Annotated in this window: 46 protein-coding genes and 1 pseudogene (1 of these 47 running past the window's edge); 18 read left to right on the top strand and 29 right to left on the bottom strand. The window is 60.3% G+C overall.

Annotation, left to right across the window (positions count from 1 at the left end; all coding sequences use genetic code 11):
* The 7 genes from CAF63_RS25730 to CAF63_RS25700 all read left to right on the top strand — a co-directional run.
* Positions 1-582: the 3' portion of an N-acetyltransferase gene (locus CAF63_RS25730; protein ID WP_007951503.1), read on the top strand. It extends 69 nt beyond the left edge of the window; the window shows 582 of its 651 coding nt (coding positions 70-651); its start codon lies off the left edge, out of view; the stop codon is at positions 580-582.
* Positions 583-648: 66 nt separating this feature from the next.
* Positions 649-2,376 (top strand): autotransporter assembly complex family protein, encoded by a 1,728-nt coding sequence (locus tag CAF63_RS25725; RefSeq protein WP_085690034.1) that lies wholly within the window; start codon positions 649-651, stop codon positions 2,374-2,376.
* On the top strand, positions 2,373-6,047 hold the full coding sequence (locus CAF63_RS25720; RefSeq protein WP_085690032.1) for a translocation/assembly module TamB domain-containing protein: 3,675 nt from the start codon (positions 2,373-2,375) through the stop codon (positions 6,045-6,047). The genes CAF63_RS25725 and CAF63_RS25720 overlap by 4 nt, the downstream gene beginning before the upstream one ends.
* A gap of 244 nt (positions 6,048-6,291) precedes the next feature.
* On the top strand, positions 6,292-6,774 hold the full coding sequence (locus tag CAF63_RS25715) for a MarR family winged helix-turn-helix transcriptional regulator (RefSeq protein WP_011334990.1): 483 nt from the start codon (positions 6,292-6,294) through the stop codon (positions 6,772-6,774).
* Positions 6,764-8,233, top strand: a complete 1,470-nt coding sequence (locus CAF63_RS25710; protein ID WP_085690030.1) for an efflux transporter outer membrane subunit — start codon at positions 6,764-6,766, stop codon at positions 8,231-8,233. Before CAF63_RS25715 ends, CAF63_RS25710 begins: the two co-directional genes overlap by 11 nt.
* 15 nt (positions 8,234-8,248) lie before the next feature.
* Positions 8,249-9,451, top strand: a complete 1,203-nt coding sequence (locus CAF63_RS25705) for an efflux RND transporter periplasmic adaptor subunit (RefSeq protein ID WP_085690028.1) — start codon at positions 8,249-8,251, stop codon at positions 9,449-9,451.
* A gap of 155 nt (positions 9,452-9,606) precedes the next feature.
* Positions 9,607-11,136, top strand: a complete 1,530-nt coding sequence (locus CAF63_RS25700) for a DHA2 family efflux MFS transporter permease subunit (RefSeq protein ID WP_085690026.1) — start codon at positions 9,607-9,609, stop codon at positions 11,134-11,136.
* 125 nt (positions 11,137-11,261) lie between these two features.
* On the opposite strand, the gene lpxH is transcribed toward CAF63_RS25700, so the two are convergent.
* Positions 11,262-12,017 (bottom strand): UDP-2,3-diacylglucosamine diphosphatase, encoded by a 756-nt coding sequence (gene lpxH / locus CAF63_RS25695; RefSeq protein WP_085690024.1) that lies wholly within the window; start codon positions 12,015-12,017, stop codon positions 11,262-11,264.
* Positions 12,014-12,520 (bottom strand): peptidylprolyl isomerase, encoded by a 507-nt coding sequence (locus CAF63_RS25690; protein WP_085690022.1) that lies wholly within the window; start codon positions 12,518-12,520, stop codon positions 12,014-12,016. Before CAF63_RS25690 ends, lpxH begins: the two co-directional genes overlap by 4 nt.
* A gap of 269 nt (positions 12,521-12,789) precedes the next feature.
* Between CAF63_RS25690 and CAF63_RS25685 the strand changes: the two genes are divergently transcribed.
* Both CAF63_RS25685 and cysS read left to right on the top strand, forming a co-directional pair.
* Positions 12,790-14,490, top strand: coding sequence for a glutamine--tRNA ligase/YqeY domain fusion protein (locus CAF63_RS25685; RefSeq protein ID WP_085690020.1), 1,701 nt, complete (start codon positions 12,790-12,792; stop codon positions 14,488-14,490).
* 20 nt (positions 14,491-14,510) lie between these two features.
* Positions 14,511-15,893 (top strand): cysteine--tRNA ligase, encoded by a 1,383-nt coding sequence (cysS, locus tag CAF63_RS25680; RefSeq protein ID WP_085690018.1) that lies wholly within the window; start codon positions 14,511-14,513, stop codon positions 15,891-15,893.
* A gap of 123 nt (positions 15,894-16,016) precedes the next feature.
* Here the strand turns inward: cysS and CAF63_RS25675 are convergent, their stop codons facing one another.
* On the bottom strand, positions 16,017-17,882 hold the full coding sequence (locus CAF63_RS25675; RefSeq protein ID WP_085690016.1) for a sigma-54-dependent Fis family transcriptional regulator: 1,866 nt from the start codon (positions 17,880-17,882) through the stop codon (positions 16,017-16,019).
* Positions 17,883-18,245: 363 nt separating this feature from the next.
* Here CAF63_RS25675 and CAF63_RS25670 point away from each other — a divergent pair, with 363 nt between their 5' ends.
* From CAF63_RS25670 to CAF63_RS25645, 6 genes are read left to right on the top strand one after another with little or no spacing between them, the layout of a single operon-like run.
* Positions 18,246-19,340, top strand: coding sequence for an ABC transporter ATP-binding protein (locus CAF63_RS25670; RefSeq protein WP_085690014.1), 1,095 nt, complete (start codon positions 18,246-18,248; stop codon positions 19,338-19,340).
* Positions 19,340-20,452, top strand: a complete 1,113-nt coding sequence (locus CAF63_RS25665) for an ABC transporter ATP-binding protein (protein ID WP_007951488.1) — start codon at positions 19,340-19,342, stop codon at positions 20,450-20,452. The genes CAF63_RS25670 and CAF63_RS25665 overlap by 1 nt, the downstream gene beginning before the upstream one ends.
* The gene (locus CAF63_RS25660) at positions 20,449-21,315 is read left to right on the top strand and encodes a carbohydrate ABC transporter permease (protein ID WP_007951487.1); all 867 of its coding nucleotides are present in this window, start codon (positions 20,449-20,451) and stop codon (positions 21,313-21,315) included. The genes CAF63_RS25665 and CAF63_RS25660 overlap by 4 nt, the downstream gene beginning before the upstream one ends.
* Positions 21,316-21,324: 9 nt before the next feature.
* Positions 21,325-22,125, top strand: a complete 801-nt coding sequence (locus CAF63_RS25655; RefSeq protein WP_007951486.1) for a carbohydrate ABC transporter permease — start codon at positions 21,325-21,327, stop codon at positions 22,123-22,125.
* A gap of 10 nt (positions 22,126-22,135) precedes the next feature.
* Positions 22,136-22,408: a DUF2160 domain-containing protein gene (locus CAF63_RS25650; RefSeq protein WP_039767461.1), complete on the top strand. Its 273-nt coding sequence runs from the start codon at positions 22,136-22,138 to the stop codon at positions 22,406-22,408.
* 47 nt (positions 22,409-22,455) lie between these two features.
* On the top strand, positions 22,456-24,198 hold the full coding sequence (locus tag CAF63_RS25645) for an ABC transporter substrate-binding protein (protein WP_007951484.1): 1,743 nt from the start codon (positions 22,456-22,458) through the stop codon (positions 24,196-24,198).
* Positions 24,199-24,241: 43 nt separating this feature from the next.
* On the opposite strand, the gene CAF63_RS25640 is transcribed toward CAF63_RS25645, so the two are convergent.
* From CAF63_RS25640 to CAF63_RS25520, 25 genes and pseudogenes are all read right to left on the bottom strand, one after another.
* Positions 24,242-25,120: an alpha/beta fold hydrolase gene (locus CAF63_RS25640; RefSeq protein ID WP_085690012.1), complete on the bottom strand. Its 879-nt coding sequence runs from the start codon at positions 25,118-25,120 to the stop codon at positions 24,242-24,244.
* Between the two features lie 451 nt (positions 25,121-25,571).
* A pseudogene (locus CAF63_RS25635) lies at positions 25,572-25,841 on the bottom strand (ATP-binding protein); the annotation flags it as partial.
* A gap of 182 nt (positions 25,842-26,023) precedes the next feature.
* Complete coding sequence (locus CAF63_RS25630) at positions 26,024-26,209, bottom strand: hypothetical protein (RefSeq protein ID WP_085690010.1); 186 nt, start codon at positions 26,207-26,209, stop codon at positions 26,024-26,026.
* A 194-nt stretch (positions 26,210-26,403) separates the two neighbouring features.
* Positions 26,404-27,867, bottom strand: a complete 1,464-nt coding sequence (gene nuoN / locus CAF63_RS25625; RefSeq protein ID WP_011334964.1) for an NADH-quinone oxidoreductase subunit NuoN — start codon at positions 27,865-27,867, stop codon at positions 26,404-26,406.
* A 7-nt stretch (positions 27,868-27,874) separates the two neighbouring features.
* Positions 27,875-29,407, bottom strand: a complete 1,533-nt coding sequence (gene nuoM / locus CAF63_RS25620) for an NADH-quinone oxidoreductase subunit M (RefSeq protein ID WP_085690008.1) — start codon at positions 29,405-29,407, stop codon at positions 27,875-27,877.
* 39 nt (positions 29,408-29,446) lie between these two features.
* A complete protein-coding gene (gene nuoL / locus CAF63_RS25615) occupies positions 29,447-31,300 on the bottom strand; it encodes an NADH-quinone oxidoreductase subunit L (protein WP_085690006.1) in 1,854 nt (617 codons plus the stop codon).
* On the bottom strand, positions 31,297-31,605 hold the full coding sequence (gene nuoK, locus CAF63_RS25610) for an NADH-quinone oxidoreductase subunit NuoK (RefSeq protein WP_003180046.1): 309 nt from the start codon (positions 31,603-31,605) through the stop codon (positions 31,297-31,299). Before nuoK ends, nuoL begins: the two co-directional genes overlap by 4 nt.
* A 3-nt stretch (positions 31,606-31,608) precedes the next feature.
* Positions 31,609-32,109 carry an NADH-quinone oxidoreductase subunit J gene (nuoJ, locus tag CAF63_RS25605; RefSeq protein WP_085690004.1) on the bottom strand — a complete coding sequence of 167 codons (501 nt, stop codon included), beginning with the start codon at positions 32,107-32,109 and terminating at the stop codon, positions 31,609-31,611.
* A 9-nt stretch (positions 32,110-32,118) separates the two neighbouring features.
* On the bottom strand, positions 32,119-32,667 hold the full coding sequence (gene nuoI / locus CAF63_RS25600) for an NADH-quinone oxidoreductase subunit NuoI (protein WP_085690002.1): 549 nt from the start codon (positions 32,665-32,667) through the stop codon (positions 32,119-32,121).
* A gap of 11 nt (positions 32,668-32,678) precedes the next feature.
* A complete protein-coding gene (gene nuoH / locus CAF63_RS25595; RefSeq protein WP_007951460.1) occupies positions 32,679-33,686 on the bottom strand; it encodes an NADH-quinone oxidoreductase subunit NuoH in 1,008 nt (335 codons plus the stop codon).
* Complete coding sequence (gene nuoG / locus CAF63_RS25590; protein ID WP_085690000.1) at positions 33,683-36,397, bottom strand: NADH-quinone oxidoreductase subunit NuoG; 2,715 nt, start codon at positions 36,395-36,397, stop codon at positions 33,683-33,685. Before nuoG ends, nuoH begins: the two co-directional genes overlap by 4 nt.
* A gap of 135 nt (positions 36,398-36,532) precedes the next feature.
* Positions 36,533-37,888 (bottom strand): NADH-quinone oxidoreductase subunit NuoF, encoded by a 1,356-nt coding sequence (gene nuoF / locus CAF63_RS25585; RefSeq protein ID WP_064597744.1) that lies wholly within the window; start codon positions 37,886-37,888, stop codon positions 36,533-36,535.
* A complete protein-coding gene (gene nuoE / locus CAF63_RS25580) occupies positions 37,885-38,382 on the bottom strand; it encodes an NADH-quinone oxidoreductase subunit NuoE (protein ID WP_003223804.1) in 498 nt (165 codons plus the stop codon). Before nuoE ends, nuoF begins: the two co-directional genes overlap by 4 nt.
* Positions 38,383-38,384: 2 nt before the next feature.
* Positions 38,385-40,169, bottom strand: coding sequence for an NADH-quinone oxidoreductase subunit C/D (gene nuoC, locus CAF63_RS25575; protein WP_085689998.1), 1,785 nt, complete (start codon positions 40,167-40,169; stop codon positions 38,385-38,387).
* A 69-nt stretch (positions 40,170-40,238) separates the two neighbouring features.
* Complete coding sequence (locus CAF63_RS25570) at positions 40,239-40,913, bottom strand: NADH-quinone oxidoreductase subunit B family protein (protein WP_007951456.1); 675 nt, start codon at positions 40,911-40,913, stop codon at positions 40,239-40,241.
* Positions 40,914-40,923: 10 nt separating this feature from the next.
* Positions 40,924-41,337 (bottom strand): NADH-quinone oxidoreductase subunit A, encoded by a 414-nt coding sequence (locus CAF63_RS25565; RefSeq protein ID WP_003223812.1) that lies wholly within the window; start codon positions 41,335-41,337, stop codon positions 40,924-40,926.
* 545 nt (positions 41,338-41,882) lie between these two features.
* The gene (gene aceA / locus CAF63_RS25560; RefSeq protein WP_039767419.1) at positions 41,883-43,208 is read right to left on the bottom strand and encodes an isocitrate lyase; all 1,326 of its coding nucleotides are present in this window, start codon (positions 43,206-43,208) and stop codon (positions 41,883-41,885) included.
* A 476-nt stretch (positions 43,209-43,684) separates the two neighbouring features.
* Positions 43,685-44,437, bottom strand: coding sequence for a secretin N-terminal domain-containing protein (locus CAF63_RS25555; RefSeq protein ID WP_085689996.1), 753 nt, complete (start codon positions 44,435-44,437; stop codon positions 43,685-43,687).
* A gap of 243 nt (positions 44,438-44,680) precedes the next feature.
* The gene (locus CAF63_RS25550; protein ID WP_007951452.1) at positions 44,681-45,106 is read right to left on the bottom strand and encodes a GNAT family N-acetyltransferase; all 426 of its coding nucleotides are present in this window, start codon (positions 45,104-45,106) and stop codon (positions 44,681-44,683) included.
* Entirely contained in the window at positions 45,099-46,274 is a 1,176-nt protein-coding gene (locus CAF63_RS25545; RefSeq protein WP_007951451.1) for a cupin domain-containing protein, read from the bottom strand. Before CAF63_RS25545 ends, CAF63_RS25550 begins: the two co-directional genes overlap by 8 nt.
* A gap of 86 nt (positions 46,275-46,360) precedes the next feature.
* A complete protein-coding gene (purB, locus tag CAF63_RS25540) occupies positions 46,361-47,731 on the bottom strand; it encodes an adenylosuccinate lyase (protein ID WP_085689994.1) in 1,371 nt (456 codons plus the stop codon).
* A 127-nt stretch (positions 47,732-47,858) separates the two neighbouring features.
* Positions 47,859-48,482: a high frequency lysogenization protein HflD gene (gene hflD, locus CAF63_RS25535; RefSeq protein ID WP_039767411.1), complete on the bottom strand. Its 624-nt coding sequence runs from the start codon at positions 48,480-48,482 to the stop codon at positions 47,859-47,861.
* Entirely contained in the window at positions 48,479-49,603 is a 1,125-nt protein-coding gene (mnmA, locus tag CAF63_RS25530) for a tRNA 2-thiouridine(34) synthase MnmA (RefSeq protein WP_074688946.1), read from the bottom strand. Before mnmA ends, hflD begins: the two co-directional genes overlap by 4 nt.
* 59 nt (positions 49,604-49,662) lie before the next feature.
* Positions 49,663-50,109 carry an NUDIX hydrolase gene (locus tag CAF63_RS25525; RefSeq protein WP_085689992.1) on the bottom strand — a complete coding sequence of 149 codons (447 nt, stop codon included), beginning with the start codon at positions 50,107-50,109 and terminating at the stop codon, positions 49,663-49,665.
* Between the two features lie 204 nt (positions 50,110-50,313).
* Positions 50,314-52,539, bottom strand: coding sequence for an NADP-dependent isocitrate dehydrogenase (locus CAF63_RS25520; RefSeq protein ID WP_085689990.1), 2,226 nt, complete (start codon positions 52,537-52,539; stop codon positions 50,314-50,316).
* Positions 52,540-53,020: 481 nt separating this feature from the next.
* Here CAF63_RS25520 and icd point away from each other — a divergent pair, with 481 nt between their 5' ends.
* The gene (gene icd, locus CAF63_RS25510) at positions 53,021-54,277 is read left to right on the top strand and encodes an NADP-dependent isocitrate dehydrogenase (protein WP_085689987.1); all 1,257 of its coding nucleotides are present in this window, start codon (positions 53,021-53,023) and stop codon (positions 54,275-54,277) included.
* 77 nt (positions 54,278-54,354) lie between these two features.
* Here icd and CAF63_RS25505 read toward each other — a convergent pair whose 3' ends face one another.
* Positions 54,355-54,636, bottom strand: a complete 282-nt coding sequence (locus CAF63_RS25505) for a cold shock domain-containing protein (protein WP_085689985.1) — start codon at positions 54,634-54,636, stop codon at positions 54,355-54,357.
* A 224-nt stretch (positions 54,637-54,860) separates the two neighbouring features.
* Between CAF63_RS25505 and clpS the strand changes: the two genes are divergently transcribed.
* Positions 54,861-55,244: an ATP-dependent Clp protease adapter ClpS gene (gene clpS, locus CAF63_RS25500; RefSeq protein WP_085689983.1), complete on the top strand. Its 384-nt coding sequence runs from the start codon at positions 54,861-54,863 to the stop codon at positions 55,242-55,244.
* A 30-nt stretch (positions 55,245-55,274) separates the two neighbouring features.
* Entirely contained in the window at positions 55,275-57,545 is a 2,271-nt protein-coding gene (gene clpA, locus CAF63_RS25495; RefSeq protein WP_007951436.1) for an ATP-dependent Clp protease ATP-binding subunit ClpA, read from the top strand.
* Positions 57,546-57,671: the final 126 nt, after the last annotated feature.

Here is a 57,671-nt window from a genome sequence, read left to right as displayed (position 1 = left end):
TCCCTTCTTTATCAGGCCTATCGTCACGAGCCGACGTTCGCTTACCTGTTCGAAGCCGAGCGCCCGGGTTACGAGCAGCGGGTGCGCGCGACGGTGCGGGAACTGGTTAAACAGCATTTCCTGCAGGATCTGCCGGCCATCGGCCTATTGGTCAACGACCGCTTGATCGGCATCGCCCTGATCGCGCCGCCGCAACGGCGTCTGGGTGTTACCGAGAGTTGGGCCTGGCGTCTGCGCATGGTGCTGAGCACCGGTTTTCGCTGCACCCGCCGTTATCTGGAATACCACGCTGCCGTTGAAGCCTGCGTACCGACCGACTCGGTGCACATGCTGCCGCTGCTCGGTGTGCATCCGCAATTTCAGGGCAAACACTTCGGCGAACAGCTGCTGCAAGCGGTGCACAACTGGTGCGCGGTGGACGAGAGCTCCCAAGGCGTGATCCTCGACACCGGCAACCCGCGTTATCTGGAGTTCTACAAGCGTCAGGGCTACGAGGAAATCGGCGAAGTCGCTGTCGGCCCGGTGCGCGAGCACGTGTTTTTCCACGCCAACCCGCAGGTGTTACAAACAGCAACGGGATGACCATCGAACTTTTTGGGAAATTTCCTGTTCTATCACGCTCCCAAGCCCGTGATAGCATCCGCGCCTATGAAGTTTCCAGGAAGATTTACCAGTGGCGTGCTCATGCTGTTAACCAGCTGCGCGGCGCTGGCGCAAAGTGAATTGGATGTGCGGATCAAACCGTCCAACGATGAACTGAAAGCCAATATAGAAGGCTATATCGGCAGCCTCGGCGATCGTGACGAAGAAGCCTTGCAACGCTTCAGTCGCGGCGCCGAAGAACAGGCGCGCAAGGCCGCCCAGGCTTTGGGTTATTACCAGCCGCAGATCGAAAGTGACGTCAAGGGCGGCGAAAAACCGCGTCTGGTGCTGAACATCGATCCCGGCGAGCCTATCCGTCTGCGCAACGTGACCGTGCGCATCGACGGCCCGGCGGCCTCCCTCAAATCCTTTCGAGTCCCCAAGAGTGACGTGCTCAAGCCCGGCGCGGTGCTCAACCATGGGCGTTACGAAGACGCCAAGCGCCTGATTCAGAACCAGGCGTCGCGCTATGGCTTCTTCAGCGGCCGTTTCACCAGTCAGAAATTGATGGTCGATCCCCGCGCGGGAGTCGCCGACGTCGAATTGATCTACGAAAGCGGCCCGCGTTATGCGCTGGGCAAAGTCAGTTTTGAAGGCGACACACCGTTCGACGAAGACCTGCTGCAACGCATGGTGCCGTTCAAGGCCGGCGATCCGTATGACTCCGAGCTGATCGCCGAACTCAACCGCGACCTGCAATCGAGCGGCTATTTCGAAGGCGTGCGGGTCGACGCCGCGCCGACCGCCGCAAAAAACGACGTGATCCCGGTGGACGTCAAACTCGACACCCGCAAGCCGCGCACCATGGGCCTGGGTCTCGGTTATTCCACCGACGTCGGCCCGCGAATCAAGGCCAACTGGACCCGTCACTGGGTCAACCCGCAGGGCGACAGTTATGGCTGGGAGGCCGAACTGTCGGCGCCACGGCAGAACGTCGGTCTGTTCTATGACATTCCGCTGGATCCGCCGCTGACCGACAAACTACGCTGGGCCGGCGGTTATCAATATGAGGACATCGACGGTTCCGACACCTTGAGCAAGCTGCTGACCTTCGGCCCGGAATGGCACAGCAAACTGCCGAGCGGCTGGCAGCGGGTGATCTCGCTGAAATGGCAGCGCGAGGAATACCAGCTCGGCGACGACTCCGGTCTGAGCACCTTGCTGATGCCCGGCGTCAGCTATTCCTACCTCAAGAGCGACAACCGCATCGACCCGCACAATGGCTATCGCCTGACCTTCGAGAGCAAAGTGGCGAAAGAAGGCCTCGGCTCGGACAACAACCTGGTTTACGGCACGGCGCTGGTCAAAGGCCTGACCACCGTGTTCGACAAGCACCGTCTGCTCGGTCGGGTGCAGGTCGGTGGTAGCGCCACCAACGGCTACAAATCGGTGCCGCCGTCGCTGCGCTTCTTCGCTGGCGGCGATCAGAGCGTGCGCGGTTACGACTATCAGAGCCTGTCCCCGGAGAACTCCGAGGGCGACCGCATCGGCGGGCGCTACATGGTGGCCGGCAGCGTCGAGTACCAATATTCGATTGCCGAGAAGTGGCGCGTGGCGACCTTCGTCGATCAGGGCAACTCCTTCAACAAACTCGAACTGCCAAACCTCAAGACCGGGGTCGGTATCGGTGTGCGCTGGGTCTCGCCGGTGGGGCCGATCCGCCTCGACCTGGCCCACGCGCTGGACGACGATGGCGGCATCCGGCTGCACTTTTCCATGGGGCCTGAGCTGTGAAGCGTGGTTTGAAAATATCGGCGCTGGCGCTGTTGTCGCTGGTGCTGCTGATTGTATTGAGCATCACCGCTGTGCTCGGAACGCAGGCCGGCAGCCGTTGGGTGCTGGGGTTGGTGCCGGGCCTGAGCGTCGACAATTTCCAGGGTCGTCTCGGCGGGCAGTGGAGCGCCGATCACCTGTTGTGGCAGCAGGACAGCAGCCGCGTAGAGCTGACCAAGCCGATCTTCGAATGGTCGCCGCTGTGCCTGACGCGAATGACCCTGTGCATCGAACAGCTCAAGGCCGATACCGTCAGCCTGCGATTCCCGCCGAGCGAAGAAGTCACCGAAAGCGGCCCGATCAAACTTCCTGATCTGCAATTGCCCGTGGCCATCGAGCTGGGCGACGTGCAGGTTGGCAGCCTGCTGTTCAACGGCAGTGAAGAACTGAAAGGCCTGCAACTGGCGGCGCACTGGACCGCCAAAGGCATGCAGATCGACAGCGTGAAACTGCAACGCGACGAGTTGAGCCTGAATCTGTCCGGCCTGCTACAACCGACCGGCAACTGGCCGCTGAACATCACCGGTGATCTGACCTTGCCGTCGCCGGCGCCCGAACCGTGGACGCTGGCGCTGAAAATCGACGGCGACCTGCTGAAAACCCTCAACTTGCACGCCGACAGCCATGGCTACCTCGACGGCCGGTTGAGCGGTGAACTGCAACCGCTGGTGGAAAATCTGCCGGCCAAGGTGCGGATCACCTCGGAGGCGTTCAAGCCGAGCGCCGACCTGCCGGACACCCTGCAATTCAATCAACTGGTATTGACCGGCGAAGGCGACCTGAAAAACGGTTACCAACTCCTCGGCAATGCGACGCTGCCTGCCGAGAAAGGTCCGGTGGCGTTGCTGCTCAAAGGCAAGGTCGACGCCAACGGCGCGCAGATCGCCGGCCTCGATCTGACAGCCAACGACAAGCAAAGCCTCAAGCTGACCGGCAATGTCGACTGGAGCAAAGGCCTCAGTGCACAGGCCAACATCAACTGGCTGGATTTTCCGTGGCATCGGCTGTATCCGGAAATCGACGAGCCGCAGGTCACGTTGCGTACCTTCACGGGCGAAGTCTCCTACACCGACGGTCAATACATTGGTAACTTTGCCGCCGCTGCAGATGGGCCGGCGGGGGCGTTCACCCTGAGCAGTCCGTTCAGCGGCAATCTCAAGCAGATCTTTCTGCCACAAGTGAAACTCGAAGCCGGGCAAGGCAAGGCCGAAGGCCATGTGAACGTGCAGTTCGCCGATGGCATTGCCTGGGACACCGCGCTGGAATTGTCGGCGCTCAACCCGGCGTACTGGGTTGCGGAGTTGCCGGGCACCCTGGCCGGCCCGTTGAAAAGCAAAGGCGAAATGAAGAACGAGCGCCTGAGCCTGAATGCCGACCTCGATCTGAAAGGCAAACTGCGCGGGCAACCGGCGATCCTGCAAGCCAAGGCCGACGGCGCTGGCGAGCAGTGGAATCTGAATGCCCTGCAAATCCGCCTCGGCGACAACAGCATCAACGGCAAGGGCAGCCTGCAACAGAAGCTCACCGGGCAAATCGACATCAAACTGGCACGTCTGGCCCAGCTCTGGCCGCAACTGCGCGGGCAGATCAACGGTCGGGTCGATGTCGCCGGTACGCTCAAGGCGCCGCAGGGCAAGCTCGGGCTGCAAGGTTCGCAACTGGCGTTCCAGGACAACCGCCTGCAAAGCCTCAACCTCGACGCCACCCTCGACAGCACGCAACGGGCGAAAATCGACCTCAAGGGCAGCGGGATTCAGGCCGGCGACACGTCGCTGGGCACCCTGACCGCCAGCGCTCAGGGCGATATCAAAAACCAGAAACTCAACCTCGACCTGCTCGGGCCTAAGCTGAAACTGGCGCTGGGCCTGGACGGCAACCTGGACAAAGGCAACTGGCGCGGGCGTCTGGCCAGTGGCGACATTCAGGCCGGCGGCCAGGACTGGAAGTTGCAAAACCCGGCGAAACTCGAGCGTCTGGCCGATGGCAAAATCAACTTCGGCGCCCATTGCTGGATGTCCGGCAATGCCAGCCTGTGTGGCGAAGACCAGCGCCTGATGCCGGAGCCGAAGCTGCGTTATCACCTCAAGCAATTCCCGATCGAAAGCCTGGCGCAGTGGTTGCCGAAAGATTTCGCCTGGCAGGGCAAGCTCAACGCCGACCTGCAACTGGACCTGCCGGCCAGCGGCCCGAACGGCGTGGTCAGCATCGACGCCAGCGGCGGCACCTTGCGCATGAAGGAAAAGGATCAGTGGGTCGACTTCCCGTACCAGACCCTCAAGCTCACCAGTAAACTCACGCCGAAACGCATCGACACCGACCTCAACTTCGTCGGTGGCAAGCTCGGTGAATTGATGGTGCAGGCGCAGCTCAACCCGCTGCCGAAGAACAAGCCACTCAGCGGTACATTCCGCCTCAGCGGACTGGATCTGTCGGTGGCGCGGCCGTTTGTGCCGATGGTCGAAAAACTCACCGGGCGCTTGAATGGCAGCGGCACGATTTCCGGCGGGCTGCTCGCGCCGCTGGTCAACGGCACCGTGCAACTCAGCGACGGCGAAGTGTCCGGGCCGGAGTTGCCGATCGAGCTGCAAGCGTTGCAACTGCAGGCGGTGATCGCCGGTGAGGCCGTGCAACTGAACGGCGGCTGGAAAAGTGGCAAGAGCGGGCAGGGCAGCCTGAACGGCAACATCGCCTGGGGCCAGGCGCTGGTGGTAGATCTGGCGCTCAAGGGCACGCAATTGCCGGTGACGGTCGAGCCCTACGCCAAGCTTGAAGTGGCGCCGGACCTGAAAATTTCCATGGCCGGCGATGAACTGGCGATTGCCGGCAAGGTGCTGGTACCGAAAGGCGAAATCACCGTGCGCGAGCTGCCGCCATCGACGGTGAAAGTCTCCGATGACACGATCATCGTCGGTGCGCAGACCGAAGAGGGCAAACCGCCGCTGGCGATGAAAATGGACATCGACGTGGTGGTCGGCCAGGACAAATTGAGCTTCGCCGGTTTCGGCCTGACCGCCAACCTGCAAGGCCAGGTGCACATTGGTGACAACATGGACACCCGTGGCGAGCTGTGGCTCAACGACGGGCGCTACCGCGCCTATGGTCAGCGCCTGACGGTGCGTCGCGCGCGTCTGCTGTTTGCCGGGCCGATCGATCAGCCGTATCTGGACATCGAAGCGATCCGCCAGACCGATGACGTGATCGCCGGTATCCGCCTGAGCGGCAGCGCCGAGCAGCCGACCACGCAGATTTTCTCGGAACCGGCCATGAGCCAGGAGCAGGCGCTGTCCTATCTGGTGCTGGGGCGTCCGCTGAGCACTACCGGCGAAGACAACAACATGCTCGCGCAGGCGGCGCTCGGTCTGGGTCTGATGGGCAGTTCCGGGGTCACCAGCAGTCTGGCCAGTGACCTGGGCATTCAGGACTTCCAGCTCGACACCCAGGGCAGTGGCAACACCACCAGCGTGGTGGCCAGTGGCAACATCTCCGAAAAGCTCAGTCTGCGTTACGGCGTCGGCGTGTTCGAACCGGCTAACACCATCGCCTTGCGCTACAAGCTGAGCAAAAAGGTCTACCTCGAAGCCGCCAGCGGCGTGGCCAGTTCGCTGGACATCTTCTACAAGCGGGATTTCTAGCCCGCGTTCCCTCCGAAACCGAGTCGCTCCTATCGCGAGCAAGCTCGCTCCCACACGGGATTTGTGAACGCCACAAAAACTGTGTGGGAGCGAGCTTGCTCGCGATGGCGGCCGCCTGCGTACATAAAAACCAGTCCATTGGTCAACTAATTACAAAGCAACCTAACTATTACGTTGACATTCGCTGCCTAGGCAGTAACATCTCGACATACATTCACTGCCTAGGCAGTTATTAGGTGCGTACATGAAGCATTTCACCCCGGATGAATTCCAGCATTGCCATCTCGGCCTGTTGCTCGGCCGTGCCGCTTTACTCAAGGACAAGATCATCGACACCCACATGGAACCCCACGGCATCACCGCCGCGCAGTTCAAGGTGTTGATCATCATGGCCCAGTTCGGCGTCGACACCCCGGCCGAGCTGTGCCGGCACCTGTCGCTGGACAGCGGTTCGATGACCCGCATGCTCGATCGTCTGGAGCAGAAAGGTTTCCTTGTTCGCCAACGCAGCGAAGGCGATCGCCGTCAGGTGCAACTCAAACTCACCGAGCAGGGCCAGCAACTGGCCGATCGCCTGCCGCACATCGGCGCCGATGCCATGAATGAACTGGCCGGCGCCGTGACCCCGGACGAGTTGAAAACCCTGGAATACATCCTCAAGAAAATTTTGCTGGCAGCCGGTGACCCGATCACCATCCAGCGGTTAGGTGAACACAATGAGCGGTAAAACCTTGCGCAGCAGCCTGACACTGGTGCTGTCGGCGATGATCCTCGCCGGTTGCGCCAACTACAGTGGCCTCGATACCCAGGGCGCCAGCCTCGATGCGAAAACCCTCAAGACCGGGCAATCGCTCAACGGCGTGACTCTGTCCCAGGCCGCGTGGCCGAAGAGCGACTGGTGGACCAGCCTCGGCGATCCGCAGCTCGACGGCCTGATCCGCGAAGCCCTGAAAGACAGCCCGGACATGCAGATCGCCGACGCGCGCGCCCATCAGGCCAGCGCCGCCGCGTATGCCGCCGATGCCGAGCGCTATCCGACCCTCGACGCCAGCGCCGGTATCAGCCGTTCGCGTCTGGCCAAGGATCAGGACCCGCGAGGGCAGGGCGACGCCTACGCCACCGTGCGCAACATCAGCGCCGGCTTCAATTACAACTTCGACCTGTGGGGCGGTCAGCGTGATGCCTGGGAAGCCGCACTCGGTCAGGCCCGCGCCGCCGAAGTCGACCGTCAGGCCGCGCAACTGACCCTGGCTGCCGACGTGGCCCGGGCCTACAGCGATCTGGGTCAGGCGCATATCGTTTATGACCTGGCCAACGAAGACCTCAAGCGCACTCAGCAGATGCTCGACCTGAGCCAACGTCGTTTGAGCTCCGGGATCGACAGCCAGTACCAGTTCCAGCAGACCCAAAGTCTGGAAGCCAGCTCCGAAGCCAGCCTGATCGACGCTGAAAAGCGCCTGAACAGCGCGAAAATCGCCCTGGCCGTGTTGCTCGGCAAAGGCCCGGATCGCGGCAACGAAATCGCCCGGCCGAAAGTCCTGCAAGCCAGCGCCGTCGCGCTGCCATCGGTGCTGCCGGCCGAACTGCTGGGCCGTCGCCCGGATCTGGTTGCCGCGCGCTGGCGTGTCGAGGCGGCGAGCAAGGACATCGACTCAGCCAAGACCCGCTTCTATCCCAACTTGAACCTGTCGGCTTCCGCGGGTGCCGAATCCTTGTTGGGGGACGCGATGTTCGGTTCCGCCAGTCGCTTCTTCAACATTGCCCCGACGATTTCGGTGCCGATCTTCGATGGCGGACGCTTGCGCGCCAACCTCGATGCCCGCGACGCCGATTACGACCTCGCCGTGGCGCAATACAACAAAAGCCTGGTGAAAGCCCTGGGCGATGTCAGCGACACGATCAACCAGTTGCGTGACATCGGCCGGCAGATCGGCGCCCAGCAGCATGCGACCGAGATTGCCCAGGACTCTTACAACACCGTCGTCCAGCGTTACGGTTCCGGCATCGGCAACTACCTGGACGTGCTCAGCATCGAGCAGCAATTGCTGCAGGCCCAGCGTCAGCTGGCCAACCTGAATGCCGAGCAGATCGACCTGTCGATTCAACTGATGCAAGCGCTGGGCGGCGGCTTCCAGGGTGAAACCCTGACCGCAGCCAACGCCACCCCAGCCACGCCGCACAACTAATTCAAGGTATTTGTCATGGCCACTGCCGAAAACACACAAGCTCAAGACAACGCCCAGGACTCTGGCAACCCGCGCAAACGCAAGGTGATGCTGCTGGTACTGGCCGTTGTGGTTGCCCTCGCCGGTGCCGGTGTCTGGGCGTATCACGAATTCATCGGGCGCTGGAGCGAAAGCACCGACGACGCCTACGTCAACGGCAACGTGGTGGAAATCACCCCGTTGGTGACCGGCACCGTGGTCAGCATCGGCGCCGACGACGGTGACTTGGTTCATGAAGGCCAGGTGCTGATCAACTTCGACCCGAACGACGCCGAAGTCGGCCTGCAAAGCGCTCAGGCGAAACTGGCCCGCACCGTGCGTCAGGTGCGCGGTCTGTACAGCAACGTCGATGGCATGAAAGCCCAGGTCAATGCGCAACAGGCCGAAGTGCAGAAAGCCCAGGACAACTTCAACCGGCGGAAAAACCTCGCGGCCGGCGGGGCGATTTCCCAGGAAGAACTGTCCCACGCCCGCGATGACCTGACCTCGGCGCAGAACGCCCTGGCTAACGCCAAACAGCAACTGAAAACCACCAGCGCGCTGGTCGATGACACCGTGGTTTCGTCGCACCCGGACGTGATGGCGGCGGCGGCAGAGTTGCGTCAGGCCTACCTGAACAACGCCCGCAGCACGCTGATCGCCCCCGTCACCGGTTACGTCGCCAAGCGCACCGTGCAACTCGGCCAGCGCGTGCAGCCGGGCACCGCGCTGATGGCGGTGATTCCGCTGGATCAACTGTGGATCGACGCCAACTTCAAGGAAACCCAGCTGCGTGACATGCGCATCGGCCAACCGGTGGAGATCGAGTCGGACATCTACGGCAGCGACGTGAAGTTCAGCGGCACCATCGACAGCCTCGGCGCGGGCACCGGCAGCGCGTTCGCCCTGTTGCCGGCGCAGAACGCTACCGGTAACTGGATCAAGATCGTGCAACGTGTGCCGGTACGGATTCACGTCAACGCCGAAGAGTTGGCCAAGCACCCGCTGCGCGTCGGTCTGTCGACCAATGTCGAGGTCAACCTGCACGACCAGAGCGGCCCGGTACTGGCCCAGCAGCCGCCGCAAAAGGCCTCGTTCAGCACCAACGTCTACGACCGCCAACTGGCCGAAGCCGACGCGATGATCACCCAGTTGATTCACGACAACAGCGCGGCGGTCAGCAAGACCGCGCAACGCTAATTCCTTCCCCCTGTGGGAGCGAGCTTGCTCGCGAAAGCGGTGTGTCATTCAGCATTAATTTATCGGACAGACCGCCATCGCGAGCAAGCTCGCTCCCACAAAGGTTACTGCGTCTGTAACAAGCGCGGCACCCGCCGAGTTCCAAAGGATTCGCGATGAGCAATAACGCCTCTTTCACGCCGCCCAGCCTGTTGCTCAGCACCATCGGCCTGTCGCTGGCGACCTTCATGCAGGTGCTCGACACCACCATCGCCAACGTGGCGCTGCCGACCATTTCCGGCAACCTCGGCGTGAGTTCGGAGCAGGGCACCTGGGTCATCACCTCGTTCGCCGTGAGCAACGCCATTGCGCTGCCGCTCACCGGTTGGCTGAGCCGTCGCTTCGGCGAGGTGAAGCTGTTTCTGTGGGCGACCATCCTGTTTGTGCTGGCTTCGTTCCTCTGCGGTATTTCCACCTCGATGCCGGAACTGATCGGCTTCCGCGTGCTGCAGGGCCTGGTGGCCGGGCCGTTGTACCCGATGACCCAGACGCTGTTGATTGCGGTGTATCCGCCGGCGAGGCGGGGCATGGCCCTGGCGTTGCTGGCGATGGTCACGGTGGTGGCGCCGATTGCCGGGCCGATCCTCGGCGGCTGGATCACCGACAGTTACAGCTGGCCGTGGATTTTCTTCATCAACGTGCCGATCGGGATCTTCGCGGTGATGGTGGTGCGCCAGCAACTGGCCAAACGTCCGGTGGTCACCAGTCATCAGCCGATGGATTACGTCGGGCTGATCACGCTGATCATCGGCGTGGGCGCCTTGCAGGTGATCCTCGACAAGGGCAATGACCTGGACTGGTTCGAATCGAACTTCATCATCATTGGCGCGGCGATTTCGGTGATCGCGCTGGCGGTGTTCGTGATCTGGGAAATGACCGACCAGCATCCGGTGGTCAACCTGCGGCTGTTCGCCTATCGCAACTTCCGCATCGGCACGCTGGTGCTGGTGTTGGGTTACGCCGGGTTCTTCGGCATCAACCTGATCCTGCCGCAGTGGTTGCAGACCCAGATGGGCTACACCGCGACCTGGGCCGGACTGGCGGTGGCGCCGATCGGCATTCTGCCGGTGCTGCTGTCACCGTTTGTCGGCAAGTACGCGCACAAGTTCGACCTGCGCCTGCTGGCCGGTCTGGCGTTCCTGGCGATCGGCCTGAGCTGCTTCATGCGCGCCGAGTTCACCAACGAGGTGGACTTCCAGCACATTGCCCTGGTGCAGCTGTTCATGGGGATTGGCGTGGCGCTGTTCTTCATGCCGACGCTGAGCATTCTGATGTCGGACTTGCCGCCGAGCCAGATTGCCGATGGCGCTGGTCTGGCGACGTTCCTGCGGACATTGGGCGGTAGCTTTGCGGCGTCGTTGACGACGTGGATCTGGATTCGCCGGGCGGATCAGCACCATGCCTATATGAGCGAGAGCATCAGCACTTATGAGCCGGCGACCCGTGAGGCGTTGAATCAATTGGGCGGGGCGAGCAATCCGGCGTATGCGCAACTGGATCATGTGCTGACCAGTCAGGCGTACATGCTTTCGACCGTGGATTACTTCACGCTTCTGGGATGGGGGTTCATGGGGTTGATTCTGATTGTGTGGCTGGCCAAGCCGCCGTTTGCTGCGAAGGCAGGCCCTGCGGCCAGCGGTCACTGAGTCCGGGGTCGCGCAAGATCGTTCCCACGCTCTGCGTGGGAATGCCTCAATGGACGCTCCGCGTCCGCTTCGGCATGGGACGCGGAGCGTCCCGGGCTGCATTCCCACGCAGAGCGTGGGAACGATCAGACGGTGGCGGTGGCGGGCAGTGAGGGCGGCGGCGCGAAGTCGAACGGCGCCAATGCAAACCCGTTCTCATCCACCTGCAACGCCCAGCCCTGACGATCCCAATCCCCCAGCACAATCCGCTTCGCTGCCTGATCGCCGATCTGCAACTTGTGGATCGCCGGGCGATGGGTGTGCCCGTGAACCAGGGTTTTTACCCCGTATTCCTGCATGATCCGCGGAATTTCCTCCGGCGTGACATCGACGATGTCATTGGCCTTCATCCGCGTCTGCGCCCGGCTTTCGCTTCGCAACTTGCGCGCCAGTTTGTGGCGGGTGCGCAAGGGCAGGTTGCGCAGGATGAACAGGCTGAGCGGGTTGCGCAGGTAACGGCGCAGCTTCATATAGGCTTCGTCGCGGGTGCACAGGCTGTCGCCGTGCATCAGCAACACCGGCTCGCCGTAAAACTGCACGACACTCGGGTCCTTCAACAGCGTGCAGCCGGCCTGTTTGCAGAAGGCTTTGCCGAGCATGAAGTCGCGATTGCCGTGCATCAGAAAAATGGCCGTGCCACTGTCGCTGAGTTCGCGCAGGGCCTGGCAGATGGAACGCTGGAAAGGGGTCATGGCGTCGTCGCCAATCCACGCCTCGAAAAAGTCGCCCAGAATGTACAACGCACTCGCCGAGCGGGCGCGTCCGGCGAGCAAATCCAGAAACGCCCGGGTAATGTCCGGGCGCTCCTCTTCCAGATGCAAGTCTGAAATCAGCAATATCACGCTTCGATGATCTCGGCTTTCTCGATGATCACGTCGTCTGCTGGTACGTCCTGGTGGCCTGCCTTGGACGTGGTGGAAACGCCTTCGATCTTGTCGACAACGTCGGTGCCCGCAACCACTTTACCGAACACGGCATAACCCCAGCCCTGAGCGGTCTTGGCAGTGTGGTTCAGGAAGCTGTTGTCGGAGGCGTTGATGAAGAACTGCGCCGAAGCCGAATGCGGGTCCATGGTACGGGCCATGGCGATGGTGTACTTGTCGTTCTTCAGACCGTTGTCGGCTTCGTTCTGGATGCTCGGGCTCTTGTCTTTCTTTTCTTTCATGCCTGGCTCGAAACCGCCGCCCTGGATCATGAAGCCTTTGATGACGCGGTGGAACACGACGTTCTCGTAGTGACCCTTTTTAACGTATTCGATGAAGTTGGCGGTGGTGACCGGCGCCTTTTCAGCGTCCAGTTGCAGGACGATGTCACCGAAGTTGGTGGTCAATTTAACTTGAGTCATGATCGTTACTCTTTATAAGTTGAAGCGCGTTTTATAAGGAATTCGTGGGTATTGGGACATTTGGGCCCCGTACCGGTTCAGCCCGTGAGGGCCAAGGTGCGCAGTTTAGCGTGACAGGCGCGAATTTCGAGGCTGTTTTTCAAAACCCGGCGATTAAATGCATTCCTTTTAAGCCCCGCTCTGTCAGGGGCTTGACAGCATCGGCTATGATAGCGGCTTTGTTTTGTCAGGCCCGTGTTCCGGCCGCGCACTGTACGTTCAAGGATCCTATGAGCAAGCCCACTGTCGACCCTACCTCGAATTCCAAGACCGGCCCTGTCACGCCGGTCAATTTCCTGCGCCCGATCATCCAGGCGGACCTGGACTCGGGTAAGCACACGCAGATCGTCACCCGTTTCCCGCCTGAGCCCAACGGCTACCTGCACATCGGTCACGCCAAGTCGATCTGCGTGAACTTCGGCCTGGCCCAGGAGTTCGGCGGCGTTACTCATCTGCGTTTCGACGACACCAACCCGGCCAAGGAAGACCAGGAATACATCGACGCGATCGAAAGCGACGTCAAATGGCTGGGCTTCGAATGGTCCGGCGAAGTGCGCTACGCCTCGCAATACTTCGACCAATTGCACGACTGGGCGGTAGAGCTGATCAAGGCCGGCAAGGCCTACGTCGACGACCTGACCCCTGAGCAAGCCAAGGAATACCGCGGCAGTCTGACCGAGCCGGGCAAGAACAGCCCGTTCCGCGACCGTTCGGTGGAAGAGAACCTGGACTGGTTCGCCCGCATGCGCGCAGGCGAGTTCCCGGACGGTGCCCGCGTACTGCGTGCCAAGATCGACATGGCCTCGCCGAACATGAACCTGCGCGACCCGATCATGTACCGCATCCGCCACGCCCATCACCATCAGACCGGTGACAAGTGGTGCATCTACCCGAACTACGACTTCACCCACGGTCAGTCGGACGCCATCGAAGGCATCACTCACTCGATCTGCACCCTGGAGTTCGAAAGCCATCGTCCGCTGTACGAGTGGTTCCTCGACGCACTGCCAGTGCCGGCGCGTCCGCGTCAGTACGAATTCAGCCGTCTGAACCTCAACTACACCATCACCAGCAAGCGCAAGCTCAAGCAACTGGTTGACGAGAAACACGTCAACGGCTGGGACGATCCGCGCATGTCGACGCTGTCGGGCTTCCGCCGTCGTGGCTACACCCCGGCGTCGATCCGCAACTTCTGCGAGATGATCGGCACCAACCGTTCCGACGGCGTGGTCGACTTCGGCATGCTCGAGTTCAGCATCCGTCAGGATCTGGACGCCAACGCCCCGCGCGCCATGTGCGTGCTGCGTCCGTTGAGAGTCGTGATCACCAACTACCCGGAAGACCAGGTCGAGAACCTCGAACTGCCGCGTCATCCGCAGAAAGAAGAACTCGGCGTGCGCCAGCTGCCGTTCGCCCGTGAAATCTACATCGACCGCGATGACTTCATGGAAGAGCCGCCAAAAGGCTACAAGCGCCTGGAGCCGAACGGCGAAGTACGTCTGCGCGGCAGCTACGTGATCCGTGCCGACGAAGCGATCAAGGACGCCGACGGCAACATCGTCGAGCTGCGTTGCTCGTACGATCCGGACACCCTGGGCAAGAACCCTGAAGGCCGCAAGGTCAAGGGCGTGATTCACTGGGTGCCGGCCGCTGCCAGCATCGAGTGCGAAGTGCGTCTGTACGATCGCCTGTTCCGTTCTCCGAACCCGGAGAAGGCCGAGGACAGCGCGAGTTTCCTGGACAACATCAACCCTGACTCACTGCAAGTGCTGACCGGTTGTCGTGCTGAACCCTCGCTGGGCAATGCACAGCCGGAAGACCGTTTCCAGTTCGAGCGCGAAGGCTACTTCGTCGCGGATATCAAGGACTCGAAACCAGGTCAGCCGGTATTCAATCGTACCGTGACCCTGCGCGATTCGTGGGGCCAGTGATCAAGTCTTAAGGAAACACCGTGCTTACGATCTACAACACGCTCACCAAGAGCAAAGAAGTCTTCAAGCCGCTGGATGGCAACAAGGTGCGCATGTACGTCTGCGGGATGACCGTGTACGACTACTGCCACCTGGGCCACGGCCGCAGCATGGTCGCGTTCGACCTGGTGACCCGCTGGTTGCGGTTCAGCGGTTATGACCTGACCTACGTGCGCAACATCACCGACATCGACGACAAGATCATCAACCGGGCCAACGAGAACGGCGAGTCGTTCGAAGCGTTGACCGAACGCATGATCGCGGCGATGCACGAAGACGAAGCGCGCCTGAACATCAAGAAGCCGGACATGGAGCCGCGCGCCACGGATCACATCCCTGGCATGCACGCGATGATCCAGACCCTGATCGACAAGGGTTACGCCTACGCCCCGGGCAATGGCGACGTGTACTACCGCGTCGGCAAGTTCATGGGCTACGGCAAGCTGTCGCGCAAGAAGATCGAAGACCTGCGCATCGGTGCGCGGATCGAGGTCGACGAAGCCAAGGAAGATCCGCTGGACTTCGTGCTGTGGAAAGGCGTCAAGCCGGGTGAGCCGAGCTGGGAATCGCCGTGGGGCGCCGGGCGTCCGGGCTGGCACATCGAGTGCTCGGTGATGTCCACCTGCTGCCTCGGTGAGACCTTCGACATTCATGGCGGCGGCAGCGACCTCGAGTTCCCGCACCACGAAAACGAAATCGCCCAGAGCGAAGCGGCCACCGGCAAGACCTACGCCAACGCGTGGATGCATTGCGGCATGATCCGTATCAATGGCGAGAAGATGTCCAAGTCCTTGAACAACTTCTTCACCATTCGCGACGTGCTCGACAAGTACCACCCGGAAGTCGTGCGTTACCTGCTGGTGTCGAGCCACTACCGCAGCGCGATCAACTACTCGGAAGACAACCTCAAGGACGCCAAGGGCGCACTGGAGCGTTTCTACCACGCGTTGAAAGGCCTGCCCAACGTGGCGCCGGCTGGCGGCGAAGCGTTCGTCGAGCGTTTCACCACGGTGATGAACGACGACTTCGGCACGCCGGAAGCCTGCGCGGTGCTGTTCGAGATGGTGCGTGAGATCAACCGCCTGCGCGAGAGCGATCTCGATGCAGCCGCCGGTCTGGCGGCGCGCCTGAAAGAACTGGCCAGCGTGCTGGGTGTGTTGCAGCTCGAAGCCGATGACTTCCTGCAGGCCGGCGCCGAAGGGCGTGTCGATGCAGCCGAAGTCGAGGCGCTGATCGCTGCGCGTCTGGCGGCACGTGCCGGCAAGGACTGGGCCGAATCCGACCGCATCCGCGACCAGCTCACCGCCATGGGCGTGGTGCTGGAAGACGGCAAGGGCGGCACGACCTGGCGTCTGGCTGACTGATTGCTGCACCTGTTACAAACAAAACCCGCCTTGTGCGGGTTTTTGTTTTTCTGACCGATTGATCGTTCGACGACTCGACATGATCGTTCCCACGCAGAGCGTGGGAATGATCACGTGGGGTGCTCAGTTCTCAAGTTGCCGCAATCGCTTGTAGAGGGTATTGCGGCTCACCCCCAACCTTCGCGCCAGATGGGAAATATTGCCCCCGGCCAGCTGCAACTCCCGGTTCAACGCCTCGGCATCGTTCAGATCGATGCCCAACGGCTCGGCCACCTCTACTGGCTCCATCTCCAGATCGACAAAAAAGTCGTCCGGCAAATGCTCGGGTCGAATCGGTTGTTCCTCGGCCATCGCCAGTGCCACCTGCATCACACTGCTGACCTGACGCAGATTGCCCGGCCACGGGTGCCGTTCAAACAGTTCCAGCACCTCGCGACTCAATCCCGCCCACTGCGACGGCTCGCGATGTTGTTCCCACAACCGTTTGAACAGCGCCTGCTTGTCGCTGCGCTCGCGTAGCGGTGGCAATTCCAGGGTCAAACCGCCGATGCGGTAGTACAGATCTTCGCGAAAGCGCCCCAGTTGCACCTGTTCCCTGAGCGAGCGGTTGGTGGCTGAGATGATCCGCAGATCCACCGGAAACAGCTCGCTGCTGCCCACCGGTTGCACGCAGCGCTCCTGCAACACCCGCAACAGGCGGGCCTGGGTCGGCAGTGGCATGTCGCCGATTTCATCGAGGAACAGCGTGCCTTTGTCGGCCTTGCGGATCAGGCCGATGCTGCCTTTCTGGTTGGCGCCGGTGAATGCGCCTTTCTCGTAGCCGAACAGCTCCGACTCCACCAGTTCGGCGGGGATCGCCGCGCAGTTGACGGCGATGAACGCCTGTTTGCTGCGGGAGCTGGCCTGGTGCAGGGCCTTGACGAAGACTTCCTTGCCGACCCCGGTTTCCCCGTGAATCAGCAGCGGAATGTCCTTTTCCAGCAGCCGCTCGGCCTGGCGCACGGCTTTTTCCACGCGGCTGTCGCCGAAGTGCAGCGTGCTCAGGCTGATGGCCGTCGGTACGGCAATTTTCGGTTCGGCTGTTCTGGCTTCAGCGGTTCTTGTTTCAGTGAAGACGCGCGCCTGAATCGGCGCCTGTTTAGGCCGTTTCAACAAACACTGGAAACGATTGCGCCCGGAAGTCTGCAAGGCGAACGGCAATCCGTCCGGCTGATTGATCAACTCCAGCAACGACACCTTGAACAGGCTTTCAACACTGACCCGCGACAACCGCACACCCAACAGATTGTCGGCCCGGCGGTTGGCCGACAGCACCTGACCGCTCTCATCAAAGATCAGCAGCCCGGCCCATTGGCTGTCGAGGTTGTTCAACCCGGTGTTGAAGGTCAGTTGAAAGTGCTGGCCGTGGAACAGGTTGAGGATCAGTCGGTTTTCCACGGTCTGGCTCATCATCTTGACCATGCCGAGGGTGTGCGACGGCGGCAGATAACTGTCGCTGGACACATCGAGCACGGCGATGACCTTGCGCTCGGCATCGAAAATCGGCGCGGCGGAACCGGTCATGAAACGGTTGGCCTTGAGAAAGTGTTCATCGTGTTCGATGTGCACCGCCTGCTCGCAGGCCAGCGCCGTGCCGATGGCGTTGGTGCCGCTGGCGCGTTCGATCCAACTGGCGCCGGCCTGAAAACCGCGCGCCAGGTTCGGCTCGATGAAGCGCTGTGTACCCCAGGAAGTCAGCACCTGGCCCTGATTGTCGGCCAGCATGATCAGGCAGTTGGAGTTGCTCAGGATGTTCTCGTAATACGGCAGCACTTCCTGGTGAGTGGTCTGCACCAGCGAATGATGACGGTCGAGCAACTGCGCGATGCCGGCGGCGGGCAACTGATCGAAAGCCGGGGCGCTTTGATGATTGAGACCGAAGGCGCGGCAACGGGACCAGGAGTCCTGGACGATCGCATCGTGGGAAAGCGGCGGGGCAGGTGCGGCCATGGCAGTCAGCCTCTGAATACAGCATTTTTATTATTGTTATTGAGATCTCTGTGGGAGCGAGCTTGCTCGCGATAGCGATGTGTCAGTTACATCAACGGTGAATGACATACCGCCATCGCGAGCAAGCTCGCTCTCACAGGATCCGTGCCAAAAAGCATCCATAGAGTGTTGTTCACGATTGTTCATTGTCAATCGCCCGACTGTTCAATTGTTCATTCGTAACTGTTCATTTGTGTTCAGCTACGAACCACGGTTTGCGTGGCTTGCAGCGAATTCGACGGTAAATCAAAGGCTTGCCGTTTCTGGCACGAATGTCGCTCTACAGGACAGGTCGCTTGACTCCAATAATAAAAAGGCCGAGCCATGTCACTCACCCTGGAGCACGTCAGCCGCACCGTCGAGGGCCAGACCTGGATCGACGATGCGAGCCTGAAATTCGAACCTGGATCCTTCAATGTTTTGCTCGGGCGCACGCTGTCCGGCAAGACCAGTCTGATGCGTCTGATGGCCGGTCTGGACAAGCCCGACAGCGGTCGCATCCTGATGAACGGCGTCGACGTCACCCAGCGTCCGGTGCGTTTGCGCAACGTGTCGATGGTCTATCAGCAGTTCATCAATTACCCGACCATGACGGTGTTCGAGAATATCGCCTCGCCGCTGCGCCAGGCCGGGATCTCCAACGAGCAGATCCAGAGCAAGGTGCAGGAAACCGCGAAGATGCTGCGCATCGAGAAGTTTCTGAAGCGCTATCCGCTGGAACTCTCCGGCGGCCAGCAACAGCGCACGGCCATGGCCCGGGCGCTGGTCAAGGATGCCGAACTGATTCTGTTCGACGAGCCGCTGGTCAACCTCGACTACAAACTGCGCGAAGAACTGCGCCAGGAAATGCGCGAGCTGTTCAAGGCACGCCACACCATCGCCATCTACGCCACCACCGAACCCAACGAAGCGCTGGCGCTGGGCGGCACCACCACCATTCTTCATGAAGGCCGGGTGATCCAGAGCGGCCCGTCGACCGAGGTCTATCACCAGCCGAAAACCGTGCTGGCGGCCGAACTGTTCTCCGAGCCGCCGATCAATCTGATGCCGGGACGCATCGCCGGCAACGAAGTGAGTTTCGCCAACTTCGTACACTTTCCGTTGAACGTCGATCTGCGGCCGGTGGGCGAGGGCGAGTTCCGTTTTGGCGTGCGCCCGAGCCACATCTCGCTGGTGCCGAGCAACGATGACGACCTGGAACTGGCGGTGACCGTCGAGGTGGCGGAGATCAGCGGCTCGGAAACCTTCCTCCACGTGCGCAACGAGCATTTCCTGCTGGTGCTGCATCTGCCGGGTGTTCACGAATACGACGTCGATGCGCCGATCCGCATCTATATCCCGACCCATAAACTGTTTGTGTTCGATGCGCAGGGCCGTCTGGTGCAGGCACCGGGCCGGCGTGTCGCGAGGGTTGCCTGATGGCTGAAATCCGTTTGCAGCACCTCGCCCACAGCTACAGCAAAACTCCGAGCGGGCCCGAGGATTACGCGATCCGCGAGATGGACCACATCTGGGAGCAGGGCGGCGCCTATGCGTTGCTCGGCCCTTCGGGCTGCGGCAAGTCGACCTTGCTCAACATCATTTCCGGCCTGCTCAGTCCTTCCCAGGGCCATGTGCTGTTTGACGGCAAAGCGGTCAACGACCTGACCCCGGAGAAGCGCAACATCGCGCAGGTGTTCCAGTTCCCGGTGGTGTACGACACCATGACCGTGTTCGACAACCTGGCCTTTCCTTTGAGAAATCAGGGCCTGGCCGAGGCGAAAGTGCACAGCAAGGTGCAGGAAATCGCCGAAGTCCTCGACCTGCAGAACCTGCTGAGCAAAAAGGCGCGCAACCTCACCGCCGACGAAAAACAGAAAGTCTCCATGGGCCGTGGTCTGGTGCGCGATGACGTCTCGGCGATTCTGTTCGACGAGCCGCTGACGGTGATCGACCCGCACCTGAAATGGAAACTGCGGCGCAAGCTCAAGCAGATCCACGAGCAGTTCAACATCACCATGGTCTACGTCACTCACGATCAGCTGGAGGCGTCGACCTTCGCCGATAAGATTGCGGTGATGTACGGCGGGCAGATCGTCCAGTTCGGTACGCCACGGGAATTGTTCGAGCGGCCGAGCCACACCTTTGTCGGCTACTTCATCGGCAGTCCGGGGATGAACCTGATCGAAGTGCAGCCGCAACCGGGCGGGGTCGGTTTCAACTCGACTCATCTGCCGCTGTCCGACGGCTTGCAGCGCCATATCGAACACGGGCAATGGAAAAATCTGAAGGTCGGCATCCGTCCCGAGTTCATTCATGTGTGGGACGAGCCGTTTGATGACGCGATGCAGGCGCGGGTCGTACACGTCGAAGACCTCGGCACCTACAAGATCATGACCCTCGATCTGGATGGCGCGCCGCTGAAAGTGCGTCTGGCCGAGGACAAACCGGTGCCGCAGGGCACGGCGTACATCAGTTTCCCGGCGCAGTGGCTGATGGTTTACGCCGACGAATTTCTGCTGGATGCCACCGACAGCGAGGTACAGCCATGAACAAGGTGCAGAACAACAAGGCCTGGTGGCTGGTGCTGCCGGTGTTCCTGCTGGTGGCCTTCAGTGCGGTGATCCCGATGATGACCGTGGTCAACTATTCGGTGCAGGACATCTTCGACCAGTCCAGCCGCTACTTCGTCGGTGCCGACTGGTACAAGCAGGTGCTGCTTGATCCGCGCCTGCACGACTCGTTGCTGCGTCAGTTCATCTACTCGGCGTGTGTGCTGCTGATCGAAATCCCGCTCGGCATCGCCATTGCGCTGACCATGCCGACCAAGGGTCGCTGGTCGTCGGTGGTGCTGATCGTGCTGGCGATCCCGTTGCTGATTCCATGGAACGTGGTTGGCACCATCTGGCAGATTTTCGGCCGCGCCGACATCGGCCTGCTCGGGTCGAGCCTCAACGCCATGGGCATCAGTTACAACTACGCGGCCAACACCATGGACGCCTGGGTCACGGTTTTGGTGATGGACGTCTGGCACTGGACTTCGCTGGTGGCGCTGTTGTGTTTCTCCGGGCTGCGGGCGATTCCCGATGTGTATTACCAGGCCGCACGCATCGACCGGGCTTCGGCCTGGGCCGTGTTCCGGCACATTCAGTTGCCCAAGTTGAAGAGCGTGCTGCTGATCGCGGTGATGCTGCGCTTCATGGACAGCTTCATGATCTACACCGAGCCGTTCGTGCTCACTGGCGGCGGGCCGGGTAACTCGACGACCTTCCTGAGTCAGACCCTGACCCAGATGGCCGTAGGCCAATTCGACCTGGGGCCGGCGGCAGCATTCTCGCTGGTGTACTTCCTGATCATCCTGCTGGTGTCCTGGCTGTTCTATACCGCCATGACCCACAACGATGCCAACCGCTGAGGCCCGGCCATGAGCAAAAGAAAGCTGATTCCCCTGCTGCTCTACATCCTGTTCCTGCTGGTGCCGATCTACTGGCTGCTGAACATGTCGTTCAAGAGCAACACCGAAATCCTCGGCGGACTGACCCTTTTCCCACAGGATTTCACGCTGGCGAACTACAAGGTGATCTTCACCGACCCGAGCTGGTACACCGGCTATATCAATTCGCTGTACTACGTCAGTCTGAACACGATCATTTCCCTGACCGTGGCGCTGCCGGCGGCCTACGCGTTTTCGCGCTACCGCTTTCTCGGTGACAAGCACCTGTTCTTCTGGCTGCTGACCAACCGCATGGCGCCGCCGGCAGTATTCCTGCTGCCGTTCTTCCAGCTGTATTCGTCGATCGGCCTGTTCGACACCCACATCGCCGTGGCGCTGGCGCACTGCCTGTTCAACGTGCCGCTGGCGGTGTGGATCCTCGAAGGTTTCATGTCCGGTGTGCCAAAGGAAATCGACGAAACCGCCTACATCGACGGCTACAGCTTTCCCAAGTTCTTCGTGAAGATCTTCATTCCGCTGATCGGCTCCGGCATCGGTGTGACGGCGTTTTTCTGCTTCATGTTTTCCTGGGTCGAACTGCTGCTGGCGCGCACGCTGACCTCGGTGAACGCCAAACCGATCGCGGCGGTGATGACGCGCACGGTATCGGCATCCGGCATTGACTGGGGTGTACTGGCGGCGGCGGGGGTGTTGACTATTCTCCCCGGCATGCTGGTGATCTGGTTCGTTCGCAACCACGTGGCCAAGGGCTTTGCCCTGGGCCGGGTCTGAGGAACTGATGATGGAATGGATGAGCTGGACCGTCCCGACGGCGGCGTTTTTCATCGTGATCGGTTTGATCCTGGTGGGCATGACCACCTGGGAATTGCGCTCGCCGAGCATCTTGCGGCGAGGGTTTCTGCCGATTGCCACCACCCGTGGCGATCGCTTGTTCATCGGTCTTCTCGGCAGCGCCTACCTGCATCTGCTGGTAATCGGCGTGACCGACTGGAGCATCTGGGTAGCGTCCGCGTTGTCCCTGGTGTGGCTGTTGGCTGTGATGCGTTGGGGCTAGTCGAATCGCTCGGCAATCGTGCTCCGAAAACCTAACAGGAGGTCTCTATGTTCGATAAGAAAAATAAGCTGCGACATAGCATTTCATTGGCAGCCATGCTGGCACTCAGCGGTTTGAGCGCGTCCGCCTGGGCCGACGCCTACGAAGATGCCGCAAAAAAATGGATCGGCAGCGAGTTCAAGCCGTCGACCCTGACGGCCGAGCAGCAACTCGAAGAACTGAAGTGGTTCATCAAGGCGGCCGAGCCGTTTCGCGGGATGGACATCAAGGTCGTCTCGGAAACCCTGACCACCCACGAATATGAATCCAAGGTGCTGGCCAAGGCCTTCAGTGAAATCACCGGCATCAAGCTGACCCACGACCTGCTGCAGGAAGGCGACGTCGTGGAAAAAATGCAGACCGTGATGCAGTCGGACAAGAACATCTACGATGGCTGGGTCAACGACTCGGACCTGATCGGTACGCACTTTCGCTACGGCAAGACCGAATCGATCACCGACCTGATGGCCAACGAAGGCAAGAACTTCACCTCGCCGACCCTCGACATCAAGGACTTCATCGGCATCTCCTTCACCACTGCGCCGGACGGCAAGATCTATCAATTGCCCGACCAGCAGTTCGCCAACCTGTACTGGTTCCGCGCCGACTGGTTCGAACGCGCCGACCTGAAAGCCAAGTTCAAGGAAAAGTACGGCTATGAACTGGGCGTGCCGGTGAACTGGTCGGCCTATGAAGACATCGCCAAATTCTTCAGCGAAGACGTCAAGGAAATCGACGGCAAACGCATCTACGGGCACATGGACTACGGCAAGAAAGACCCGTCGCTGGGCTGGCGCTTCACCGATGCCTGGTTCTCCATGGCCGGTGGCGGCGACAAGGGCATTCCCAACGGTTTGCCGGTGGACGAGTGGGGGATTCGCGTCGAGGATTGCCACCCGGTCGGTTCCAGCGTGACCCGCGGCGGCGACACCAACGGCCCGGCGGCGGTGTTCGCCACCACCAAATATGTCGACTGGCTGAAGAAGTACGCGCCACCGGAAGCGGCGGGCATGACCTTCTCCGAGTCCGGCCCGGTGCCGTCCCAGGGCAACATCGCCCAGCAGATCTTCTGGTACACCGCCTTCACCGCCGACATGACCAAGCCGGGCCTGCCGGTGGTCAACGCCGACGGCACGCCGAAATGGCGCATGGCGCCGTCGCCGCGCGGACCGTACTGGGAAGAGGGGATGAAACTCGGTTATCAGGACGTGGGCTCGTGGACCTTCATGAAATCCACGCCTGAGAAACAGAAACTCGCGGCCTGGCTGTACGCGCAGTTCGTGACTTCGAAAACCGTATCGCTGAAGAAAACCATCGTCGGCCTGACGCCGATTCGTGAATCGGACATCAACTCGCAAGCGATGACCGATCTGGCGCCGAAACTCGGTGGTCTGGTCGAGTTCTATCGCAGCCCGGCCCGCGTGCAATGGACGCCGACCGGCACCAACGTGCCGGATTATCCACGCCTGGCACAACTGTGGTGGAGCCACATCGCCGAGGCCGCCAGCGGCGAGAAGACCCCGCAACAGGCCCTCGACGGTCTGGCCAAGGATCAGGACGCGATCATGACCCGTCTGGAGCGCTCCAAGGCCCAAGCGGTGTGCGCACCGAAAATGAACCCCGAGCGCGACGCGCAATACTGGTTCGACCAGCCGGGCGCACCAAAACCGAAGCTGGCCAACGAGAAACCGAAAGGCGAAACCGTGAGCTACAACGAACTGCTCAAGTCGTGGGAGGCGGCACGCAAGTAAGCGCTTTTGCGGGACGGAACGGCACCTTCGGGTGCCGTTTTTTTTAGCCCTCGATTTCACGTTTCACCGCCCGGCGCACCGCTTTGAGGAGGGCGTTTTCAAAGGCGTTGTGCCCGGCGTGCAACAGACGGCAGTGGATGTTCATGCGTTGTCTGAGCCAGCGCACGCTGGCCATGCCATGGGTGTCGCGGATGCCCTGGATCAGCAGGGTGTTGTCGTCGAGAGTCAGGTCTTCATCCTTTGGCGAGAAGCAGTAGTTCTGCAGGTGATAATGCAGTTCGAGGCGGATCGCGAGTACCGCTTCCTGATCGACGAAACGCTCCAGAGTGTCGGGGCAAATCGTCTGCCCTGTGCGACGTAGAACAGCGTTCAACCATTCGATGGCGGCGCGGTGTTGTTGCGATGGACAGCCTTCGCCGAGGATCCGGTAGATGTCCTTCGCGCGATGGCCGGGCGATGATTTTGGCGATTGCGTCAGCCCGTCATTGAGCGCCTGATCGTAAGCCTGGACATTGGCGGCAAACGGCACGAATAGCGAAACCAGTGTGGTTTTCAGCAAGTGCTGCGGATATCGCTGCTGGTACTGGATCGCCAGCCAGCTGCCCCATGACACGCCCAGCACGCTGATTTTTTCGAATCCGAAATGCTGGCGCAGGGCATGGATGTCTTCGACACACAGCCCGGTAGTGTTGTCCCGCAGTTCGCCGTAAGGCGTCGAGCGCCCGCAGCCCCGTTGGTCGAACAGGATGATGTCGAACCGACCCGGTTCGAAGAACTGCAAATGGTGGCGGCTGATACGTCCGCCGGGCCCGCCATGGAGGAAAAACACCGGTTCGTGTCCCGGAACACCATGCCGTTCCCAGTAGAGTTGATGGCCGTCGCCGGTCGGGTAATAACCTCGGCTGTGCAGGGAAAAGGTCATGCCGGTTGCGCAGTCTGGAGACTTTGAGGTGCAGGACGCGCAGTCTTGATGTCGCTGACGTAGCTCATTAGGTGTTCCCCCTGACGGTTCTGTGGGTGAGCGAGTTCAAGCACGAACCGAATCTAGGCCTGCGGCAATAACGGGGTCAAAAATGTGCGGATGTTTCCGCGCGCGGAATTTTCGTGTGTCGAAACACGTACTGATAAAAGGTGAATTGACGCGTCAGGGTCAGTGGATTGGCTTGATTTAAAAGGGGAAGAGGCACATGGCAACGGGCGATGAAATGATAGGGCGTTACTTTCGGCAGCGTTTTTTTTCCTGGTTCTGTCCGATGTTTCAGCGCAAGGTCGATGCAAATTCTCACTGAAAGGTCGGGGCAGATTTAAGGCGCGCTTGTGCGATGATTTTTCCGATGGAGCTTGAGAAAACAACGCACAAAGTAGCGGAGGCCTTAAGGTTTTTTTGGCGTCATCACGGGAAACACCAGACTGAACACTTTTATTGCGCCCGGACGGCTTTGAACCTTCGCAGAGCCCTGATGCAGGGTCATGATCGAGTGCACGATGGCCAGCCCCGGACCGGTGCTGCCCTGTGACCGCGTGCGGCTGCTGTCGACCCGGTAAAAACGGTCGAACAGATACGGCAGGTGCTGCGCCTCGATACCCACGCCGAGATTGCTAACCCGCAATGACACCTCGTTCGGCGCCTGTTCGATGAACAGGCGAAACAGTGGATGCCGTTGTTACGCTGGCGGGAGAGGCCCGCCGGCATGGTCGTCGGGTGACATCGTTGCAGGGGGCGGATAACGCGGAGGTGATTGGGGAATTACAATTTTGTGAGGTTAGTGCGGGCAAAACTCACACAGGGTTGGTCTGATCGTTCCATGTATGCAAATGTGCGTTTCTATCTTTCGAAGGTATCCAGCACGTCCTCTGGTAGAGAGGTGTCGAAGTCATTGGGAGGTATGAGTTTGTCCTTCATGGCGCCGATCCGTTGGGCACGCGTTTTTTTCAAGGTGACTTTGCCTTTGCGTTTTTCGGCTAGTGCCTCGAGGCCGTCCATCAACTCTGAAAAAATATCTCGCTTCATGTTTCCTGGATCTCCACTTGATGGGTGACTTTCGAATTTAACGGCATAGGCCAACTGTGTGATGTCAGCCGTTGCTCATCGTTTTGAAGGCAAATTCCTTAAAAAGGGGAGGGCGTTGAAAATGAAAATCCCACAAAAACAGAAACGGCACCCGAAGGTGCCGTTTCTGTTTGTAGCCAACTATCGCTGAGCGATCAGCCCGCCAGACCCGATTGCTGAACCAGGGTCAGCAGCGGTTGTGGGTAGACGCCGAGGAAGAACGCAACCACAGCGATCGCCAGCAGCATCACGCCGCCTGCTTTCTGTTCCCAGTGCAGTTGGGCGTCGTGGCGGCGCAGGTTTGGTTCGATCAGGTACAGGGTGACCATCACGCGCAGGTAGTAGAACACGCCGATGGCGCTGCCCAGTACCAGGGAACCTACCAGCCACCATTGGTGCGACTCGACACCGGTAGCGATGATGTAGAACTTGCCGATGAAGCCGGCGGTCAGCGGGATACCGGCCAGGGACAGCATCATCACGGTCAGTACGGCGGTCAGGTACGGACGGCGCCAGAACAGGCCGCGGTACTCGTACAGCGCATCTGCGTCGCGGCCGTTGTATGGCGAGGACATCAGGGTGATCACGCCGAAGGCGCCGAGGCTGGTGATCACGTAGGTGACCAGGTACACGCCGATGGCTTCGACCGCCAGACCCTTGCTCGCCACCAGCGCGATCAGCAGGTAGCCGAAGTGCGCGATGGACGAGTAACCGAGCAGACGCTTGAGGTTGCTCTGGGTCAGGGCCAGCAGGTTACCGAACAGGATCGAGGCGATGGCGATGATGGTCAGCACGTTGCTCAGTACGCCACTGCTTGCGGCAGGGGAGATCTGGAACAGACGAACCATGACCGCGAACACAGCCACTTTCGACGCGGTGGCGAGGAACGCGGCCACTGGTGCCGGAGCGCCTTCGTACACGTCCGGCGTCCACAGGTGGAACGGTACCAGCGACAGCTTGAACGCCAGACCGATCAGCATCATGCCCAGGCCCAGTTGCGCCAGCGAGCTTGGCAGGCCGGTTGCAGCCAGTGCCTGACCGATACCGACGAAGCTCAGCGAACCCGAGTCGGCGTACAGCAGCGCCATACCGAACAGCAGGAACGCGGAACCGGCGGCCGACAGCACCATGTACTTGATGCCGGCTTCCAGCGAACGCTTGTTGAAGAAGGCGTAGGCCACCAGACCGTAGACCGGCACCGACAGCAGTTCCAGACCGATGAACAACCCGGCCAGGTGCTGCGCGCTGACCAGAACCAGGCCACCGGCGGCGGCCATCAGGATCAGCAGGTACAGTTCTTCACGGTTGCCCGGGTAACCCGAACCGCCATCGCCGAGGTAGGCGTGGGCGAGGGTGACGCAGGCGAGGGTGGCGACCAGGATCAGCGCCATGTACAGGCAGGCAAAGGTGTCGATCTGCAGCAATGGGGTCACGGCCAGAGGCGCGACTTTCAGGGCCGGCAGGATCGACAGCAAGGCCAGGTTCAGACCCGCCACCGAAATCAGGAAGGTCTGCGAGTGGTTGCGGCGCCAGGCGATTGCCAGCATCACCACGATAATGGTGAGGCTGGTGATCAACAGTGGCGCTAGCGCAATAAAGTGTTGAATCGTGAATTCCATAGCGCTCTTACCGGGCCGAAGCGAGTTGAGTGAAGGCGATGCCGAGCCACTGCTGCACGCCATGCATCGTGGCGGCAGAAGTGTCGAGGAACGGTTGCGGGTAGACGCCGAGGTAAATCAGCAGTACCGCAAGGCCCAGCACCATGATCAGTTCGCGACCGTCCATGCCGTGCAGGATCGAATCCGATTTGGACGGACCGAAGTAAGCGCGGTGGATCATGATCAGCGAGTAGACCGAACCGAACACCAGACCGGAGGTGGCAATCGCGGTGATCCATGGAGCACTGGCGAACGTACCGATCAGGATCAGGAACTCGCCGACGAAGTTACCGGTGCCCGGCAGACCCAGAGAGGCGGCTGCGAAGAACAGGCTGATCGCCGGCAGGTAAGCGATGCGCGACCACAGACCGCCCATCTCACGCATGTCACGAGTGTGCAGACGCTCGTACAGCTGACCGCTGAGGATAAACAGTGCTGCTGCCGACAGACCGTGCGCCAGCATTTGGATCACGGCACCTTGCAGCGCCAGTTGGCTGCCGGAGTAGATGCCGATCAGTACGAAGCCCATGTGGGAAACGGACGAGAAGGCGATCAGACGCTTGATGTCGGTTTGTGCGAAAGCGAGGAACGCACCGTAGAAGATCCCGATCAGACCGAGGGTCATGGCGATCGGCGCGAACTCGGCCGAGGCGTTCGGGAACAGCGGCAGGGCGAAACGCAGCAGACCGTAGGCCGCGGTTTTCAGCAAGATACCGGCGAGGTCGACGGAACCGGCGGTCGGCGCCTGGGCGTGAGCGTCAGGCAGCCAGGAGTGGAACGGAACCACTGGCAGCTTGACCGCGAAGGCGATGAAGAAGCCGAGCATCAGAATGTACTCGGTGGTCATCGACATCTTGGTCTTCAACAGGTCGGCGTAGTTGAAGGTGATCACGCCGGTGCTGTTGTAGTTGACCAGTACCAGACCCAGGATCGCCACCAGCATGATCAGGCCGGAAGCCTGAGTGAAGATGAAAAACTTGGTCGCAGCGTAGATCCGGGTTTTCTTGCCGTCCGAAGAACTGTGACCCCAGAGCGCGATGAGGAAGTACATCGGCACCAGCATCATTTCCCAGAAGAAGAAGAACATGAACAGGTCGAGGGCGAGGAATACGCCGACAACGCCGCCCAGGATCCACATCAGGTTCAGGTGGAAGAAGCCAACGTGACGTTGGATCTCTTTCCACGAGCAGAGTACCGACAGGATACCCAGCAGACCGGTCAGCAGGATCATCAGCAGCGACAGGCCGTCGAGGGCCAGGTGCACGTTGATGCCGAAACGCTGGATCCAGACGTGCTTGAACTCAAGCGCCCAGGTCGGGTCGGCGCCAGGTTTCGGCGCAAAGGAGTAATCGCCGTGGGCCCACAGCCAGAGGCCGAGGGCAAGCAGCAGGGACATGGTGATCAGCGCAATCCAGCGGGGGAGGGTAGCGCCGAAGCGCTCACCCATCCAGCACAGCAGGCCGCCGATGAAGGGGATCAGGATTAGCCAAGGCAGAATCATGACGGGCTCGTTTCCTTTCGCAAATTCGCAAGGTTCATATCAGACCGCTACCAGCACGACAGCGCCGATGACCAACACGGCACCAGCAGCCATCGAAGCAGCGTACCAACGCAGTTGACCGGTTTCGGTACGGCTCAGGGCGGTGTGACCACCCTTGGCCATGCGCGGGATCAGACCGATGGTCTGGTCGAGCGGGTCTTTGCGCAGCATGTGGCTGATCGCAAGGTACGGCTTCACGAACAGTTTGTCGTAGATCCAGTCGAAGCCCCAGGCAGCGAACCACCAGGCCGAAAGGAGACGGCCGATGCCGCTGTTGGCGATCGCGGTCACAAAGCGACGCTTGCCGAGGAACAGCAGGGCCGCCAGCAGGATACCGGCCAGGGCGATGGCGCCCGAGGCGATTTCCAGGCTGTGCTTGGCTTCGCCACCGGCATGGCCAACGCTCTCAGGCAGTACGCCGTGCAGCGGTGGAACGATCATGGCGCCGACGAAGGTCGACAGCACGATCAGCACCGACAGCGGCAGCCAGTGAGCGATGCCGTGACCGGCGTGAGCTTCGGTCTTGGCTTCACCGTGGAACGCGATGAAGATCAGGCGGAAGGTGTACAGCGACGTCATGAATGCGCCGACCAGACCTGCGTAAAGTAGACCGTGGTTGCCGCTGGCGAACGCTTCCCAGAGGATTTCGTCCTTGGAGTAGAAACCTGCGGTCACCAGCGGCAGGGCGGCCAGAGCGGCACCACCGACGATGAAGCTGGCGTAGGCCAGCGGCAGTTTCTTCCACAGGCCGCCCATCTTGAAGATGTTCTGCTCGTGGTGGCAGGCAACGATCACCGCACCGGAGGCAAGGAACAGCAGGGCCTTGAAGAAGGCGTGGGTCATCAGGTGGAAGATCGCGCCTTCCCAGGCGCCAACGCCCAGCGCCAGGAACATGTAGCCGATCTGGCTCATGGTCGAGTAGGCGAGGATACGTTTGATGTCGGTTTGCACCAGCGCGGCGAAACCGGCCAGTACCAGGGTCACACCGCCGACGATGCCGACCAGGTGCAGGATGTCCGGCGCCAGGGCGAACAGACCATGGGTACGGGCGATCAGGTAGACACCCGCAGTCACCATGGTTGCAGCGTGGATCAGTGCCGAAACCGGGGTAGGACCGGCCATCGCGTCCGCAAGCCAGGTTTGCAGCGGCAGTTGAGCCGATTTACCGACCGCACCACCCAGCAGCATCAGGGTCGCCAGCACGATCCAGAAATCGCCGACCTTGAAGTGCTCAGGCGCCTTCACCAGCAGTTCCTGGACGTTCAGCGTGCCCAGTTGCTGGAACAGAATGAACAGGCCGATCGCCATGAACACGTCGCCGATACGGGTGACGATGAAGGCTTTCAGTGCGGCGTTACCGTTGTTGCGGTTGCTGTAGTAGAAACCGATCAACAGGTACGAGCACAGGCCCACGCCTTCCCAACCGAAGTAGATGAACAGCAGGTTGTCGCCAAGGACCAGGAACAACATGCTGGCGATGAACAGGTTGGTGTAGGCGAAGAAGCGCGAGTAACCGGCTTCACCGCGCATGTACCAGGAGGCGAACAGGTGGATCAGGAAACCCACGCCGACCACCACACCGAGCATGGTCACGGACAGACCATCCAGGTACAGGGCGAAGTTCGGCTGGAAGCCTTCCACCGAGATCCATTTCCACAGTACGTGGACGTACACGCCACCTTCCGGTGGAGCGACGTTGAATTGCCAGATCACGTAGGCCGCGACGATGGCAGACAGGCCGATGGAACCGACACCGATCAGCGCCGACAGATTTTCCGAGAAGCGGCCGCGCGAGAACGACAGCAACAGGAACCCGATCAGAGGGAATACGAAAGTCAGAAAGAGTAGGTTCATCCGCGCATCTCACTGGCAGCGTCGATATCGAGCGTGTGGAAGCGGCGATACAGTTGCAGCAGGATCGCCAGGCCAATACTGGCTTCGGCGGCTGCAAGGCTGATCACCAGGATGAACATGATCTGTCCATCCGGTTGCGCCCAGCGGGCGCCCGCAACGATGAAGGCCAGTGCAGAGGCGTTCATCATCACTTCCAGACTCATCAACACGAACAAAATGTTGCGGCGGACCATCAGGCCGACCAGACCAAGGCAGAACAGGATGCCGGCAACGGCCAATCCATGCTCGAGAGGGATAGCAGGCATGTCTTACTCCTTCGCCTCGTTACGGCCCAAATGGAACGCCGTGACGGCTGCAGCGAGCAGCAGCATCGAGGCGAGTTCGACCACCAGCAGGTACGGACCGAACAGGCTGATGCCCACGGCTTTCGCGTCCACGGTGGTTTGACCGATGGCCTGACCGCTCTGGTGAGCGAACAGCACATACAGCAGTTCGGCCAGCAGCAGGGCGGCGAGAATCACCGGTCCTGCCCAGATGCCGGGCTTGAGCCAGGTGCGTTCCTGCTGAACCGAGGCCGGGCCCAGGTTCAGCATCATCACCACGAACACGAACAGCACCATGATGGCGCCGGCGTAGGCGATCACTTCCAGCACGCCGGCGAACGGTGCGCCGAGGGCGAAGAAGGTCATGGCCACGGAGATCAGCGAAATGATCAGGTAGAGCAGGGCGTGCACAGGATTGGTGTTGGTGACCACACGCAGTGTGGACACAACAGCGATACCCGATGCGAAATAGAAAGCGAATTCCATCGTTCTTCCTTAAGGCAGCAAGCTCTTCACGTTGATCGGCTCGGCTTCGTTTTGTGCGGCGCCTTTCGGCTTGCCCGCAACGGCCATACCTGCAACACGATAGAAGTTGTAATCAGGGTTTTTGCCGGGGCCGGAGATCAGTAGATCTTCCTTCTCGTACACCAGGTCCTGACGTTTGAACTCGGCCATCTCGAAATCCGGGGTCAGCTGGATCGCGGTGGTCGGGCAGGCTTCCTCGCAGAGACCGCAGAAAATGCAGCGCGAGAAGTTGATACGGAAGAAGTCCGGGTACCAGCGACCGTCTTCGGTTTCAGCTTTCTGCAGCGAGATGCAACCCACCGGGCAGGCCACGGCGCACAGGTTGCAGGCTACGCAGCGTTCTTCGCCATCGGGGTCGCGGGTCAGGACGATGCGGCCACGGTAGCGTGGCGGCAGGTAGACCGGCTCTTCCGGGTATTGCAGGGTGTCGCGCTTGCGAAAGCCATGGCCGAAGATCATGACCAGGCTGCGCAACTGGGTACCGGTACCCTTAACGATGTCGCCAATATATTTGAACATGGGTCAAATCCTCACTGAACCGCAACCGCAGGCGTGTTCCACAACACGATTGCAGCGGTCACCAGCAAATTGATCAGGGTCAGTGGCAGGCAGAATTTCCAGCTGAAATCCATCACCTGGTCATAACGCGGACGCGGGATGGAAGCGCGCAGCAGGATGAACAGCATGATGAAGAACGCGGTCTTCAGTGCGAACCAGACGAAGGACAGTTGCGGCAGGATGCCGAACGGACCGTGCCAGCCACCGAAGAACAGAGTGACCAGCAGCGCCGAGATCAGGATGATGCCGATGTATTCACCGACGAAGAACATGCCCCATTTCATACCGGCGTATTCAATGTGGTAACCGTCGGCCAGTTCCTGTTCCGCTTCCGGCTGGTCGAACGGGTGACGGTGAGTCACGGCCACGCCAGCGATGAAGAAGGTACAGAAGCCGAAGAACTGCGGAATGATGAACCACAGGTTCTGCGCCTGGTATTCGACGATGTCGCGCATGTTGAACGAGCCGACCTGCACCACGATGCCCATCAGGGCCAGGCCCATGAACACTTCGTAGGACACGGTCTGCGCCGAGGCACGCAAGCTGCCGAGCAGGGCGAACTTGTTGTTGCTCGACCAGCCGGCGAACAGCACCGCGTAGACCGAAAGACCGGCCATGGCGAAGAAGAACAGCAGGCCGATGTTCAGATCCGCCACGCCCCAGGTCGGGGTGATCGGGATGATCGCGAACGCGATCAGCAGGGCGGACATGGCCACCACCGGCGCCAGGGTGAAGATCACCTTGTCGGCAAACGGCGGGGTCCAGTCTTCCTTGAAGAACATCTTCAGCATGTCGGCTGCGATCTGGAACATGCCGAACGGGCCGACACGGTTCGGACCGTAACGGTCCTGCCACCAGCCCAGCAGGCGACGCTCGACAAAGCTGAGCAACGCGCCTGCGACCACCACGGCCAGCAGGATCACGATGGCTTTGATGACCGTCAGGATCACATCGATCACTTCAGGGGTGAACCAGGTCATTGCGCTGCCTCCTGCAGACCATCAACGGATACGCCGGCGAATGCCGGTGGAATGCCGGCGATGCCCGCAGGCAATGCCACCAGACCTGCGCCCAGCTCTTCATTGATGCGCAGCGGCAGACGCAGGGTCTGGCCGGCAACATTGAGGCTCAGCAGTGCGCCGTCGTTGACGCCCAGGCGATCCGCTTCGGACTTGGCCAGAGCAACGTAGGCCGCCGGAATGCGTTCCTGAACCGGAGCGGCCTTCGAAGAGGTTTCTTCGCTGCCGAACAGGTGGAAGAACGGCACGGCTTGCCAGGTGCCTGGCGCCGGATTGAACGCACGTGGCGCAGCAGCAAACCAGTTCAGCGAATCACCAGTGCTTTCGATCAGGCGGGTGCCCGGATCGCCAGCGCGCAGGTGACCACCGACTTCGTCCTGGAACTTGTTCCAGGCTTGCGGCGAGTTCCAGCCCGGCGACCATGCAAAAGGAACCTGCTGACGCGGTTCGGCGGAGCCCGAGTAACCTTCCATCGAGAAGGCGAACGCGGTGTCCTTGTCTTGCGGGGTGCGTGGTTCGTGAACGCTGATGTCGGCGCGCATCGCGGTGCGACCGGAGTAACGCAGCGGCTCACGGGCCAGTTTCAGACCCTTGATGCGGAACGAGGCGGACGGCGCAGCGTCGACGATACGGGCCAGCTGCGTGGTGCTCGAAGCGACGGCAGCGGTCACGTGGTCGAGTTGCGTCCAGTCGATCGGCTGGTTCAGCAGGGTGGCGCGCAGGGCGTGCAGCCAGCGCCAGCCTTCGTGTACCAGGATGCTTGCGTCCATGTATTGCGGGTCGAAAACCTGGAAGAAGCGCTGGGCGCGACCTTCCTGGCTGACCAGCGTACCGTCGCCTTCAGCGAAGCTGGCGGCTGGCAGAACCAGATGCGCGCGATCACTGGTGGCGGTCTTCTGATGGTCGGCAACGATCACTACTTTCGCAGCGTTCAGTGCCGCATCGACCTTGGCCTTGGCGGTGCGGGTGTACAGATCGTTTTCCAGCACGACGATGGCGTCGGCCTTGCCGTCGATGACCGCTTGCAGGGCAGCATCAACCGATTCGCCACCGAGCATGGCCAGACCGAGGCTGTTGGCTTCCGGCACGATCAGGCTGATCGAGCCGTTCTTCTCGCGCAGCTTCAGGGCCTTGGCGATGTTCGCCGCAGCTTCGATCAGGGCTTTGGAACCCAGCGAAGTACCGGCGATGATCAGCGGACGCTTGGCCGCGAGCAGGGCATCGGCGATGCGCTTGGCCAGTTCCAGGGCTTCGGCGTCCAGACCTTCAACGGCAGGCGCGCTGGCGTCCAGGGCGTGAGCCACGGCGAAACCGAGGCGGGCCAGATCGTCCGGAGCGGCGTGTACACACTCTTCGGCGATGTCGTCGAGTTTGGTTTCAGCCAGGCTGGCGATGAACAGCGGGTTCAGCTCGTGCTGACCGATGTTCTTCACCGCAGCGTCGAGCCAAGGCTGGACGCGCATGGCTTCGGCCATGTCTTCGGCCTTGCCTTTGACCGACTGACGCAGGGCCAGGGCCATGCGGGCGGCGGTCTGGGTCAGGTCTTCACCGAGGACGAACACGGCGTCGTGGTCTTCGATGTCGCGCATGTTCGGCACTGGCAGCGGGCTGTCTTTCAGCACTTGCAGGACCAGACGGATGCGTTCCAGCTCGGAGGCTTCGATACCGGAGTAGAAGTGCTCGGCGCCCACCAGTTCACGCAACGCGTAGTTGCTTTCGAGGCTGGCACGCGGCGAACCGATACCGACGATGTTGCGACCGCGCAGCAGGTCGGCGGCTTTGTCCAGCGCAGCATCCAGCCCAAGCTTGGTGCCGTCGGCCAGCATTGGCTGACGTGGACGGTCGGTGCGGTTGACGTAGCCATAACCGAAACGGCCACGGTCGCACAGGAAGTACTGGTTCACCGAACCGTTGTAACGGTTTTCGATGCGACGCAGTTCGCCGTAACGCTCGCCCGGGGAGATGTTGCAACCGCTCGAGCAGCCATGGCAGATGCTCGGCGAGAACTGCATGTCCCATTTACGGTTGTAGCGCTCGGAGTGAGTCTTGTCGGTGAACACACCGGTCGGGCAGACCTCGGTGAGGTTGCCGGAGAACTCGCTTTCCAGCGTGCCGTCTTCAACGCGACCGAAGTACACGTTGTCGTGGGCGCCGTACACGCCGAGGTCGGTGCCGCCGGCGTAGTCCTTGTAGAAACGCACGCAGCGGTAGCAGGCGATGCAACGGTTCATTTCGTGGGAAATGAACGGGCCCAGATCCTGGTTCTGGTGGGTGCGCTTGGTGAAGCGATAACGGCGCTCGTTGTGGCCGGTCATCACCGTCATGTCTTGCAGGTGGCAGTGACCGCCTTCCTCGCACACAGGGCAGTCGTGCGGGTGGTTGGTCATCAGCCATTCAACGACACTGGCGCGGAACGCCTTGGATTCTTCATCGTCGATGGAGATCCAGGTGTTGTCGGTGGCAGGGGTCATGCAGGACATGACGATGCGACCACGGGTGTCGTTCTCGTCGGTGTACTGCTTGACCGCGCACTGGCGGCAGGCCCCGACGCTTCCAAGCGCGGGGTGCCAGCAGAAATAAGGGATGTCGAGGCCCAGCGACAGACATGCCTGTAACAGGTTGTCTGCCCCGTCGACTTCGAGCGCTTTGCCGTCTACGTGGATAGTGGCCATGGTTCAAAGGTCTTCGTTGGCCCGGTGTCAGCGGGCGTGGCTAATGGAATCTTGTTATCCGTCCGAATCCAGTCAGCCCCGAAAGGCGTCATCGGACGAAAGGCGAAGGGCACGGACCCTTCGCCTTTTAAGCGTTTACGCGCCGACGGTGATCGGCTTCGCCAGAGGCGGGACGGCGGCGCTTGCAGGCGCGATACCGGCTTCGAACTCTGGACGGAAGTATTTGATGGCACTGCCCAACGGCTCCACGGCACCCGGTGCGTGAGCACAGAAGGTCTTGCCCGGGCCGAGGAAGTTGACCAGACCCAGCAGGGTCTCGATGTCGCCTGGCTGGCCGCGGCCTTGTTCGATGGCCATCAGCAGCTTGACGCTCCATGGCAAACCATCACGGCAAGGGGTGCAGAAACCGCAGGATTCGCGAGCGAAGAACTGCTCCATGTTGCGCAGCAGGGACACCATGTTGACGCTGTCGTCCACCGCCATGGCCAGGCCGGTACCCATACGGGTGCCCACTTTGGCGATGCCGCCGGCGTACATTTGTGCGTCGAGGTGTTCCGGCAACAGGAAACCGGTGCCGGCGCCGCCTGGCTGCCAGGCCTTGAGCTTGTAACCGTCGCGCATGCCGCCGGCGTAGTCTTCGAACAGCTCGCGACCGGTCACGCCGAATGGCAGTTCCCACAGGCCCGGATTCTTGACCTTGCCGGAGAAGCCCATGAGCTTGGTGCCCATGTCTTCACTGCCGTCGCGGGCCAACGATTTGTACCAGTCCACGCCATCGGCAATGATCGCCGGCACGTTGCACAGGGTTTCAACGTTGTTCACGCAGGTCGGCTTGCCCCAGACGCCAACGGCGGCAGGGAAGGGCGGCTTGGAGCGCGGGTTGGCGCGGCGGCCTTCGAGGGAGTTGATCAGTGCGGTTTCTTCACCGCAGATGTAACGCCCGGCGCCGGTGTGGACGAACAGCTCGAAATCGAAGCCGCTGCCCAGAATGTTCTTGCCCAGCAGGCCGGCTGCCTTGGCTTCTTCCACGGCACGGTTCAGGTGCTTGGCGGCGGTGGTGTACTCGCCACGCAGGAAGATGTAGCCACGGTAGGTTTTCAGCGCGCGGGCACTGATCAGCATGCCTTCGATCAGCAGATGGGGCAGTTGCTCCATCAGCATGCGGTCTTTCCAGGTGTTCGGCTCCATTTCATCCGCGTTGCACAGCAGGTAGCGGATGTTGATGGATTCGTCCTTTGGCATCAGGCCCCACTTCACGCCAGTGGGGAAGCCTGCACCGCCGCGACCTTTGAGGCCGGCGTCTTTCACGGTCTGGACGATGGCGTCCTGATCCATGTCGGCGAAGGCCTTGCGTGCAGCGGCGTAACCGTTCTTGGCCTGGTACTCGTCGAGCCACACGGCTTCGCCGTCGTCACGCAGGCGCCAGGTCAGCGGGTGAGTCTCGGCCGAACGCTGAATGCGGTTGGCCGGGCCGAAAGAAGTCAGGGTCATACGTAGCCCTCGAGCAGTTTGGCGACGCCGGCAGGCTGGACATCGCCAAAGGTGTCGTCATCGATCATCAGCGCCGGTGCCTTGTCGCAGTTGCCGAGGCAGCAGACCGGCAGCAGAGTGAAGCGACCGTCGGCAGTGGTCTGACCCAGGCCGATACCCAGGTTGTTCTGGATTTCGCTGACCACCGACTCGTGGCCACCGATGTAGCAGACCATGCTGTCGCAGACGCGAATGATGTGACGGCCGACCGGCTGACGGAAGATCTGGCTGTAGAACGTGGCCACGCCTTCAACGTCGCTGGCCGGGATGCCGAGGATCTCGCCGATCGCGTACAAAGCGCCGTCCGGCACCCAGCCGCGTTCCTTCTGGACGATCTTCAAGGCTTCGATCGACGCCGCGCGCGGATCTTCGTAGTGATGCAGCTCGTGCTCGATGGCCGAGCGCTCGGTTTCACTCAGGGTGAAACGGTCTGTCTGGATAAGCGTGCTGTTCATGCTTAGCGGTCCACGTCGGCCATAACGAAGTCGATACTACCCAGGTACGCAATCAGGTCCGCGACCATGCTGCCTTTGATCACCGAAGGGATCTGCTGCAGGTGGGCGAAGCTCGGAGTACGGATCCGGGTACGGTAGCTCATGGTGCCGCCGTCGCTCGTCAGGTAATAACTGTTGATGCCCTTGGTCGCTTCGATCATCTGGAAGGATTCGTTGGCCGGCATGACCGGGCCCCACGAAACCTGCAGGAAGTGCGTGATCAAGGTTTCGATGTGCTGCAGCGTGCGCTCTTTCGGCGGCGGCGTGGTCAGCGGGTGATCCGCCTTGTACGGGCCTTCCGGCATGTTGCGCAGGCACTGGTCGATGATCCTGACGCTCTGGCGCATCTCTTCGACGCGAACCATGCAGCGGTCGTAGGCATCACCGTTGGCGGCCAGCGGCACTTCGAACTCGAAGTTCTCGTAGCCGGAGTAAGGACGCGCCTTGCGCAGGTCGAAATCGCAACCGGTGGAACGCAGGCCGGCACCGGTGACGCCCCATTCCAGGGCCTCTTTGGTGTTGTACTGGGCAACGCCGATGGTGCGCCCCTTGAGGATGCTGTTCTGCAGGGCGGCCTTGGTGTATTCGTCGAGGCGCTTAGGCAGCCATTCAACGAAGTCTTTCACCAGTTTGTCCCAGCCGCGCGGCAGGTCGTGGGCGACGCCACCGATGCGGTACCAGGCCGGGTGCAGACGGAAACCGGTGATGGCTTCAATCACCGTGTAGGCCTTCTGACGGTCGGTGAAGGTGAAGAACACCGGCGTCATGGCGCCGACGTCCTGGATGTAGGTACCCAGGAACAGCAGGTGGCTGGTGATCCGGAAGAACTCGGCCATCATGATGCGGATGACGTCGACCTTCTCCGGCACCTTGATGCCGGCCAGCTTCTCGACCGAGAGCACGTACGGCAGGTTGTTCATCACGCCGCCGAGGTAGTCGATACGGTCGGTGTACGGAATGAAGCTGTGCCAGGACTGACGCTCGGCCATCTTCTCGGCGCCACGGTGGTGGTAACCGATGTCCGGAACGCAGTCGACGATCTCTTCGCCGTCCAGTTGCAGAATGATGCGGAATGCACCGTGAGCCGAGGGGTGGTTCGGACCCAGGTTGAGGAACATGTAGTCCTCGTTCGGGCCGGAACGTTTCATGCCCCAGTCTTCAGGACGGAAGCGCGCGGCTTCTTCCTCAAGCTGTTGCTTGGCCAGGTTCAGGCTGAACGGGTCGAATTCGGTGGCGCGCGCCGGGAAGTCCTTGCGCAGCGGGTGACCTTCCCAGGTCGGCGGCATCATGATGCGCGACAGGTGCGGGTGACCTTTGAAGTCGATGCCGTACATGTCCCAGACTTCACGCTCGTACCAGTTGGCGTTCGGCCAGATGCTGGTGACGGTCGGCAAGCTGAGGTCGCTCTCGGACAAGGCGACCTTGATCATCACGTCACTATTACGTTCCAGCGACATGAGGTGATAGAACACGGTGAAATCGGAACCGCTCGGCAGCCCTTGACGCTTGGTGCGCAGACGCTCGTCCACGCCGTGCAGGTCATAAAGCATGACGTACGGCTTGGGCAGGTTGCGCAGGAAGGTCAGGACTTCGACGAGCTTGGCGCGGGCCACCCACAGCACCGGCATGCCGGTGCGGGTCGGCTGAGCGGTGAACGCTTCGGCGCCAAAACGGTTGTTCAGTTCGACGACCACATCCTGGTCGTCTGCCTTATAAGGCGGGATGTACAGAGCACTGCCTGTAGTCATGGTTATTTTTTCGCTTTCGGTCAACGTAAAGAATGAAGCCAGCTTCTCGTTTCTTTGAAACAGACTGGATCAGACTTCGTCAGGGCTGCGCAGGTTGGTGACTGCGATTCGCTGTTCGCGGCGCTGTTCCTTCTGCGAAGGCATGTCGGCGCGATAAACGCCTTGATCGCCAACGACCCAGGAAAGTGGGCGACGCTCCTGGCCAATGGATTCCTGCAACAGCATCAAGCCTTGCAGAAAAGCTTCTGGACGGGGCGGGCAGCCAGGTACGTAGACGTCAACGGGCAGGAACTTGTCCACCCCCTGAACCACGGAGTAGATGTCGTACATGCCGCCGGAGTTGGCGCACGAACCCATCGAGATCACCCACTTGGGTTCGAGCATCTGCTCGTACAGGCGCTGAATGATCGGCGCCATCTTGATGAAGCAGGTCCCGGCGATAACCATGAAGTCGGCCTGACGCGGTGATGCCCGGATAACTTCGGCGCCGAAGCGCGCGATGTCGTGGGGCGCCGTGAAGGCGGTGGTCATTTCCACGTAGCAGCAAGAAAGACCGAAGTTGTACGGCCACAGGGAGTTCTTACGTCCCCAGTTGACCGCGCCACTCAGCACGTCTTCCAGCTTGCCCATGAAAATGTTTTTGTGGACTTGATCTTCTAACGGATCGGAAACGGTTTCCCGCTGGCCGATCGGATACTGCTCGTTAGGAGCATCGGGGTCGATTCTGGTGAGATTGTATTGCATTGCCAAAGCCTCATTGTTTCAGCTTCGCCTGCCGCTTGCGACGAGCTTCCGGAGCCCAGTCAAGGGCGCCCACTCGGAACAGGTAGACAAGACCTGCCAACAGAATTGCTATGAAAACGAGAGCTTCGACGAATCCGGTCCAGCCGCTTTCGCGGACGGACACAGACCATGCAAAGAGAAAGAGGGCTTCGATATCGAAGATCACGAACAGCATCGCGACCAGATAGAATTTGGCTGAGAGCCGCAAGCGGGCGCCACCGGTAGGTAGCATGCCGGACTCGAACGGTTCGTTTTTGCTGCGGCCCCAGGCTTTTGACCCGAGGAGGCTGGAGACGCCGAGCATGAAGGCACACAGGCCGACTACACCCAGAAGGAAAATGGCAAAGCCCCAGTTGTGGGCCATGAGTCCTGTCGCTTCGGGCATGCTGGAAATCCTTAACAGAGAGCAAAGGTCTCTGAGCTTGATAAAGAAATAAGGCAGTGACGATATGTCGCAGCAATCAATCGCGCTGATTTTATGGCTAAACACCCGGCAAGTAAAATTCCTATAGCGAAATTATTTATTGGAATAAGGACATAGCGCACCTCGAAGGGCCCGCAGCCCATGCGTTGCGGGCATTAGCCGGAATTTCAAGAATTATGTTTTGTGGGAAATGTAACGAACATAGTTGTCGCTAAATGATAATTGATATCGTTTGCGGAGGTTTCGTAACTGTTTAACGGGTCAGTAGTTGGGAAGTTGTCTTATATGCGCGTTACTGCAAGTAGCGGCGGCGCCCGTTTTAGCCGATTTTTGCGATGCGGATACCGCTCTGGATCAATGTTTTGCCTGACAGGTTTGTCAATTCCTGAGGTGCCCGGAAAACCGCAGGCAAAAAAACGCCCCGAACCAGTCGGGGCGTCAGTTTTTCGGCGATGCGGTTAGCTTTCTATACGGTCCGCAAAGGCCGTTCGCTCAGGCGAAGTCGATCAGTGGAACTGTTCTTCTTCGGTCGAACCGGTCAGCGCGGTCACCGAAGACGTGCCGCCCTGGATCACGGTGGTCATGTCGTCGAAGTAGCCGGTGCCCACTTCCTGCTGGTGAGCCACGAAGGTGTAACCCTTGGCGGCGTCAGCGAATTCCTGCTCTTGCAGCTTCACGTAGGCAGTCATGTCGTTGCGGGCGTAGTCGTGCGCCAGATTGAACATGCTGTGCCACATGTTGTGAATGCCGGCCAGGGTGATGAACTGGTGCTTGTAACCCATGGCGGACAGTTCGCGCTGGAACTTGGCGATGGTCGCGTCGTCCAGGTTTTTCTTCCAGTTGAAGGAAGGCGAGCAGTTGTACGACAGGATCTGGTCCGGGTATTCCTTTTTGATCGCTTCGGCGAAGCGACGGGCTTCTTCCAGGTCTGGCTTGGCGGTTTCGCACCAGATCAGGTCGGCGTACGGTGCGTAGGCCAGGCCACGGGCGATTGCCTGGTCCAGACCGGCACGTACCTTGTAGAAACCTTCCTGGGTACGGGTGCCAGTCACGAACGGCTGGTCGTACGGGTCGCAGTCGGAAGTCAGCAGGTCGGCAGCGTTGGCGTCGGTACGGGCCAGGATGATGGTCGGTACACCGGCCACGTCGGCAGCCAGACGAGCAGCGGTCAGCTTCTGTACGGCTTCCTGGGTTGGAACCAGAACCTTGCCGCCCATGTGGCCGCATTTCTTCACGGAAGCCAGCTGGTCTTCGAAGTGAACGCCGGCGGCGCCTGCTTCGATCATGCTCTTCATCAACTCGTAGGCGTTCAGTACGCCGCCGAAACCGGCTTCAGCGTCAGCCACGATTGGCGCGAAGTAGTCGATGTAGCCTTCGTCGCCCGGGTTCTTGCCGGCTTTCCACTGGATCTGGTCGGCACGACGGAACGAGTTGTTGATGCGCTTGACCACGGTTGGAACCGAGTCCACCGGGTACAGCGACTGGTCCGGGTACATCGATTCGGCGGAGTTGTTGTCCGCCGCGACTTGCCAGCCCGACAGGTAGATCGCCTGGATACCGGCCTTAACCTGCTGCACAGCCTGACCGCCGGTCAAGGCGCCCATGCAGTTGACGAAATCTTTCTCTGGGCGGAAGGACGGCTTGGCACCCTGGGTGACCAGGTTCCACAGCTTCTCGGCGCCCATTTTTGCAAAGGTGTGCTCTGGTTGAACCGAGCCACGCAGACGGACGACGTCAGCAGCGGAGTAATTGCGAGTCACGCCTTTCCAGCGCGGGTTTTCAGCCCAGTCTTTTTCAAGGGCTGCAATTTGCTGTTCGCGTGTCAGTGCCATGGAGATAAACCTCGTCGCGTCTTTATGAAAAGTTGTTCTGCGGTGGAAAATTCCTTGCGCTCGCTGACCAGAAGCTTAGGTGGTCAGGTCGGGTTCGGCGGGGCAGGCGACGGGATGAACGATGGGCTCGAGGGGAGGTGAGCAGGTAAAGGCGAACTGGCGGGCGCATTCGGGCGTCGTGGGCCTTTATACGAACTACAGTGTAAAGCCGGGTTACCTAATTACGCTTCCGTCCCTCGGGACAACTTCGTTCCAGTCGGCAACCTCGTCAAACACACCTTGTGGGCGGTACAGACACGAAACGGCTCGCGGGGATGGTTGCGAGCATCGCTTCGAAGGCCCTTGCCAGGGCCTCTGATTAGCGGGAGCGAGGCCATCATGCCTTCGCTTTTTTGGCTCGTCAAACGTTTTGTAGTGCTTTTTTTCAAGCACTACATCTTTCGTCTAATACGACTAATCAGTCAGTTTTTGGTGCTTTAGTCCAATGTGTCGACTTTGACCCGCAAGGTCATGTCATCCCGGCCTTGAGTCGAGTAGCTGCGGGCCAGGCCCTGTTTGTCGGCCTGGGTCTGGCGATTCACGCCGGCGAGGGTGATCCATTCGCCCAGGCGTCCGGTGACAGTTGTGTCGGTGCTTTGCACGTTCACTACATCGGGACGTTCCTGGCTCATGCGGTCACGGTTGGTACTGATTGCCAGATGAACGGTCTCGCCAGTGACGCTGGCGGTGACGTAGAAACCCTGTGTCACATTGCGATACTGGGTCTGGCTGTTGTAGTTGCCGAATGAGTCACTCTGACTGCTGGTGATCGGCACGCTCTGGCCAACTTGAATCAGTGCTGGCATGCCTTCGCTGGCTTGCACTTGCTGGACGCCGCCGTCACGGCTGGCAGTGCTGCGACTGATGATGCGGGTTTGCGCGCCATTGACCGAATAGCCTTCATCGCCACGACCGTTGTTTTCGTTGGTGTCGACCGTGATCAGCAGGCGCTTGGGCGCGGTGTCGAGTTGCGAGAGCAAGTCCTTGAGTTCTTGAATCTTGCCGGGCTCGGCCTTGACGATCAGCTGGTTGCCATAGGCGCTGACCTGGCCGTCCTTGCCGATGAAGTCCTGTGCCACCGGCAGCATGTCGGCGCTGGTGTGGTACTTGAGGGGCACGATTTCTGTGGCTGCCATCACCGAAAAACTGCAGCCGAGCAGCAGGGTGGTGAGCAGGGTGCGTAGGGACATGTCCGTTATCTCCGCTTTCGAAAGGCTTGATATTGCCAGTTTGTCGGCCCGGGGTGGGGCAAGTTGAATCGTAGACAGCAAAACGCCCCGGCATCCGAAAATGGCAGGGCGTTTTGTGGTGTTCTGGAGGGCCTCTTCGCGAGCAAGCCCGCTCCCACATTGGATCTCTGCCGAGCACAAAATCTGTGTTCGCTGGAGATCCCCTGTGGGAGCGAGCTTGCTCGCGAAAGGAGCGCCTCGGTCTTAAGCCGAATGACGAACCATATCGACATGCGGAATCCCTGCTTCCAGGAATTCCTCGCTGACCAGGTTGAAGCCCAGGCGCTCATAGAACGCCGTGGCCTGCACCTGGGCGCTGAGCATCTGCTGCTTCAGGCCCCGTGCTTCCGCTTCAGCAATCACCGCTTGCATCAGCGCATCGCCGACCTTCAATCCGCGCCAGTCCTTCAGCACCGAAACCCGGCCGACATGCCCATCAGGCAAAAGGCGCGCGGTGCCGATCGGAAAGTCGCCTTCGAAAGCCAGAAAATGCACCGCCGTGGCGTCATCGGCGTCCCACTCAAGCTCGGGTGGGACCGATTGTTCGGCAATGAACACCGTTTCGCGAATGCGGCGGATCTCGGCGTTGTCCTTTTGCCAGTCTGCAACACGTACGCGAATCTTATTCATCGTCGGCGAACCCCAGGCTTCCCTGTTTGACCAGTTCGCACAGCAGACCGCGGCCGTCTTCGTCGCTCAGCCAGTCACCGAGGTTGTCGGTGTGCAGGGCGTCGGCGGAGCAGATCAGCTTCAGCAGTTCGCGCAGCTTGCCCGGCAGGTAGCGGCTCTGGCCGCTGGCGAACAGCAGCAGATCATCATCGACGTCCGACCACGCCAGGCGCGCGCTCGGGTTGCGGATCAGGATGGCGCCGTCTTCGAGCGCGCCAAGAAGGTCTTCTTCCTCGACTTCTTCCGGGCCGACCACCAGTTCTGGATAACGCGGCTCGGTCATGTACTGGCCGAACCAGGTCAGCAGCAGGCGTTCGTCGCTCATGTGCTCGGCGAGCAGCGCTTTCAGGCGGCCGAGGGCATCGTGCTGGATCTGATGTGGATCGTCGCTGACCGGTTTGGCGTCGGCGTCGGTGTAGCGCTCTTCGTCAGTCAGGAACTGGCTGAGGAAGTCGGTGAAGTGGGTCAGTACTTCAGCGGCGCTTGGTGCGCGGAAGCCGACCGAGTAGGTCATGCAGTCATCGACGGCAACGCCGCAGTGAGCCAGGCGCGGCGGCAGGTAGAGCATGTCGCCCGGTTCCAGGACCCACTCTTCGGTCTCGTGGAATTCGGCGAGGATGCGCAGGTCCGCGTGTTGCAGCAGTGGGCTTTCGGAGTCGCACATCTGGCCGATTTTCCAGTTGCGCTTGCCATGGCCTTGCAGCAGGAACACGTCGTAGTTGTCGAAGTGCGGGCCGACGCTGCCACCTGGGGCGGCAAAGCTGATCATCACGTCGTCGACGCGCCAGCTCGGCAGAAAGCGGAAATTTTCCAGCAGCTCGCTGACTTCCGGCACGAACTGATCGACCGCCTGCACCAGCAGGGTCCACTCGCGCTCCGGCAGCTTGCTGAATTCGTCTTCGGCGAACGGGCCGCGACGCAGTTCCCAAGGACGCTCGCCGTGCTCGATCACCAGGCGCGATTCGACTTCTTCTTCCAGGGCCAGGCCGGCGAGTTCGTCGGCGTCGATCGGGCTTTCGAAATCAGGAATCGCCTGACGGATCAGCAGTGGTTTTTTCTGCCAGTAATCGCGCATGAATTCGCGCGCCGTAAGACCACCCAGAAGTTGAAGAGGAATATCGGGATTCATATGTAACCTATTGAAAAAAAGCATTTTTCAGACGGGAATAAAAACGCCCGGCGCGGCCGGGCGTCTCAAACGGGTCAAGCAGTCGATCAGATGCGTTTGGCTTGCGCTATAGCGTTGCCGATGTAGTTGGCCGGGGTCAGCTGTTTCAGCTCGGCTTTCGCAGCGGCCGGCATGTCCAGGCCATCGATGAAAGTCTGCAGCGCTTCAGGGCTGATGCCCTTGCCGCGAGTCAGTTCTTTCAGCTTCTCGTACGGGTTTTCGATGTTGTAGCGGCGCATCACGGTCTGGATCGGCTCGGCCAGGACTTCCCAGCAAGCGTCCAGATCGGCAGCGATCTTGTCAGCGTTCAGCTCGAGCTTGCTGATGCCTTTGAGGCTCGCTTCGTACGCGATCACGCTATGGGCGAAACCGACACCGAGGTTGCGCAGAACGGTGGAGTCGGTCAGGTCGCGCTGCCAGCGGGAGATCGGCAGTTTGCTCGCCAGGTGCTGGAACAGGGCGTTGGCGATGCCCAGGTTGCCTTCGGAGTTTTCGAAGTCGATCGGGTTGACTTTGTGCGGCATGGTCGACGAACCGATTTCGCCGGCGATGGTGCGCTGCTTGAAGTAACCCAAGGAGATGTAGCCCCAGATGTCACGGTCAAAGTCGATCAGGATGGTGTTGAAGCGCGCAATGGCGTCGAACAGCTCGGCGATGTAGTCGTGCGGCTCGATCTGCGTGGTGTACGGGTTGAAGTCCAGGCCCAGCTCGTCTTCGATGAAGGCGCGGGCGTTGGCTTCCCAGTCGATCTGCGGGTAGGCCGACAGGTGAGCGTTGTAGTTGCCGACAGCGCCGTTGATCTTGCCCAGTAGCGGAACGGCAGCGACCTGAGCGATCTGGCGCTCCAGACGGTAAACCACGTTCGCCAGCTCTTTACCCAGAGTGGTCGGCGAAGCCGGCTGGCCGTGGGTGCGCGACAGCATTGGCACGTCGGCGAAGCGGATCGCCAGTTCGCGGATGGCGTTGGCGGTCTGGCGCATCAGCGGCAGCATCACATCATCACGGCCTTCGCGCAGCATCAGGGCGTGGGACAGGTTGTTGATGTCCTCGCTGGTGCAGGCGAAGTGGATGAATTCGCTGACCTTGGCCAGCTCCGGCAGCTTGGCTGCCTGCTCTTTGAGCAGGTATTCGATCGCTTTTACGTCGTGGTTGGTGGTGCGCTCGATCTCTTTCACGCGCTCGGCGTGCTCCAGCGAGAAGTTTTCGGCCAGCTCATTCAGAACGGCGTTGGCTTCGGCGGAGAAGGCTGGCACTTCCGGGATGCCGGCGTGAGCGGCCAGGCGCTGGAGCCAGCGCACTTCAACCAGAACGCGGGCACGGATCAGGCCGTACTCGCTGAAAATTGGGCGCAGGGCCTGGGTTTTGCCGGCGTAGCGGCCGTCAACAGGGGAAACCGCAGTGAGCGAAGAGAGCTGCATGGGGTGTTCTCGGACAGTCGGGCAACGAAATGGGGCGCGTATCATACATGAAAAAATCCGCCGGTCCGTCGCCAACTGACCGGCGTATTACGCGTTACAGACTACAAAGCTTTTATTGCGCGGCGATTTACTCGCTGCGCATCAACGGATACAGCTCTTTGAGCAATTTGCGCCGGCTGACGACCAGCTGCCAGCGGTGACCGCCGAGCTGACGCCACAGGCGTGCCGAACGGATGCCGGCGAGCAGCAGGGCGCGGATCTTCGAGGCGTTGCTCGGCTGCTGCAGATTACGCATGTCGCCATGCACCTGAATGCGTTGGCGCAGCGTGCTCAGGGTGTCCTGATACAGCGCACCGCAGGCTGCGATCACGTTTTCGTGGGCCGGGCCGAAATGTTCGACCTGCGACTGGATCTGCGGCAGGCGCTTGCCGATCACGTCGAGCATGTCGTTGCGCTTGGCCAGTTGCCGCTCAAGGCCGAGCATCGACAGGGCGTAGCGCAGCGGTTCGCGTTGCAAGGTGCTCGGGTCGCGCTCGAGGGCGCCGATCAGCGCGCGGTAACCTTCGCGCAGGTTGATATCGTCGCCGCCGTACACATCCAGGGTGTCTTTCGGGTCGCGAACCAGCAGGCTGCCGAGCATGCAGCTCAGGCCGGCTTCGTTGGTCTGGCCGGTCTTGGCGATCCGGTCGACCAGCACGGCGGCGAGAAACACCCCGCCCAAAGCCGTTAGTTGCTCCTGAGTCGGGCTCATGCCTGGCCGCTCCACGGCTCGGCGACTTCGATCACGCCGCCACCGAGGCAGATTTCACCGTCATAGAACACCACCGACTGACCCGGCGTGACCGCGCGCTGCGGCTCGTCGAACACGGCGCGATAGCCGGTTTCGGTTTTCTCAAGGGTGCAAGCCTGATCGCTCTGGCGATAACGAACCTTGGCAGTGAGGCGCAGCGGCTGGCTCAGATCGATCGGATTGACCCAATAGATTTCCGAAGCGAGCAGGGCGCTGGAGAACAACCACGGATGGTTATTGCCCTGGCCGACGATCAGCTCGTTGGTGTCCAGATCCTTGCGCAGCACGTACCACGGCTCGTCGCCGGCATCTTTCAGACCGCCGATGCCCAGGCCCTGACGCTGGCCGATGGTGTGGTACATCAAGCCGTGGTGACGGCCGATGACTTCGCCCTCGGTGGTCTTGATCTCACCCGGTTGCGCTGGCAGGTATTGCTTGAGGAAATCGCTGAAACGACGCTCGCCGATGAAGCAGATCCCGGTGGAATCCTTCTTCTTGGCGGTGGCCAGCTCGTATTTCTCGGCAATGGCACGGACTTCCGGTTTTTCCAGCTCGCCGACCGGGAACAGGGTCTTGGCGATCTGTTCACCGCCGACGGCGTGCAGGAAGTAGCTCTGATCCTTGTTCGGATCCAGGCCCTTGAGCAGCTCGGTGCGACCGTCGATGTCGCGGCGACGCACGTAGTGACCGGTGGCGATCAGGTCGGCGCCGAGCATCATGGCGTAGTCGAGGAACGCCTTGAACTTGATTTCGCGGTTGCACAGGATGTCCGGGTTCGGCGTGCGGCCGGCCTTGTATTCGGCCAGGAAGTGCTCGAACACGTTGTCCCAGTACTCGGCGGCGAAGTTGGCGGTGTGCAGCTTGATACCGATTTTGTCGCACACGGCCTGGGCGTCCGCCAGGTCGTCCATGGCGGTGCAGTATTCCGTTCCGTCGTCTTCTTCCCAGTTCTTCATGAACAGGCCTTCCACCTCATAACCCTGCTCGATCAGCAGGAGAGCGGAAACGGAAGAGTCCACGCCGCCGGACATGCCGACAATGACGCGCTTCTTGGATGTGTCAGAAGGGGCTGGATCACGCATAGGGATTCAATGAGTGTCTTGAAAAAGGACGCGATTCTATCAGGCTCACGGCCTCAAGGCTAAAGGGAAGGGCGGATCAGTTCGAGGCCGAAGCGATTGCCGGCCAGATAATCATCGATGCAACGGATGATCAGCTCGCTGCGCCAGTTGTCGCGCTGGGCCAATAATTCGTCGCGGGTCAGCCACTTGGCGCCGACGATGCCGTCGTCCAGTTGATATTCCGGGTGATGTTTCACGGCGTTGGCGCTGAAGCACACGCGTTGGTAAGTCACGCCGTTGCTCGGGGCGGTGTACAGATAAATGCCGACCACGGCGGTGGGTTCGACGTCCCAGCCGGTTTCTTCGAGGGTTTCGCGCACGGCGGCTTCGATCAGGGTTTCGTCCGGATCCAGATGACCGGCAGGCTGATTGAGCACGTTACGCCCGGCCTTGTGTTCCTCGACCATCAGGAAACGGCCGTTGTCCTCGACGATGGTGGCGACGGTGATGTGGGGGAGCCAGTCCATAAGTCCTCCTCAAACTATTGGTTTAAACCCCAATCCCCTTGTGGGAGCGAGCTTGCTCGCGAAAGCGGTGGGTCAGTCAATGAAGATGTTGAATGATAAACCGCATTCGCGAGCAAGCTCGCTCCCACAGGGGGGGGATTGTGTGAACGCTGAAAACACAAACCCCGGCGCATGGCCGGGGTTTGTGATGTTCCCTTTACAACCTTATACCAGCGCAGCGATGGCCGCGTTGAGGGTTGCGCTTGGGCGCATGGCCTTGCTGATCAGCTCGGCATTGGCGTGGTAGTAACCGCCGATGTCCACTGGCTTGCCTTGAACGGCGTTGAGCTCGGCGACGATGGTCGCTTCGTTCTCGGTCAGGGTCTTGGCCAGAGTCGCGAACTGCGCTTGCAGTGCAGCGTCTTCAGTCTGGGCGGCCAGGGCTTGTGCCCAGTACATGGCCAGGTAGAAGTGGCTGCCGCGGTTGTCGATGTTGCCGACTTTGCGCGATGGCGACTTGTTGTTGTCCAGGAACTGGCCAGTAGCCTGATCCAGAGTTTTGGACAGAACCAGCGCTTTCGGGTTGTTGTAATTCACACCCAGGTGCTCGAGAGAAGCGGCCAGGGCCAGGAATTCACCCAGCGAATCCCAGCGCAGGAAGTTCTCTTCGACCAGTTGCTGCACGTGCTTCGGAGCCGAACCGCCAGCGCCGGTTTCGAACAGGCCACCACCGTTCATCAGCGGCACGATCGACAGCATCTTGGCGCTGGTGCCCAGTTCCATGATCGGGAACAGGTCGGTCAGGTAGTCGCGCAGTACGTTGCCGGTCACCGAAATGGTGTCCTTGCCTTCGCGGGTGCGCTGCAGGGTGTATTTCATGGCATCGACCGGCGCCATGATCTGGATGTCCAGACCGGCGGTGTCGTGATCCTTCAGGTAAGCCTGAACCTTCTCGATCACTACGCCGTCGTGGGCGCGCATCGGGTCCAGCCAGAAAATGGCTGGAGTTGCGCTTGCACGAGCACGGTTGACGGCCAGTTTGACCCAGTCCTGGATCGGCGCGTCTTTGGTCTGGCACATGCGGAAGATGTCGCCGGCTTCAACAGCCTGTTCCATCAGCAGGGTGCCTTTGCTGTCGGTCACGCGAACCACGCCGTCGGCCTTGATCTGGAAGGTCTTGTCGTGGGAGCCGTACTCTTCGGCCTTTTTGGCCATCAGGCCAACGTTTGGCACGCTGCCCATGGTGGTCGGATCGAAAGCGCCATTGGCTTTGCAATCTTCGATCACGGCCTGGTAGATGGTGGCGTAGCAGCGATCCGGGATCACAGCCTTGGTGTCGTGCAGCTGGCCGTCGGTGCCCCACATCTTGCCGGAGTCACGGATCATGGCCGGCATCGAGGCGTCGACGATAACGTCGCTCGGCACGTGCAGGTTGGTGATGCCTTTGTCGGAGTTGACCATCGCCAGCGACGGACGAACGGCGTAGACCGCTTGAACGTCAGCTTCGATCTGGGCTTGCTGCTCGGCCGGCAGGGATTTGATGCGGGCGTACAGGTCGCCGATGCCGTTGTTCAGGTTGAAGCCGATCTCGGCCAGCACGTCGGCGTGCTTGGTCAGGGCGTCTTTATAGAACTCGGCAACGATCTGGCCGAACATGATCGGGTCGGAGACCTTCATCATGGTGGCTTTCAGGTGAACCGACAGCAGCACGCCTTGTTGCTTGGCGCTGTCGATTTCAGCGGCGATGAACGCGCGCAGGGCCTTTTTGCTCATTACGGAGCAGTCGAGGATCTCGCCCGCCTGAACGGTGGTTTTTTCTTTCAGAACGGTCGCGGTGCCGTCTTTGGCGATCAGCTCGATCTTCACGGCGTCAGCGGCGTCGATCAGGGCAGCTTTTTCGCTGCCGTAGAAATCGCCGGTGCTCATGTGAGCGACGTGGGACTTGGAGTCCTTGGCCCAGGCGCCCATTTTGTGCGGGTGCTTGCGCGCATAGTTCTTGACCGACAGCGGAGCGCGACGGTCGGAGTTGCCTTCACGCAGAACCGGGTTCACGGCGCTGCCCTTGACCTTGTCGTAACGCGCCTTGGCATCTTTGTCGGCGTCGCTGGTCACGGTTTCCGGGTAGTCCGGCAGGTTGTAACCCTGGGCTTGCAGTTCTTTGATCGCGGCTTGGAGTTGCGGAACCGAGGCGCTGATGTTCGGCAGCTTGATGATGTTGGCTTCAGGCGTAACGGCCAGGTCGCCCAGTTCGGCGAGGTGGTCGGCTACGGCTTTGTCGCCCAGTTGCTCGGGGAAGCTGGCCAGAATACGTGCTGCAAGAGAGATATCGCGGGTTTCCACGGCGATATCGGCCGAGGCAGTGTAAGCCTCGATGATCGGCAGCAGGGAATAGGTGGCGAGGGCTGGAGCTTCGTCGGTGAAGGTATAGATGATCTTCGAGCGGGTGGGCATATTCGGATTAACTCTCTCTTCTTTGCTAAAGCGTGCGCAGAAACTCGAGGGGCGCCGGGTAAGCGCGTTCGTTCAAAGTCATCCATGAACCGAATGTCGAGATTCTTCGCGGTGATGTTGGGTGCATCAGTAGAGCGTCAAGCAGTCGGACTGCGGTAACAGTTCAACCAATCAGGCGGAAAGTCTCGTGCTAGAGAGGCCAGCCGTCGTGACCCTTTGGTCAGCGGGCGGCATTATACATAGGTAGCTGGCAATCTGCCGATGGTTCATATGCATCGATTCTCGTCCATTGGTCTAAAGGTCGCAGGGCGGGGTGGGGCGTAGAGTCGCCGTGAATGCTTGAGATTGGCGCTTTTCCCTTTGCTTTCAGGCTTGTACGAAACGAGATGTGGCCGCGCCCGGAACAGAGGGTTTGCGTGTTGATTCAACTGGGTTACGCTCGAACCAAGCCAGATGTTCAATCCAAACAATGGAGTTCAGCATGGGTTACAAGAAGATTCAGGTTCCAGCCGTCGGCGACAAAATCACCGTCAACGCAGACCATTCTCTCAATGTCCCTGATAACCCGATCATTCCCTTCATCGAAGGTGACGGCATTGGCGTCGACGTCAGCCCTGTGATGATCAAAGTGGTTGATGCTGCCGTAGAAAAAGCCTACGGGGGCAAGCGCAAGATTTCCTGGATGGAGGTTTATGCTGGCGAAAAAGCAACTCAAGTCTACGACCAGGACACCTGGCTGCCCCAGGAAACCCTGGACGCCGTTAAAGATTACGTCGTTTCCATCAAGGGCCCGCTGACCACTCCGGTCGGTGGTGGCATCCGCTCCCTCAACGTGGCACTGCGTCAACAGCTCGATCTCTATGTCTGCCTGCGCCCTGTGGTGTGGTTCGAAGGCGTGCCGAGTCCGGTGAAAAAGCCTGGCGACGTCGACATGGTGATCTTCCGCGAGAACTCCGAAGACATTTATGCCGGTATCGAGTGGAAGGCCGGCTCCCCTGAGGCCACCAAGGTCATCAAATTCCTGAAAGAAGAAATGGGCGTCACCAAGATCCGTTTCGACCAGGACTGCGGCATCGGCATCAAGCCGGTTTCGAAAGAAGGCACCAAGCGTCTGGTGCGCAAGGCCCTGCAATACGTGGTGGACAACGATCGCAAGTCGCTGACCATCGTGCACAAGGGCAACATCATGAAATTCACCGAAGGCGCCTTCAAGGACTGGGGCTACGAGGTGGCGAAGGAAGAATTCGGCGCCGAGCTGCTCGATGGCGGCCCATGGATGAAATTCAAGAACCCGAAAACCGGCCGCGAAGTCGTCGTCAAGGACGCCATCGCCGACGCCATGCTCCAGCAGATCCTGCTGCGTCCGGCCGAATACGATGTGATCGCCACCCTCAACCTCAACGGTGACTACCTGTCCGACGCCCTGGCGGCGGAAGTGGGCGGTATCGGTATCGCGCCGGGTGCCAACCTGTCCGACACCGTAGCCATGTTCGAGGCGACCCACGGTACCGCGCCGAAATATGCCGGCAAGGACCAGGTCAACCCGGGCTCGGTGATTCTGTCGGCCGAGATGATGCTGCGCCACCTGGGCTGGACCGAGGCGGCTGATCTGATCATCAAGGGCACCAACGGCGCGATCAAGGCCAAGACCGTGACCTACGACTTCGAACGTCTGATGGAAGGCGCTACGCTGGTGTCTTCTTCGGGCTTCGGTGAGGCGATCGTCAAGCACATGTAAAAAGGCGGCTGCAACGAAACGCCCGGCTCGAGTGATCGAGCCGGGCGGTTTGTTTTCTGGCAGGTGTCCGTGTTGCTTCAGCTGGTCACTGACTGATGCTGAGCAGCGGTCGAGGCGGCATCTTTTGCAGCGTCGGCATTCTGAATTTTTGTGGCATGCAGGCCTTTGGGCCCTTGCACGATCTCGAATTTGACGATTTGCCCGGCTTTGAGGGTTTTGTATCCGTCCATTTCAATGGCGGAGTAGTGTGCAAAGAAATCAATCTCCTTGCCGTCCTCGTCCTTCCCCTCGCGGGAGTCGGTGTTGATGAAACCGAACCCCTTGGCATTGTTGAACCATTTCACCTTGCCGACAGCCATGCTCAAATCCCTCTGCAACAGTCTCCATCGCTGGAGTATCATCCAATTCATCCGCAGTCGAATCCGTTAAAAAGATTGACTCCGCGGATCTTTTTTCCCCACTGTGGGTTCTATTGGTTGTAACACCGTTTTCCCGATAGTCAAGGTGACCGGGCAGTCGGAGTTGAAAACGTGTCAAGCCGCCCCCACCACTGTATTTGCACAACTGACGAACCTTTCTTTCCATGCATGCAATCAGCCAGATTCGACTAACATTCAATCAGGATCGCCCGCTTCTCCAAAAGGATCTTCCACAGGAGCACGACGACGATTCGGCAGGCGTTGCTGTTCAGGAAGCAAAGCCTGCGTTACAGGCGCCGCCGATGTACAAGGTGGTTTTGTTTAATGATGACTACACACCGATGGATTTCGTCGTCGAAGTGCTCGAGTTGTTTTTTAACCTGAATCGCGAGCTGGCGACCAAGGTCATGCTGGCCGTCCACACAGAAGGGCGGGCAGTATGTGGAGTGTTTACCCGCGACATCGCCGAGACAAAGGCCATGCAGGTCAACCAGTACGCCAGGGAAAGCCAGCATCCGCTACTCTGTGAAATCGAGAAGGACGGTTAATCGCCGACCACTTGGGTATGAGGTGAAGCTATGTTAAACCGCGAGCTCGAAGTCACCCTCAATCTTGCCTTCAAGGAGGCTCGTTCGAAGCGTCATGAATTCATGACCGTCGAACACCTGCTGCTGGCCCTATTGGACAATGAGGCTGCCGCCACCGTATTGCGTGCCTGCGGCGCAAACCTCGACAAACTCAAGCACGACCTGCAGGAGTTCATCGACTCCACCACGCCACTGATCCCCGTTCATGACGAGGATCGCGAAACCCAGCCAACCCTGGGCTTCCAGCGTGTGCTGCAACGTGCTGTCTTTCATGTGCAGAGCTCGGGCAAACGCGAAGTGACCGGCGCCAACGTGCTGGTTGCAATCTTCAGTGAGCAAGAGAGTCAGGCGGTGTTCCTGCTGAAACAGCAGAGCGTTGCACGCATTGATGTCGTCAACTATATCGCCCACGGCATTTCCAAAGTGCCGGGGCATGGCGATCACTCTGAAGGTGAACAAGATATGCAGGACGACGAGGGCGGTGAGTCTTCTTCTTCAGGCAATCCGCTGGACGCTTATGCCAGCAACCTCAACGAACTCGCACGCCAGGGCCGGATCGATCCGCTGGTCGGGCGTGAAACGGAAGTCGAGCGTGTCGCGCAGATTCTCGCGCGCCGTCGCAAGAACAATCCGCTGCTGGTAGGCGAGGCTGGCGTGGGTAAAACCGCGATTGCCGAAGGCCTGGCCAAGCGCATTGTCGACAACCAGGTGCCGGACCTGCTGGCCAACAGCGTTGTTTACTCCCTCGATCTGGGCGCTCTGCTCGCGGGCACCAAGTATCGCGGTGATTTCGAGAAGCGCTTCAAGGCGCTGCTCAACGAACTGAAAAAACGTCCGCAGGCGATCCTGTTCATCGACGAGATCCACACCATTATCGGTGCAGGTGCTGCGTCCGGTGGCGTGATGGATGCCTCGAACCTGCTCAAACCGCTGCTGTCGTCTGGCGACATTCGCTGCATCGGCTCGACCACGTTCCAGGAATTCCGTGGCATCTTCGAAAAAGACCGTGCCCTGGCGCGTCGCTTCCAGAAGGTCGATGTCGTCGAGCCGTCGGTGGAAGACACCATCGGTATCCTGCGTGGCCTGAAAGGTCGCTTCGAACAGCATCACAACATCGAATACAGCGATGAGTCGCTGCGCGCCGCTGCGGAACTGGCTTCGCGCTACATCAATGACCGGCACATGCCGGACAAGGCCATCGACGTGATCGACGAGGCGGGCGCTTACCAGCGTCTGCAACCGGTGGAGAAGCGTGTGAAACGCATCGAAGTGCCTGAGGTCGAGGACATCGTTGCGAAAATCGCGCGGATTCCGCCGAAGCACGTCACCAGCTCCGACAAGGAACTGCTGCGTAACCTCGAGCGTGACCTGAAACTGACGGTGTTTGGTCAGGACGCGGCGATCGATTCGCTGTCGACTGCGATCAAACTGTCCCGCGCCGGTCTGAAGTCGCCTGACAAGCCTGTCGGTTCGTTCCTGTTCGCAGGTCCGACCGGTGTTGGTAAAACCGAAGCCGCGCGTCAATTGGCCAAGGCGTTGGGGATCGAACTGGTGCGCTTCGACATGTCCGAGTACATGGAGCGCCACACCGTATCGCGTCTGATCGGTGCGCCTCCGGGTTATGTCGGTTTCGACCAGGGCGGTCTGTTGACTGAGGCGATCACCAAGCAACCGCATTGCGTATTGCTGCTCGATGAAATCGAGAAGGCGCATCCGGAAGTCTTCAACCTGCTTTTGCAGGTGATGGACCACGGCACGCTGACCGACAACAACGGGCGCAAGGCGGACTTCCGCAACGTGATCGTGATCATGACCACCAACGCCGGTGCTGAAACGGCGGCGCGTGCTTCGATCGGTTTCACCCATCAGGACCATTCGTCCGATGCGATGGAAGTGATCAAGAAGAGCTTCACGCCGGAATTCCGCAACCGTCTGGATACCATCATTCAGTTTGGTCGCCTCAGTCATGAGGTCATCAAGAGCGTGGTGGACAAGTTCCTCACCGAGCTTCAGGCGCAGTTGGAAGACAAGCGTGTGCTTCTGGAAGTTACCGACGCAGCGCGCAGCTGGCTGGCGGCGGGTGGTTACGATTCGGCCATGGGCGCTCGTCCGATGGCGCGTCTGATCCAGGACAAGATCAAGCGTCCGCTGGCGGAGGAGATTCTGTTTGGCGAACTGGCCGAGCATGGCGGTGTGGTTCACATCGACATCAAGGATGGTGAGTTGACGTTTGACTTTGAGACCACTGCGGAAATGGCTTGATGGCTGGTAAGTGAAAAGGCGCCTTCGCAGACTGTGTGAAAACACACTGACAGGCCTTAGACCAAACGCCCCGACTTATTCGGGGCGTTTGTTTTTGTGCTGAAAAAGGCTCTTCAGCCCATCAGT

Origin of the sequence: Pseudomonas sp. B20(2017), assembly GCF_002113125.1 — a bacterium.
GTDB lineage: Bacteria > Pseudomonadota > Gammaproteobacteria > Pseudomonadales > Pseudomonadaceae > Aquipseudomonas.
This window is presented reverse-complemented; position numbering and strand designations above follow the sequence as displayed.

Excerpts from the sequence above, each read along its gene's own strand:
- nuoK (WP_003180046.1), bottom strand. The coding sequence starts at position 31,605 with ATGCCTGCTATCCCTCTCGAGCATGGATTGGCCGTTGCCGGCATCCTG.
- CAF63_RS25685 (WP_085690020.1), top strand. The coding sequence starts at position 12,790 with ATGAGCAAGCCCACTGTCGACCCTACCTCGAATTCCAAGACCGGCCCT.
- nuoH (WP_007951460.1), bottom strand. The coding sequence starts at position 33,686 with ATGACCTGGTTCACCCCTGAAGTGATCGATGTGATCCTGACGGTCATC.
- CAF63_RS25655 (WP_007951486.1), top strand. The coding sequence starts at position 21,325 with ATGAGCAAAAGAAAGCTGATTCCCCTGCTGCTCTACATCCTGTTCCTG.
- nuoG (WP_085690000.1), bottom strand. The coding sequence starts at position 36,397 with ATGGCCACTATCCACGTAGACGGCAAAGCGCTCGAAGTCGACGGGGCA.
- CAF63_RS25710 (WP_085690030.1), top strand. The coding sequence starts at position 6,764 with ATGAGCGGTAAAACCTTGCGCAGCAGCCTGACACTGGTGCTGTCGGCG.
- nuoI (WP_085690002.1), bottom strand. The coding sequence starts at position 32,667 with ATGTTCAAATATATTGGCGACATCGTTAAGGGTACCGGTACCCAGTTG.
- hflD (WP_039767411.1), bottom strand. The coding sequence starts at position 48,482 with ATGAGCCCGACTCAGGAGCAACTAACGGCTTTGGGCGGGGTGTTTCTC.
- CAF63_RS25565 (WP_003223812.1), bottom strand. The coding sequence starts at position 41,337 with ATGCCCGAAGCGACAGGACTCATGGCCCACAACTGGGGCTTTGCCATT.
- CAF63_RS25550 (WP_007951452.1), bottom strand. The coding sequence starts at position 45,106 with ATGAATAAGATTCGCGTACGTGTTGCAGACTGGCAAAAGGACAACGCC.
- CAF63_RS25630 (WP_085690010.1), bottom strand. The coding sequence starts at position 26,209 with ATGAAGCGAGATATTTTTTCAGAGTTGATGGACGGCCTCGAGGCACTA.
- CAF63_RS25555 (WP_085689996.1), bottom strand. The coding sequence starts at position 44,437 with ATGTCCCTACGCACCCTGCTCACCACCCTGCTGCTCGGCTGCAGTTTT.
- CAF63_RS25705 (WP_085690028.1), top strand. The coding sequence starts at position 8,249 with ATGGCCACTGCCGAAAACACACAAGCTCAAGACAACGCCCAGGACTCT.
- mnmA (WP_074688946.1), bottom strand. The coding sequence starts at position 49,603 with ATGCGTGATCCAGCCCCTTCTGACACATCCAAGAAGCGCGTCATTGTC.
- nuoL (WP_085690006.1), bottom strand. The coding sequence starts at position 31,300 with ATGAACCTACTCTTTCTGACTTTCGTATTCCCTCTGATCGGGTTCCTG.
- CAF63_RS25525 (WP_085689992.1), bottom strand. The coding sequence starts at position 50,109 with ATGGACTGGCTCCCCCACATCACCGTCGCCACCATCGTCGAGGACAAC.
- CAF63_RS25690 (WP_085690022.1), bottom strand. The coding sequence starts at position 12,520 with ATGACTCAAGTTAAATTGACCACCAACTTCGGTGACATCGTCCTGCAA.
- nuoN (WP_011334964.1), bottom strand. The coding sequence starts at position 27,867 with ATGGAATTCACGATTCAACACTTTATTGCGCTAGCGCCACTGTTGATC.
- CAF63_RS25505 (WP_085689985.1), bottom strand. The coding sequence starts at position 54,636 with ATGGCTGTCGGCAAGGTGAAATGGTTCAACAATGCCAAGGGGTTCGGT.
- nuoF (WP_064597744.1), bottom strand. The coding sequence starts at position 37,888 with ATGACCCTGACTTCTTTCGGCCCGGCCAACCGCATTCAGCGTTCGGCC.
- nuoC (WP_085689998.1), bottom strand. The coding sequence starts at position 40,169 with ATGACTACAGGCAGTGCTCTGTACATCCCGCCTTATAAGGCAGACGAC.
- CAF63_RS25715 (WP_011334990.1), top strand. The coding sequence starts at position 6,292 with ATGAAGCATTTCACCCCGGATGAATTCCAGCATTGCCATCTCGGCCTG.
- CAF63_RS25660 (WP_007951487.1), top strand. The coding sequence starts at position 20,449 with ATGAACAAGGTGCAGAACAACAAGGCCTGGTGGCTGGTGCTGCCGGTG.
- CAF63_RS25545 (WP_007951451.1), bottom strand. The coding sequence starts at position 46,274 with ATGAATCCCGATATTCCTCTTCAACTTCTGGGTGGTCTTACGGCGCGC.
- clpS (WP_085689983.1), top strand. The coding sequence starts at position 54,861 with ATGCATGCAATCAGCCAGATTCGACTAACATTCAATCAGGATCGCCCG.
- clpA (WP_007951436.1), top strand. The coding sequence starts at position 55,275 with ATGTTAAACCGCGAGCTCGAAGTCACCCTCAATCTTGCCTTCAAGGAG.
- nuoE (WP_003223804.1), bottom strand. The coding sequence starts at position 38,382 with ATGAACAGCACGCTTATCCAGACAGACCGTTTCACCCTGAGTGAAACC.
- CAF63_RS25670 (WP_085690014.1), top strand. The coding sequence starts at position 18,246 with ATGTCACTCACCCTGGAGCACGTCAGCCGCACCGTCGAGGGCCAGACC.
- CAF63_RS25645 (WP_007951484.1), top strand. The coding sequence starts at position 22,456 with ATGTTCGATAAGAAAAATAAGCTGCGACATAGCATTTCATTGGCAGCC.
- CAF63_RS25700 (WP_085690026.1), top strand. The coding sequence starts at position 9,607 with ATGAGCAATAACGCCTCTTTCACGCCGCCCAGCCTGTTGCTCAGCACC.
- nuoM (WP_085690008.1), bottom strand. The coding sequence starts at position 29,407 with ATGATTCTGCCTTGGCTAATCCTGATCCCCTTCATCGGCGGCCTGCTG.
- CAF63_RS25650 (WP_039767461.1), top strand. The coding sequence starts at position 22,136 with ATGGAATGGATGAGCTGGACCGTCCCGACGGCGGCGTTTTTCATCGTG.
- CAF63_RS25675 (WP_085690016.1), bottom strand. The coding sequence starts at position 17,882 with ATGGCCGCACCTGCCCCGCCGCTTTCCCACGATGCGATCGTCCAGGAC.
- CAF63_RS25725 (WP_085690034.1), top strand. The coding sequence starts at position 649 with ATGAAGTTTCCAGGAAGATTTACCAGTGGCGTGCTCATGCTGTTAACC.
- icd (WP_085689987.1), top strand. The coding sequence starts at position 53,021 with ATGGGTTACAAGAAGATTCAGGTTCCAGCCGTCGGCGACAAAATCACC.
- aceA (WP_039767419.1), bottom strand. The coding sequence starts at position 43,208 with ATGGCACTGACACGCGAACAGCAAATTGCAGCCCTTGAAAAAGACTGG.
- purB (WP_085689994.1), bottom strand. The coding sequence starts at position 47,731 with ATGCAGCTCTCTTCGCTCACTGCGGTTTCCCCTGTTGACGGCCGCTAC.
- CAF63_RS25520 (WP_085689990.1), bottom strand. The coding sequence starts at position 52,539 with ATGCCCACCCGCTCGAAGATCATCTATACCTTCACCGACGAAGCTCCA.
- CAF63_RS25570 (WP_007951456.1), bottom strand. The coding sequence starts at position 40,913 with ATGCAATACAATCTCACCAGAATCGACCCCGATGCTCCTAACGAGCAG.
- CAF63_RS25640 (WP_085690012.1), bottom strand. The coding sequence starts at position 25,120 with ATGACCTTTTCCCTGCACAGCCGAGGTTATTACCCGACCGGCGACGGC.
- CAF63_RS25665 (WP_007951488.1), top strand. The coding sequence starts at position 19,340 with ATGGCTGAAATCCGTTTGCAGCACCTCGCCCACAGCTACAGCAAAACT.
- nuoJ (WP_085690004.1), bottom strand. The coding sequence starts at position 32,109 with ATGGAATTCGCTTTCTATTTCGCATCGGGTATCGCTGTTGTGTCCACA.